The organism is Kiloniella majae, from assembly GCF_002118315.1.
Taxonomy (GTDB): domain Bacteria; phylum Pseudomonadota; class Alphaproteobacteria; order Kiloniellales; family Kiloniellaceae; genus Kiloniella; species Kiloniella majae.
This window is the reverse complement of sequence record NZ_MTSZ01000009.1, coordinates 57672-115342: the sequence shown is the minus strand read 5'-3', so window position 1 is coordinate 115342 and position 57671 is coordinate 57672. Positions and strand designations below refer to the sequence as shown.

The 57671-nt window shown below is 43.9% G+C and carries 48 protein-coding genes (2 of these 48 cut by a window edge); 11 read left to right on the top strand and 37 right to left on the bottom strand.

Annotated features, from left to right (window positions below; genetic code table 11):
* From lepB to BKB51_RS18985, 8 genes are all read right to left on the bottom strand, one after another.
* Window positions 1-534, bottom strand: partial view of a signal peptidase I gene (gene lepB, locus BKB51_RS19020; protein WP_085902700.1) — the 5' portion only. The gene continues 246 nt to the left of window position 1, outside the view; only the first 534 of its 780 coding nucleotides appear in the window; its start codon is at window positions 532-534; its stop codon lies off the left edge, out of view.
* A 50-nt stretch (window positions 535-584) separates the two neighbouring features.
* Window positions 585-992: a holo-ACP synthase gene (gene acpS, locus BKB51_RS19015; RefSeq protein WP_085902699.1), complete on the bottom strand. Its 408-nt coding sequence runs from the start codon at window positions 990-992 to the stop codon at window positions 585-587.
* A 43-nt stretch (window positions 993-1035) separates the two neighbouring features.
* Entirely contained in the window at window positions 1036-3183 is a 2148-nt protein-coding gene (locus BKB51_RS19010) for a RelA/SpoT family protein (RefSeq protein ID WP_085902698.1), read from the bottom strand.
* Window positions 3184-3303: 120 nt separating this feature from the next.
* Window positions 3304-3678, bottom strand: a complete 375-nt coding sequence (gene rpoZ / locus BKB51_RS19005; RefSeq protein WP_047765077.1) for a DNA-directed RNA polymerase subunit omega — start codon at window positions 3676-3678, stop codon at window positions 3304-3306.
* Window positions 3679-3810: 132 nt separating this feature from the next.
* Entirely contained in the window at window positions 3811-4323 is a 513-nt protein-coding gene (gene folK / locus BKB51_RS19000) for a 2-amino-4-hydroxy-6-hydroxymethyldihydropteridine diphosphokinase (protein ID WP_085902697.1), read from the bottom strand.
* 93 nt (window positions 4324-4416) lie between these two features.
* Window positions 4417-5379, bottom strand: coding sequence for a helix-turn-helix transcriptional regulator (locus BKB51_RS18995; protein ID WP_125911882.1), 963 nt, complete (start codon window positions 5377-5379; stop codon window positions 4417-4419).
* A 59-nt stretch (window positions 5380-5438) separates the two neighbouring features.
* A complete protein-coding gene (locus BKB51_RS18990) occupies window positions 5439-7631 on the bottom strand; it encodes a xanthine dehydrogenase family protein molybdopterin-binding subunit (protein WP_245813307.1) in 2193 nt (730 codons plus the stop codon).
* Between the two features lie 20 nt (window positions 7632-7651).
* Window positions 7652-8107, bottom strand: a complete 456-nt coding sequence (locus BKB51_RS18985; protein ID WP_085902694.1) for a (2Fe-2S)-binding protein — start codon at window positions 8105-8107, stop codon at window positions 7652-7654.
* Between the two features lie 400 nt (window positions 8108-8507).
* On the opposite strand from BKB51_RS18985, the gene BKB51_RS18980 reads away from it, so the two are divergent.
* Entirely contained in the window at window positions 8508-9164 is a 657-nt protein-coding gene (locus BKB51_RS18980) for a LabA-like NYN domain-containing protein (RefSeq protein WP_085902693.1), read from the top strand.
* An 86-nt stretch (window positions 9165-9250) separates the two neighbouring features.
* On the opposite strand, the gene smpB is transcribed toward BKB51_RS18980, so the two are convergent.
* Together smpB and dapA are read right to left on the bottom strand one after the other, a co-directional pair.
* Window positions 9251-9739, bottom strand: a complete 489-nt coding sequence (gene smpB, locus BKB51_RS18975) for an SsrA-binding protein SmpB (RefSeq protein WP_085902692.1) — start codon at window positions 9737-9739, stop codon at window positions 9251-9253.
* A gap of 4 nt (window positions 9740-9743) precedes the next feature.
* Window positions 9744-10637: a 4-hydroxy-tetrahydrodipicolinate synthase gene (dapA, locus tag BKB51_RS18970; RefSeq protein ID WP_085902691.1), complete on the bottom strand. Its 894-nt coding sequence runs from the start codon at window positions 10635-10637 to the stop codon at window positions 9744-9746.
* Window positions 10638-10888: 251 nt separating this feature from the next.
* Between dapA and BKB51_RS18965 the strand changes: the two genes are divergently transcribed.
* The 3 genes from BKB51_RS18965 (at window position 10889) to BKB51_RS18955 (ending at window position 14764) form a co-directional block, all read left to right on the top strand.
* A complete protein-coding gene (locus BKB51_RS18965) occupies window positions 10889-12958 on the top strand; it encodes a lytic transglycosylase domain-containing protein (RefSeq protein ID WP_085902690.1) in 2070 nt (689 codons plus the stop codon).
* Window positions 12959-13076: 118 nt separating this feature from the next.
* Window positions 13077-13760, top strand: a complete 684-nt coding sequence (locus BKB51_RS18960; protein WP_085902689.1) for a haloacid dehalogenase type II — start codon at window positions 13077-13079, stop codon at window positions 13758-13760.
* Between the two features lie 20 nt (window positions 13761-13780).
* Window positions 13781-14764: a threonine ammonia-lyase gene (locus BKB51_RS18955; protein ID WP_085902688.1), complete on the top strand. Its 984-nt coding sequence runs from the start codon at window positions 13781-13783 to the stop codon at window positions 14762-14764.
* On the opposite strand, the gene BKB51_RS18950 is transcribed toward BKB51_RS18955, so the two are convergent.
* Window positions 14761-15435: a bactofilin family protein gene (locus tag BKB51_RS18950; RefSeq protein ID WP_085902687.1), complete on the bottom strand. Its 675-nt coding sequence runs from the start codon at window positions 15433-15435 to the stop codon at window positions 14761-14763. The two genes, BKB51_RS18955 and BKB51_RS18950, sit on opposite strands and share 4 nt — an antisense overlap.
* Complete coding sequence (locus tag BKB51_RS21150; protein WP_085902686.1) at window positions 15416-17011, bottom strand: M23 family metallopeptidase; 1596 nt, start codon at window positions 17009-17011, stop codon at window positions 15416-15418. The genes BKB51_RS18950 and BKB51_RS21150 overlap by 20 nt, the downstream gene beginning before the upstream one ends.
* Window positions 17012-17505: 494 nt before the next feature.
* Between BKB51_RS21150 and BKB51_RS18940 the strand changes: the two genes are divergently transcribed.
* Window positions 17506-19869, top strand: coding sequence for a methyl-accepting chemotaxis protein (locus BKB51_RS18940; RefSeq protein ID WP_085902685.1), 2364 nt, complete (start codon window positions 17506-17508; stop codon window positions 19867-19869).
* 87 nt (window positions 19870-19956) lie between these two features.
* On the opposite strand, the gene BKB51_RS18935 is transcribed toward BKB51_RS18940, so the two are convergent.
* From BKB51_RS18935 to BKB51_RS18910, 6 genes are all read right to left on the bottom strand, one after another.
* Window positions 19957-21519: an alkaline phosphatase family protein gene (locus BKB51_RS18935; protein WP_085902684.1), complete on the bottom strand. Its 1563-nt coding sequence runs from the start codon at window positions 21517-21519 to the stop codon at window positions 19957-19959.
* A gap of 184 nt (window positions 21520-21703) precedes the next feature.
* Window positions 21704-22708 carry a hypothetical protein gene (locus tag BKB51_RS18930; protein ID WP_085902683.1) on the bottom strand — a complete coding sequence of 335 codons (1005 nt, stop codon included), beginning with the start codon at window positions 22706-22708 and terminating at the stop codon, window positions 21704-21706.
* Window positions 22708-23223, bottom strand: coding sequence for a (2Fe-2S)-binding protein (locus tag BKB51_RS18925; protein ID WP_085902682.1), 516 nt, complete (start codon window positions 23221-23223; stop codon window positions 22708-22710). Before BKB51_RS18925 ends, BKB51_RS18930 begins: the two co-directional genes overlap by 1 nt.
* Window positions 23216-25987 carry a xanthine dehydrogenase family protein molybdopterin-binding subunit gene (locus BKB51_RS18920; protein WP_085902681.1) on the bottom strand — a complete coding sequence of 924 codons (2772 nt, stop codon included), beginning with the start codon at window positions 25985-25987 and terminating at the stop codon, window positions 23216-23218. Before BKB51_RS18920 ends, BKB51_RS18925 begins: the two co-directional genes overlap by 8 nt.
* 201 nt (window positions 25988-26188) lie before the next feature.
* Complete coding sequence (locus BKB51_RS18915) at window positions 26189-27142, bottom strand: nucleoside hydrolase (protein WP_085902680.1); 954 nt, start codon at window positions 27140-27142, stop codon at window positions 26189-26191.
* A 1-nt stretch (window position 27143) separates the two neighbouring features.
* Window positions 27144-28043 carry a ribokinase gene (locus tag BKB51_RS18910; protein ID WP_085902679.1) on the bottom strand — a complete coding sequence of 300 codons (900 nt, stop codon included), beginning with the start codon at window positions 28041-28043 and terminating at the stop codon, window positions 27144-27146.
* A gap of 236 nt (window positions 28044-28279) precedes the next feature.
* On the opposite strand from BKB51_RS18910, the gene BKB51_RS20780 reads away from it, so the two are divergent.
* Together BKB51_RS20780 and hppD are read left to right on the top strand one after the other, a co-directional pair.
* A complete protein-coding gene (locus tag BKB51_RS20780) occupies window positions 28280-28438 on the top strand; it encodes a hypothetical protein (RefSeq protein WP_158090284.1) in 159 nt (52 codons plus the stop codon).
* Window positions 28439-28487: 49 nt separating this feature from the next.
* A complete protein-coding gene (gene hppD / locus BKB51_RS18905; protein ID WP_218044090.1) occupies window positions 28488-29591 on the top strand; it encodes a 4-hydroxyphenylpyruvate dioxygenase in 1104 nt (367 codons plus the stop codon).
* An 88-nt stretch (window positions 29592-29679) separates the two neighbouring features.
* Here hppD and maiA read toward each other — a convergent pair whose 3' ends face one another.
* The 13 genes from maiA to BKB51_RS18840 form a co-directional block, all read right to left on the bottom strand.
* Entirely contained in the window at window positions 29680-30327 is a 648-nt protein-coding gene (gene maiA, locus BKB51_RS18900) for a maleylacetoacetate isomerase (RefSeq protein WP_085902678.1), read from the bottom strand.
* A 3-nt stretch (window positions 30328-30330) separates the two neighbouring features.
* Complete coding sequence (locus BKB51_RS18895; RefSeq protein WP_085902677.1) at window positions 30331-30828, bottom strand: MarR family winged helix-turn-helix transcriptional regulator; 498 nt, start codon at window positions 30826-30828, stop codon at window positions 30331-30333.
* Between the two features lie 78 nt (window positions 30829-30906).
* Window positions 30907-32211 (bottom strand): TRAP transporter large permease, encoded by a 1305-nt coding sequence (locus BKB51_RS18890; RefSeq protein WP_085902676.1) that lies wholly within the window; start codon window positions 32209-32211, stop codon window positions 30907-30909.
* A complete protein-coding gene (locus tag BKB51_RS18885) occupies window positions 32211-32753 on the bottom strand; it encodes a TRAP transporter small permease (RefSeq protein ID WP_085902675.1) in 543 nt (180 codons plus the stop codon). The genes BKB51_RS18890 and BKB51_RS18885 overlap by 1 nt, the downstream gene beginning before the upstream one ends.
* A 77-nt stretch (window positions 32754-32830) precedes the next feature.
* Window positions 32831-33856 carry a TRAP transporter substrate-binding protein gene (locus BKB51_RS18880; RefSeq protein WP_085902674.1) on the bottom strand — a complete coding sequence of 342 codons (1026 nt, stop codon included), beginning with the start codon at window positions 33854-33856 and terminating at the stop codon, window positions 32831-32833.
* A gap of 137 nt (window positions 33857-33993) precedes the next feature.
* Window positions 33994-36063 (bottom strand): CocE/NonD family hydrolase, encoded by a 2070-nt coding sequence (locus BKB51_RS18875; RefSeq protein WP_085902673.1) that lies wholly within the window; start codon window positions 36061-36063, stop codon window positions 33994-33996.
* 135 nt (window positions 36064-36198) lie between these two features.
* A complete protein-coding gene (locus BKB51_RS18870; protein WP_085902672.1) occupies window positions 36199-37038 on the bottom strand; it encodes an alkaline phosphatase family protein in 840 nt (279 codons plus the stop codon).
* Between the two features lie 69 nt (window positions 37039-37107).
* A complete protein-coding gene (locus BKB51_RS18865) occupies window positions 37108-38742 on the bottom strand; it encodes an ABC transporter ATP-binding protein (RefSeq protein ID WP_085902671.1) in 1635 nt (544 codons plus the stop codon).
* Window positions 38742-39563 (bottom strand): ABC transporter permease, encoded by an 822-nt coding sequence (locus tag BKB51_RS18860; RefSeq protein ID WP_085902670.1) that lies wholly within the window; start codon window positions 39561-39563, stop codon window positions 38742-38744. The genes BKB51_RS18865 and BKB51_RS18860 overlap by 1 nt, the downstream gene beginning before the upstream one ends.
* A 12-nt stretch (window positions 39564-39575) precedes the next feature.
* Window positions 39576-40535, bottom strand: coding sequence for an ABC transporter permease (locus BKB51_RS18855; RefSeq protein ID WP_085902669.1), 960 nt, complete (start codon window positions 40533-40535; stop codon window positions 39576-39578).
* Between the two features lie 10 nt (window positions 40536-40545).
* Window positions 40546-42132, bottom strand: coding sequence for an ABC transporter substrate-binding protein (locus BKB51_RS18850; protein WP_085902668.1), 1587 nt, complete (start codon window positions 42130-42132; stop codon window positions 40546-40548).
* 462 nt (window positions 42133-42594) lie between these two features.
* A complete protein-coding gene (locus BKB51_RS18845) occupies window positions 42595-44088 on the bottom strand; it encodes an aldehyde dehydrogenase family protein (RefSeq protein ID WP_085902667.1) in 1494 nt (497 codons plus the stop codon).
* 59 nt (window positions 44089-44147) lie between these two features.
* The gene (locus BKB51_RS18840; protein ID WP_085902715.1) at window positions 44148-45257 is read right to left on the bottom strand and encodes a mandelate racemase/muconate lactonizing enzyme family protein; all 1110 of its coding nucleotides are present in this window, start codon (window positions 45255-45257) and stop codon (window positions 44148-44150) included.
* Window positions 45258-45388: 131 nt separating this feature from the next.
* Here BKB51_RS18840 and BKB51_RS18835 point away from each other — a divergent pair, with 131 nt between their 5' ends.
* Complete coding sequence (locus BKB51_RS18835; RefSeq protein WP_085902666.1) at window positions 45389-46291, top strand: LysR substrate-binding domain-containing protein; 903 nt, start codon at window positions 45389-45391, stop codon at window positions 46289-46291.
* A gap of 26 nt (window positions 46292-46317) precedes the next feature.
* On the opposite strand, the gene BKB51_RS18830 is transcribed toward BKB51_RS18835, so the two are convergent.
* The 6 genes from BKB51_RS18830 to BKB51_RS18805 form a co-directional block, all read right to left on the bottom strand.
* On the bottom strand, window positions 46318-47943 hold the full coding sequence (locus BKB51_RS18830) for a GMC family oxidoreductase (RefSeq protein ID WP_085902665.1): 1626 nt from the start codon (window positions 47941-47943) through the stop codon (window positions 46318-46320).
* Window positions 47944-48114: 171 nt separating this feature from the next.
* Window positions 48115-48897 (bottom strand): carnitinyl-CoA dehydratase, encoded by a 783-nt coding sequence (locus BKB51_RS18825; protein WP_085902664.1) that lies wholly within the window; start codon window positions 48895-48897, stop codon window positions 48115-48117.
* The gene (locus tag BKB51_RS18820) at window positions 48897-50975 is read right to left on the bottom strand and encodes an acetate--CoA ligase family protein (RefSeq protein WP_085902714.1); all 2079 of its coding nucleotides are present in this window, start codon (window positions 50973-50975) and stop codon (window positions 48897-48899) included. The genes BKB51_RS18825 and BKB51_RS18820 overlap by 1 nt, the downstream gene beginning before the upstream one ends.
* A 32-nt stretch (window positions 50976-51007) precedes the next feature.
* The gene (locus BKB51_RS18815) at window positions 51008-52168 is read right to left on the bottom strand and encodes an acyl-CoA dehydrogenase family protein (protein ID WP_085902663.1); all 1161 of its coding nucleotides are present in this window, start codon (window positions 52166-52168) and stop codon (window positions 51008-51010) included.
* Between the two features lie 204 nt (window positions 52169-52372).
* Window positions 52373-53869, bottom strand: coding sequence for a carnitine 3-dehydrogenase (locus BKB51_RS18810; protein ID WP_085902662.1), 1497 nt, complete (start codon window positions 53867-53869; stop codon window positions 52373-52375).
* A 43-nt stretch (window positions 53870-53912) separates the two neighbouring features.
* On the bottom strand, window positions 53913-54806 hold the full coding sequence (locus BKB51_RS18805) for a beta-keto acid cleavage family enzyme (protein ID WP_085902713.1): 894 nt from the start codon (window positions 54804-54806) through the stop codon (window positions 53913-53915).
* Between the two features lie 200 nt (window positions 54807-55006).
* Here BKB51_RS18805 and BKB51_RS18800 point away from each other — a divergent pair, with 200 nt between their 5' ends.
* From BKB51_RS18800 to BKB51_RS18790, 3 genes are all read left to right on the top strand, one after another.
* Window positions 55007-55981 (top strand): GlxA family transcriptional regulator, encoded by a 975-nt coding sequence (locus BKB51_RS18800; RefSeq protein WP_085902661.1) that lies wholly within the window; start codon window positions 55007-55009, stop codon window positions 55979-55981.
* A gap of 264 nt (window positions 55982-56245) precedes the next feature.
* Complete coding sequence (locus tag BKB51_RS18795; protein WP_085902660.1) at window positions 56246-56782, top strand: VOC family protein; 537 nt, start codon at window positions 56246-56248, stop codon at window positions 56780-56782.
* 37 nt (window positions 56783-56819) lie between these two features.
* Window positions 56820-57671 carry the 5' portion of a fumarylacetoacetate hydrolase family protein gene (locus tag BKB51_RS18790; RefSeq protein WP_085902659.1) on the top strand. The gene runs 168 nt beyond the window's last position, so only the first 852 of its 1020 coding nucleotides appear in the window; the start codon lies at window positions 56820-56822; its stop codon lies beyond the right edge, outside the window.

The following is a 57671-nucleotide window of genomic DNA, read 5'->3' as shown; positions in this document are numbered from 1 at the left end:
ATTATCTAAATATTCAGAATCACTTCTTTCCCATATTGAATGCTTTACTCCATTGGGAAGAGTTTCTTCGTATTCTTTGGTATTCAGGGGGATTCCATTTCGGCCATCACCAATCTTTACAATCTTACGCGGGACAACAGTATTGTTGATGTAGAGTTGCCCTTGTTTTACCTGTACTGTATCGCCAGGCAGGCCAATCAATCGCTTAATGTAATCGATGTTCGTGTCGGTAGGTTTTCTGAAAACGATGACATCCCCTCGTTCAGGCTCGCTGCCAAGAATACGCCCTTCGAAATTATCGCCAAAGATTTTAGCCCCAAATGGGAAAGAATATTTACTGACACCGTATGAATATTTGGAAACAAAAAGATAATCACCGATCAAGAGTGTCGGCTTCATTGAACTCGATGGAATATTAAAGGGTTCAAAAAGAAATGTCCGTACCGTTAAAGCGATCAACAGTGCATAGACAACTGTTTTGACAACACCTTCATCTTCTGTTGTTTTTTCCACGTCTTCTGACCCAGTCGTCATTTTGTTAATTCCATCATTTCATCGGTAAAATCAAATTTTATCCGATTATTTTAATTATGCTTCGGCACTGCAGAAATAATTACGAAGGCCTGCGCGTGCGGGTAATCGTCAGATATAGTCACATGTAGCTGAGCTGTCATCCCCTGAGGGGTAATATTATTCAAATGCTCCAAGGCAACCCCGGAAAGTTTAAGTACAGGCTGCCCTCTTTCGTTGTTAGTAACACCTATATCAGTAAAGAGTACACCTTGTCGCCAAAGACCAGTACCAAGCGCTTTGGCACAGGCTTCTTTTACCGCAAAACGTTTGGCATAGGTTGCCGCCGGATCGGGGCGAGAGGCTGCTCTTTTCTTTTCTTCTTCGGTAAAAACCCGATTGGTAAATCGATCTCCAAACTGTGCGAGAGATTTTTCAATACGTCTGATATCGACGAGATCATTTCCAATCCCCAGTATCATCGCAATCTCTCAGCCAGAATATTATAAAATGAAAAAAGGATGATCAATTTCGGGCCCGTTCAACAGAATTGACAACAGACATAGCCCGAAGAGCAGCGGTAATATCAGCCAGATGCTTAACATCTGTCACATCAACATCGACCATCATTTCAAAGAAATCCATCGAGCGATGAACGATCTTCAAGTTACTGATATTGCCTTGATTTTTACCAATGACGACGGAAATTCCACCCAGACAGCCGGGCTCATTGGCAACAATCAACTTAAGCCGTCCTGTATGTTGCGGACCTTCAACTTCCATGGCATCCCAGGAAACATCAATCCATCGCTCAGGCGTATCCTGATAGTTTACCAGATTATCACAATCGATTGTATGAATTGTCACGCCCTTACCTGTGGTAACAATCCCGACAATACGATCACCTGGCAAGGGATGACAGCACCGGGCATAATGCACAGCCATTCCAGGAATAAGCCCTTTGATCGGAAGTGCATTGTCTTTTGTGCCTGATGTCTTTTGCTTTTTACGTTGTGTGCCCGGGCTTGGGGATTTTGGCAGAACCCTTGCGCCAGGATACACCGCGACCAATACTTCCCTTGCCGAGTGGTGCCCCTGTCCTACGCTGACATAAAGATCTTCTGACTGATCCATATGGAACTTGCCAAGAATGCCTTCGATGCCCTTTTCCGTAAATTCGTACCCTTCTTGACGAAAAATTTTCTGAACCATTTGATGCCCGAGAGAGCTGTATTGATCGCGCTCCTGAAGTCTTATATAGCGACGAATACAAGCTTTGGCCTTACCTGAGACAACAAACTTTTCCCAATCGGGCGACGGGCTTTGGTTCTTTGAAGTAAGAATTTGAACCTGATCACCATTATGCAAAATCGATCGAAAAGGAACCATACGCCCGTTGACTTTGGCCCCGACACAGGTATTTCCAACTTCGGTATGCACAGCATAGGCAAAATCAATGGGGGTCGAACCGCTCGGCAGAGAAAGTAACGCTCCTTTAGGAGTAAAACAGAAAACCTGATCCTGGAACATTTCCATCTTGGTATGTTCCAGAAACTCTTCCGGGTTTGAAGCGTGATCCAGAATGTCCAGGAGTTCACGGAGCCAGCGGTATTGCCGCCCCTCCATATGCTCTCCGCCCTGTTTATATGACCAGTGTGCCGCAACACCCATTTCAGCAATATCGTGCATTTCGGCAGTTCGGATTTGCACCTCAATTTTGTGCTTTTCCGGGCCAATTACACAGGTATGGATCGATTTGTAGCCGTTGGGTTTTGGTGTTGATATGTAATCTTTGAAACGACCAGGGACAACAGGATAACTACCGTGGATAACACCTAATGCCTGATAGCAGTTCGACATGTCTTTAACGATAAGACGAAATGCCATGATATCTGAAAGCTGCTCAAAAGTAACAGCTTTACGCTGCATCTTCTTCCAGATCGAATACGGTGCTTTCAGGCGCCCGAAGACTTCGCCCTCAATGCCCTGGGCTTTTATAACCCTGTTAAGTTCGTCAATGATCTTCTTGGCAAGGTTATCATTATCCTCACCTTTGAGAAATTCCAAACGCTTAACAATAGATTCCCGAGCTTCTGGATTAAGTTCGGCAAAAGAAAGATCTTCCAGTTGATCTTTAAATCGATGCATACCAATACGCTCGGCCAAGGGAGCATAGATATCCATGGTTTCACGGGCGATACGGCGACGCTTTTCTTCTTTTTTGATATATTTAAGCGTTTGCATATTGTGCAAACGGTCCGCCAGCTTCACCAGTAAAACCCGGATGTCATCAGACATGGCGAGAACAAGCTTCCTAAAGTTCTCGGCGTATTTACTTTCTTCTGATTGAAGTTCTAGACGTGTTAGTTTTGTGACCCCGTCAACCAGTCTGGCAATGTGAGCCCCAAATGCTTTTTCAACGGTTTCCAGGCTGGCTTCGGTGTCTTCAACGACATCGTGCAACAAGGCTGTAATAATGGAATTGTGATCCAGTTTCAGATCAGTCAGGATCCCAGCAACTTCGACTGGGTGCGAGAAATAAGGATCACCAGATGCCCGTTTTTGAGAACCATGATATTTGGTCGCAAAAACGTACGCTCTGTTTATAGCATCTTCATCTGCGTCATGATCATAAGATTTAACGCGCTCAACCAACTCAAACTGACGGATCATGGTGGATCAAACAGCCCTTATGCAAAAATATAGCCTTCCAGAAAATGATACGCCGTGAAAAGGCGTAGGCCAAGCTCTGGAAGGCTATATTCTTAGAATTATTTGCTAAACTGGGTTTATTTACTCAGAATCTTTAGCAAGTTCGGTTGGTGTATCTTCAACAGACATACCATCAGCATTAGCAAACTGTTCGCCAGCATCTGCGGCGATAAGGGCTTCTGGGCCAATTGCATCAAATTCAGGCTCATCTTCATCAACTTCAGAAAACGCGGCCTGTTTTTGGAGACCTTGCACCAAGGAGGACTTCACGGCGTCGAGGCTAATGGTCTCTTCTGCGATTTCGCGAAGAGAAACAACGGCGTTTTTATCGTTATCCCGCTCTACAGTAAGCGGAGCGCCAGATACGATCTCTCGTGCGCGCTGGGCTGAAAGCATAACAAGTTCAAAGCGATTAGGAACTTTTTCTACACAATCTTCGACTGTGACGCGTGCCATAGATGATAACTCCAGTAGTCGTAGTTAACCCTTCAACAGGGTATTGAATCGATGCAATATATGAAGCAGTTCATAAGAACGCAAGGATAATCAACATTATCCTGTTAAAAAAACTTCACCCGAATTAGTTGCCTAGTTTTCAGAAGAACTATCAGAATATTCAATTGTTTCCTGATCAACTGGTATGGTCAGGGAAAGCTCTTTTGCTGTTTTATCTGTAACCGGGTGTCGCCAGTCTTCATCAATATCGAGTAGAGGTAAAAGAACAAAAGCCCGCTCATGCATGCGTGGATGCGGTATTATAAGGTGATCCCCCGAAGAACTTACAAAATCATTATAAGCGATTATATCCAGATCGAGTATACGGGGCGCGTTAATGAAAGGCCTGACGCGACCAAACTCGTTTTCTATGTCATGCAGTAGCTCTAAAAGTTCATCTGGCGCTAAATCCGTTTGAATTTGCGCAACAGCGTTTACATACCAGGGTGCATCTGAAATTGGTACCGGTGCCGTTTTCAACCACCTCGATTGTTTTACAATTTCGACCCCAAGCTCTTCTAATCTGGACAGAGCTTTTTTACATGTTTGCAAAGGAAGGCCATGTTCAGGGCTCTCGAGATTGGCCCCAATTGCAATGATGATCACTTGGTTACTGCCTTAAATGATATTTCGTTTTCCGATAGAACAGTTAACTATCATATCTCAGCAAAACTTAAAGCCGAATGATTTAGTAACAATCTAAGAGCACAACGACTTCCGGTACTGTGAAGGGCTGATCCCCATACTAGCCTTAAAATCGCGGCTAAAATGGGCGCTATCAGAAAACCCCAAGCAAAATGCGATCGCAGTTAAAGAGCTCTTTTCATGGGAAAGCATATTACAGGCGAATTGAATTCGAATGAGTCTGATTAATTTCGAAAAATTTAGATTGGACTGGGTTAAAAGACGCTGTAGAGAACGGATTGAATACCCCATTTCAAAAGCAACGTCTTCAATCTTCCATATCCGGCTAATATCATTGGCGATATGTCGAGTTACTCTTTTAACCTTATCCCGGTTTTGCAGTGGCTTGATCGGAGGCAATTCTAAGTTCAACTCTGGTTGAGAATTATCATGATCAATCTGGCGTGGGATAACTGTATGCCAGGCAATAAGCCAACGACTTGTGTCCAATCCACATGCCAACATGCCGTTGTTTTTTGGTAGTGTGAATTGCAACTTTTCCCTTACTTTAAGCCAATCCCCCTCTCCATCCTGCATATAACATTCAAGGTTTTGGCAGCCGATTATTTCAAGCAAGGCAATCATGATCCCGCAAATCAGTAAGTTCTCTGGTGTACTTGGTTGATGTCCCTCTATGCCATAACGCGTAAACAGGGCAGAGTAATCTGATTTTTCTTCTATTCTTAATCTGTTTGTTGAATGCGCATAGCGTTCAAACCGGTTCCACTTATCAAATAGAATTTTAGGTGTTCGAGACCGTAAAGCATAATACCACACAGGATCATATTCGATTGTATTGATTGCTTGTCCGAGAGAAAGCAGAGAGATGGCTCCGGCTTTCTCGAGTAGCGTTTTTAAAAGCTCTCTTTTCGTATCCGCAGAAACATAAGCATTACGAACAGGGTCTAGTGGTTGCTCAGTTATTGCCAATAATCCCGGATAGATAGAATTTATTTGCTCCTGAACAAGTACACTCAAGCTGGCTTTTGCAAAATTCTTAATGTGTCTCCTCCTCTTAAGAATAAAGTAGGCTTCATTCAGAGCAAATCGTCATAGGTAATTGGCAAATTCCGAACCCGTTTACCGGTTGCATTAAAAACAGCATTGGCAACTGCCGCCGCCACAGGTGCCAAAGCGGCCTCTCCCACGCCTGTGGCTGGTTGCTTAGATTTTATCATTTCAATAGACATTTCAGGGCATTCGTCATGCCTTAAAATCTGATATCCATCAAAATTATTTTCAACAACCCGCCCTTCCTCAAAAGTTATTCTTTCTTTCATCGCCATACTGCATCCCCAAACAAGGTTGCCCATTATCTGGCTTTCTACTTGTTGAGGATTGATAATAGTCCCGCAATCCTGAACACAGTTGATTTTACGGATAAAAATAGTTTGTTCAGAATGATCTATATCGACTTCGGCTGCAACGGCAACAGGCGTTTGATTTTTATAAATTGAGCAGGCCACGCCATACCCATGGTCTCGCTCTATAGCTTTTTCAGGTAAATGAGTTTTTTGAAGGCCAGAAATCATTTTCCCCAAGGTTATCAGAACATTTTTTAAACGCACATGATCTGATGACAAGTTTTGAAGACGAAAATCTAACGGATCAATCTCAACTTTGTGCGCTAGTTCATCCATCATACTTTCGATTGCAAAACAATTTGGAGCTGACCCCAACCCGCGCCATGCACCAATAGGCACTTCTGTTCTAATATCAGAGTATCGAACACGCTGATTTGTAATGTTATAAGGATTAAGGCTTCCTCTGGCGGTTCCTTCATCCGCTTTAAAACTATCGACCACCCATGCTATCGATTTTGGAATAGGGCCAGTGATAATTGGAGAAGACGCAAAATCATGTTGCCAATAATCTATACTGCCGTCTGATCGAACGCTCGCCTCGATTAGATGAGAATACGGCGGTTGAAAATAGTTATTTTGAAACTCGTCTTCTCTTTGCCACTCCACTTTCACTGGCTTACCAACAAGCTTGGAAAGTAAAGCAGCCTCCTCGGCGGGCTGACATAGAACTCGTCCACCAAATCCCCCCCCCACACGAAGCGAGTGAACGACGACATCCTGAAGGTCATTACCAAAGAGTTTTGCAACTCTGTTTTGTACAAAAAACGGGTCCTGGCTTCCGCACCAAATTTCAACCTTGCCCTGCCGCACCCATGCCGTAGCAGCACGGGTCTCCATAGACGCATGTGCCATATAAGGGGTAGAGTAACTGGACTTTATAACTTTTGAATTTCTGGCAAACTCTTTATTATCAATTTTATTAACAAGAATGTGCTCTAAATCATTATTTTTTATAACTTTATTTACATCAATTCGCTCAAGCAACTCCGTTGTATTAATTCGAGACAATTGCCAAATAACATTTATTTCTTTAACCGCCAGACGTAACGAAATCGGATCTTTTGCCACAATAGCGACCACGTTTTTTTCTATTTGTTTTTCAACTCTGATAACGCCTTCTATATTCTCAATATTATTCAAATTGATCTTTTTGATATTTGCTCCCAATGCGGGAGGTCGAAAAAAATGACCAAACAGCATATCAGGTATTTTGAAATCACGGGCATAGATCTCTGCTCCTGTAACAATACTTTTCATCGTAGAAGATATTCGATTATGCCCGACATGATGATGTTTTCTGGAGTTTTGCAGGGAATATAATTCAACATTCTGGTTTTCTTCCATATCCGTATCTTTAAGAAAGAAGGGTTCGTCCGAAACCAAATCACGATAAAAGATTTTGTCACCATCACTAAGCTTGAATCCATTATTGTCATCATTGACAGTTTCCGCTTCAACCCCGGCAATATTACTGGCCCGTCCCCTTAAAGCTTCGCGCATGTGTGCTGCACCGTAGGCAACAGGCTGCCAGAATTTGTTAATCCCTTCTGAACCAACGGTCATTTTAAAAGGGGGAACCTGGTCTGTCGAAGCTGTCAGGCACTCTACATCAGTAAAATCAACATTAAGCTCTTCGGCAACGATTTGGCTAAGTCCAATTGTTACCCCCTGCCCCATCTCTATTCTGGGGCAAAAGAACTTAACCTTGCCCAATGGCAACAACTGAAACCAGTAAAGCGCATTTTCAGCAACAGGATCGGATGTTGAGGGTAAGGCAGGTAAAATTGAACTGCAGGAGCTCAGGAAGGTGATGCCAACCGTTGACCATCCTGTCGCGTTTAAAAAACGTCGCCTTGATAGAGACATATCTTTTAGAGAATGAACCATCACTCTTTCCCTCGCACGACTTCATTAATTGCCGCTTCAATTTTGGGATAGGTGCCGCAACGACACAGATTTCCAGACATAGCCTCTCTAATTTCAGCTTTTGATGGTTGATTATTTTCCCTCAAAAGAGCTGAAGCTGACATAAGTTGACCCGATTGACAGTATCCGCATTGCGGAACAGCATTTCTGATCCATGCCTTTTGAAGAGGATGTAATCCGTTAACAGAAAGCCCTTCAATTGTTGTGACCGCCTGTCCATCGATCTCTTCTAATAAGGTCTGACAGGAACGAACGGCTTGCCCATCCAAGTGTACCGTACAGGCACCACAAAGCCCCTGCCCACAACCATATTTGGTTCCCATTAAACCAAGAACATCCCGCAAATAATTTAAAAGCGACAAGCTCTTTAATTGGTCAGGGACGGATAGATCGATTTTATTAACGATGATTTTCATACCTAATCTCCTGTTTTGAGTAAACTAGGTGAAACAAACGAGAATTAATTTGATAATCACGCCAATATCCAAAAATGGCGACAAGATATTCAATTTACATTTTGAATTTTTGAAAGCAGATAAGCCACAAGCGAAAAGTGTAAGTTTCAGGGTAATTCCTGTTAAATTAGAACGTCGTATTTATAGCTTTGGAAAATCGCTAAAATAATAATTTTAATTACCTTTTAATGTATTTTTACTTTAATTTGATTGTTGATAGGCGATCAAAAAAGAGTAAGCTTAGGGCAATAAGAAAAGAATATAATTTCGCGGGATCTGTTACTTTTTAAATATCTCGGTATAATCGCCGTTAATTTATGTTCTGAATGTTATTTAAATATATTTTTTTAAGGATTTAAAAATGAAATTTTATCCTCAGGAACGCGTAGCCTTATTTATTGACGGATCTAATTTATACGCCACCGCGCGCGCACTGGGATTTGATATTGATTACAAAAGGCTTCTATCATTATTTGCGGAACAGTGCAGTCTCGTTCGTGCCTTCTATTATACAGCCCTAATTGAAGATCAAGAATACTCACCGATACGTCCGCTTGTTGATTGGCTCGACTACAACGGTTACACAATGGTGACCAAACCAGCCAAAGAATTTACCGATGCGGCTGGACGTAAAAAGATCAAAGGCAATATGGATATTGAGCTGGCAATTGATGTCATGGAAATGTCTGAGCACATTGAACATATCGTCCTTTTCTCGGGCGATGGGGACTTCCGCCGCCTTATTGAAGCGGTTCAACGTAAAGGCGTTAAGGTAACTGTCGTATCAACAGTTCGCAGCCAGCCTTCTATGATTGCCGATGAGCTACGGCGTCAGGCAGATATCTTCCTTGATTTGATAGAACTCAAAAGTGAAGTTGGCCGCAAGGTATCAGACAATCGTCCCGCTACACCTAATCCTATCCAGGCTCTGGATAATCAGCCCGTCGACGAAGATGATTATGATGACGAATATTATGACGATGAAGACGATTACGATGAAGTGGACGACCGAGATTAATATCTCAACTGCCCTTCAACGGTAAAAAAGAAAAAGGCCACTTGATATTAATCAGATGGCCTTTTTCTTGATTAAGATGAGGAACGTTACCCGCGATCTTTAAGAATTCGCGACTGTTGGCGCTTCCAATCTCTTTCTTTTTCTGTATGACGCTTGTCGACGGCCTTTTTACCCCGGGCGAAACCAAGATTAATTTTGGCAATGCCTCTATCATTGAAATAAAGAGACATTGGGACAATTGTATATCCGTCCCTGCGACACATACCAATCAGCTTTGCCAGTTCTTTACGATGAACAAGTAACTTTCTGTGACGTTTAGGTTCATGGTTAAAGCGGTTTGCAGCTTCATAAACGGGTATGTTGGCATTAATCAAAAAGAACTCGCCCTCTTCTTCACTGGCATAGGCTTCTTGTATAGATGCCTTCCCCGTACGAAGAGATTTCACCTCTGTTCCTGTTAGAACCAGGCCTGCCTCAAGAGTGTCTTCGATATTATAATCATAACGGGCGCGGCGGTTAACCGCGACCGTATTGCCTTTGCCTGACGAAGCACTTTTCTTTTTTGACTTACCCATAAACTTAACCGTCGATCAGGCCTGCATGCGCCATGGCTGCACGAACACGATCTTCAGTCTCTTTGCTTACAGGTAGCAAAGGTAAACGAAGCATATTTGCGCCCCAGCCAAGAAGATTCATCCCGTATTTCACAGGCCCAGGGCTTGATTCAACAAAAAGAACCTCGTGAAGGGGTGTCAGCAGATCATTAATCTTGCTGACCTTCTCAAAGTCACTTGCCCACCAAGCTTCGTGCAATTCTGAACAAAGTTTCGGGGCAATATTCGCCGTTACTGAAATACATCCATGGCCACCAAGAGAAAGGAAAGGCACGATTGTCGCATCTTCACCGCTCAAAAGCATGAAATCATCACCACAGGCTAACCGTGTTCGAACAGGCAAGGCTAAATCAGCCGTCGCATCTTTGATACCCTGGATGCGTGGTAATTCTGAAAGTCGCTTAACGGTATCAACATCGATGTTAACAATACTACGCCCAGGTACATCATATAATATGATTGGAATATCAGTGTTGTCGTGAATAGCTTTGAAATGCTGATAGAGCCCTTCTTGGGACGGCTTATTATAGTATGGTGTTACAACAAGCGCCGCATCAGCACCAACTTCCTGTGCATGACGGGTGAAATCAATTGCCTCACGCGTGGAGTTTGAACCGGCACCAGCAATAACTGGCACCTTGCCCTTTGCAACTTCAAGACAAAGTTCTGTTACACGTTTATGTTCGTCGTGACCTAGGGTTGGCGATTCCCCCGTAGTTCCGACGGGGCATACCGCGTGGCTCCCTTGATCGATCTGCCACTGTACGAAGTTCTGAAACCGTTTCTCGTCAACATCACCATTTTCAAGCATGGGAGTTGCGAGAGCAGGAAAAGAGCCTCTAAAAAGCGGGCCGGTCATAGCGATACCTCAAAATATCATCGTTTCGTTGTCAAAAGGGCCGAATGCCTTAATGAAAGGCGGAGAATAGCGACAGATTTGCATTGCGAAAAGGCTAAATAAAGGGTTCGGTGTTATTTCTTTAATAGTTAAGGGATATCCTTGGTAAATATATGGCTAAATATATGCAGATTTAACGATAGAATCGCTGTTGTCTATTTTGTGATCATCCTTATGTGGTCAGGACTGCGAGTGACTGTTAAGGTTTGAACATGTTTGAAATTACGCGCCGGCTTCGGAAAACAAATTCTTTAAAAGTAATCGGGATAATCGGAATTCTTGGGAGTATTAATTTACTTCAGGAAACATCGACATCTCTGTCCTTCCCCTTATTCATAGGACAGGCAGAAGCAAATACTACGATAGAAACTAAAGATTTTATGACCGATAAGGCCATTTTCAAATCGGTTTCTCAGCATGTATCCCAAAAACAATATACGCGTGCTCTTGCCCAAGCTCAAAAGATCCAAGAACCTCTTATGCAAGACATTGCGCTTTGGATGATCTATTCCAAAGATGGATCAACAAGCGATTTTCAAGCACTTTCTATCTTTACGGACGATCCACTTAACTGGCCAAGACAGGCAAATCTCACCCGAAATGCAGAGAAAGTCCTTCCCGGTACGCTAACGAACCAACAAGTTCTAGAATGGTTTAAGGATCGCGCCCCCAGAAGTTATAATGGTTTGACGCGGTATGTTTCTGCGCTTGATGCCACTGGGAAAAAAGAAAAGTCAGCGACGTCGATAAAAAAATTCTGGATAGAACAGTATTTAGGAAAAACTGACGAAAAGAAATTTATCAACAAATACAAGTATATTATCACAGCTCAAAATCATATTGATCGCCTTGATACCTTGATCTGGAACAAGCATTTTGTCGCGGCGCAAAGACAATTACCAAGAGTATCCAAAGATCATCAGAACCTGGCAAAAGCCCGAATAGCCTTACTTACAGACAAGGGAAATGTCGATGGTTTGATCAATCAAGTCTCCGCAGAATTAAAAAAAGATCCTGCCTTGATCTATGCACGGGCGCGATGGCGTTTACGGGCAAATAAAAATCAAGAAACCATTGAGCTTCTTGATCCACCAATACCGACGGCCAGACAAGCTGATAAGTGGTGGCCAATTCGACATTGGGCCGCAAGAAAGGTCCTTGTACAAAAAGACCATGAAAAAGCCTATCGCATTGCATCTGGTCATGGCCTGACACAGGGCGTTGGCTTTGCTGAAGGTGAATTCCTGGCTGGCTGGATAGCCCTCAGAAAACTATCTATGCCTCGTCGGGCCTACACCCATTTTCACCATCTTTATAATGGCGTCAAATCCCCGATCAGCAAGGCAAGAGCGTCCTATTGGGCCGGGCGCGCCGCAAAAGATATAGGTCACGACGATTGGGCGACCCGTTGGTATAACCTTGCCGCGACACACCAAACAACTTTTTATGGCCAACAGGCAAGCTATGAACTTGGGCAAGAGCCTGCGATAAACATCGTGCACAAGAAAATTGATGCAGCACAAAAGGCAGCCTTTAGTGACAAAAAAATTGTACGTACGATAAAGCTCCTTGATCAATTGGGGGAAGACAAGCTGGTTATAACTTTTCTGACTCGTCTTCGACTGGATGCTCAGACGGATGAAGATCATATCTTGGCAGCTGAACTTGCCAATAAAGTCTCTCACCCGAATATCGCGTTGAGAACGGCAAAATCAGCGCGTCAAAAAGGTATTTTGTTACCGGATCTTCTTTATCCAGAAATGCAAATAGATGCGATCAAAGGTTCCAATGCAGAGCCCGCCCTTGTCCTTGCCCTCATCAGACAAGAAAGCGAGTTTAATCACAAAGCCATAAGTCATGCTGGCGCACGTGGTTTAATGCAATTGATGCCCGCTACGGCTAAATCTGTCGCAAAAAAAGAAAAGCTATCCTATAAGAAACGCCAGTTAACGGATGATCCCACTTATAACATACAGCTTGGTACGGCCTATTTATCTGATCTGATCGGATCTTTTGATGGATCGTATGTTATGGCACTGGCGGGCTACAATGCAGGCCCTCACCGTGTCCGTAAATGGGTGAAAGATTATGGTGACCCTAGACATTCCAATGTAAATATTATCGACTGGATGGAACAAATTCCTTTTAATGAAACAAGGAACTATGTCCAGCGTATATTGGAAAGCCATGTTATATATCGTAGTAAACTAAAACAGAACAACACAGCGATTACAGGTAACCTCCCCTTTTCCTTGTGGGGACATACAAACTCAGGAGGGTGATTATATCTAAGCTATATTCATCAATCCTGTGACCTAATGACAGACTATATTTTACTGTACTTTGTTTTCGCCCCATTTTAGCACATTCTTCTGCTAACTTTTTGCATGGTAATCAAACATGACGCAACGTGATATTAAGGCATTTGTTTTTGATGCTTATGGCACTCTATTGGATGTCCATTCAGCTGTTCATAAACTATCACGAGAGCTTGGCCCTAATGCGCAAGGCATTTCGGATATCTGGCGCACAAAACAATTGGAATATTCCTGGCTGCGCAGCCTGATGGAATCACATAGTGATTTTTGGAATGTAACCGCAGATGCTCTGACCTATGCCCTGAAATATCATGATATGGAAGATCAAGATTTGCACGCGCAGTTGATGTCGTTATATCTTGAGCTAACAGCTTATCAAGATGCCCTAAGTACATTAAAAGAAATAAATAAATACAAGCACGCTTCTCTTGTATTGAGTAACGGGTCTCAGGAAATGCTGGATAAATCTTTGGAGAATTCAGATCTCCAACCCTTTCTCGATAAAGCTATTTCTATTGACGATGTAGGGATCTACAAGCCAAGCCCGCAAGTATATAAATTGGCAACTGATTACGTTAAGTGTCAGCCAGAAGAGATTTTGTTTGTTTCTGCAAATGCCTGGGATGTCGCCGGTGCAAATCATTTTGGCTTTAGAGTAGCTTGGATCAATCGTTTTAAGCGTCCACCAGAAATTTTACCGGGCAAGCCTGAATTTATAATTGATAGTCTTTCCGAACTCAGTCAACTCTATCAGCCTAACAACTAATATTTTTGGAATTATTTACAATGCCCCCCATAGCACTTCCGACTTACGACGATATTTGTGAAGCCCGGGAGAACCTAAACGAAAAAGCAATCTATACACCGCTTATAGAAAATGCCGAATTAAACCGCATTACGGGTGGACGGATTTTTCTAAAGGCTGAAGTTCTTCAACATACCGGTTCCTTCAAATTCAGAGGGGCGTATAACTTCATCAGTACGCTATCTGCGAAGCAAAAAGAACAAGGTCTGCTTACATTCTCATCGGGAAACCATGCGCAAGGCGTAGCGTATGCATCCAAATTGCTTAACGCCAAAGCCACAATAATAATGCCGAGTGATGCCCCGGAAATCAAAATCGAAAACACACGCTCTTATGGGGCAAAGGTTGTTCTTTACGATCGCTTCAAAGAAGATCGGGAAGAAATTGGCGCTGATATTGTAAATTCTACAGACGCCTTGTTAATCCCCCCGTATGATCATCCACTTATTATTGCTGGCCAAGGTACTTGCGGCGCAGAAATTATCGAACAGTTGTCATGTAAAGGTGTAATTCCAGACGCAATGGTTTCCTGCTTTGGTGGCGGTGGTTTGACAGCAGGTATTGCACTTTCGGTTAAAGAGAAATCCCCAAACACTAAAATCTATTCTGCAGAACCTCTGGGGTTTGACGATATGTCCAGATCGTTGGAAGCAGGAAAGCGTGTGAGCAATGATCCGAATGCCAGATCTATTTGTGATGCTGTCTTAACCCCTACTCCGGGCAATATACCCTTTGCGCTTTGCAATGAGTTATTGGAACAAGGTCTTGTTGTTACAGATGAAGAGGTAAAAGCCGCAGTTAAGTTTGCCTTTAAAACACTTAAACTTGTTGTAGAGCCTGGTGGAGCAGTAGCTTTGGCTGCAGTTCTGCACAACAAGCTTTCAACAAAGAAAAAGGCCATCGCTCTTACCCTGTCCGGGGGAAACGTTGACCCTTCAATCTTTAAAATGTGTCTGGAAAGCTAGTTAGAGCTATTCCACGATGAAGAAGCTCCGTAAATGCTGGATTTCTTTTCGTCCGCTTTTTCTTCAGGCTTAACTTCGGTTGATTTAACTTCTGTCAGGGGCGTTGCAGATGGCGACGTACCAGTCACAGGGCTAGATGAGGCCGTTGATTGAGAAGCGGAAGATGATGTTGACGCAGCTTCCACAGCACTTACAGGACCACTATTTACAGCAGTGGGTGATGGAATCTTTGCTGTTTCCGCTTCTGAAAGCGCGCTAACAGAAGAATTTGTTGCTGGCTCTGGCTTGTCTGAAATACGTCTGAACTGACCTTCCACCTGTGCACCAGCTTCAATGGCTATTGATTTGTGCAGAATGTCCCCGACAACCTTTGCCGTGCTTGCCAGTGTAATGGTATCGGCATTTAGCTGACCGCTAACCATGCCGCAGACCCGGACTTCATCTGCTTTTACCGAGCCGGTTACAACAGCTTTTTCACCAATAGTTACAGCGCGGCAAATAACATCACCCTGCACATTACCGTCTATCTGCAGGTCGCCAGTAGAGGTCAAATCACCAACAAGGTTTAAATCAGGACTCAAAATAGAAGGTATCCCCGAAGGAGCAATTTTTTTAGGACTATCTGTTGTAGTGGCAACTTTTGTGTTTGTTTTACTGGACTTTGAAAACATGTCTACCTGCCAAAATAAATTTACGGGGATCTACGGGCTTGTTGTTATATAGAACTTCATAATGAACGTGAGGCCCTGTACTCCGTCCAGAATTCCCAAGAAGAGCAATCTTTTCCCGGTGAGAAACTTCCTGACCTTGTTTTACAAGCAATTTTCTTAGATGTCCGTAACGCGTACGGATACCATTACCATGATCAATTTCGACCAATCGACCATAACGCCCTCTCCAACCGGCATAAACGACCTTACCTGGTGCAGGCGCGTAAACAGATGACTTCATCGGAGCAGCCATATCAAGGCCATTGTGTACAGACGTTTTACCTGTCACAGGGTCACGGCGTTTTCCAAATGAACTGGTAATGCGATACTGATCAATTGGTGTTGTCAGCGGTAACTTTGCGACAACGTCTTGAAGTGTTTCCCAACGTGTTAACTGCATATCAAGCATATTAACCGAAGCTTCAAAATCGGCGCTTTCCTGGATTTCATCAACAGGAATATACGGACCGCCCTGACCTGTGTCCAAGTCTTCAGATCCAAGTAGGGTATCCAGATTAAGGCCCGTCATCTCTACGGTTTTTTCAATAACCCCTAGACTGTATTTAGATCGCTCGGTTAAACGATCGACAAGCTCGCGTTGGATATTAGAAACTTCGATTAAAGAATTCTGCAGTTGATCAACTTCGTTTTCCAGACCCTCGTTATTTTCGCGATACATTTCGAGGATAGAAACCTGCTCAAAAAGTTTGTCTCTGGCTTCTTGGGACGATTTATCTGCTACCCTTCTTGCTTCCATTAAAGAATCCATTTGAGCTTGTTGCTCTTCAAAGAGTTCATCTTTTTCAGCAATCTGCCCTTTGAGACTTACAATTTCTGATTCCAGATTTTCGACATTAGCCAGAATTGTAATCTTATTACTTTCCAGCTTTTCTTTTGCCAGGGTAACAGCCTCTAGCTCGTCTTGAAGTTTGAGAAGTTTGCCACCAAGCATTTTCCCTGCTTCAGCAGATTTAAATCTTTCTTCCTCTGATGTTGCCAAGACCTGTCGAAGTTGTTTTGCCTGAGTTTCAAGCGCTTCACTCTGTCCAGCTATTGTTTCCAGATCATCTTCGAATTGATCAAGCTTGTCTTCCAAAACCTGTCGAGCCAACGCGACACGTGCACGCTCGTTCTCTGAGTTTTTAAGGTTAACAACTTTAGTACTTTCATCAGTGTCAACTTCATCACCATCTAACAAACTGATAAGCTGATCTTGATTTTCCTGGAGATCTTTTGTGATTTTAGAGAATTGCGTGTGGTATTCACCAACCTGCTGTAGCAGGTCAAAATAGTTGAGTTTTTGTTCTTCAATGATCGTATCTTTTTGGGTAAGTCTTTGTTCTGTATAGAACATTGTCCCTGAAGAGAAGGCAATCCACCCAGTTAAAGCCAAGACACTTGTCGCGATGGTTTTCTGTAACCGTGGTGTCAGGCGAATAAACTTTACCTGATCATGAGAACGGATATGGATTTCACGCTGAGCAAATACTTGGTCAACTTTAAGCTTTGCTTTTCGCGCAAACTCATGCACGTCCATTCTTCCCCCCTCTTACCTTCTTGTCTGTATCTCGACAAAATAACCTGTGTTGGAAATTTTGTGCATGGGATGGCAAATAATTCTGGGCGAATTTATACATCATGATTTCACTTCTTTCAAAGAGAAACCGCGAGCAATTTATATTTGTCTGTACAACAGGAAGCATTTCGATGTTCCTACTGGTTATAAAGGCGGCAAAATCCTTTACCAAAAATACCAAAAAACATTATGATATTAAAAGGTTAACAGAAAAATAATACTAAAATTTAACTTAAAAAATAACTTTGGGTATCGGTCCGGTAAATTTTGTGCCGAAAGATCTTAAAGGATCGCGTTTAAAAATACAGAAGTACGACCCCTTAAGCCCATTACATACGAAATAGAGCGAAGATTGAATAAAAGTCATTTTATTTACGATATCGCAACACTTGTATGAACAAATTTGCATAGGAAAAAATAAATGCATCGCATAACGGTATATAGGGATAAAAATCATGCTTGGGTCGGGGGACCACCAAAAGTCCACGATATGGACTTTACGTAAAATTCTTCTTTTGATTGGCCTTTTAGCCTCTGCTGCAATTGTAGCGGCCCAGTTCTGGTCCTTTGAAAAATACAAAAACTTTTCACTTGATACATTACAAAAAGAAAGCACGACGCAATTCCAGCTCATGGTACTTGAACGTGTCATTCAAAAGTATGAACCCAAGCTAAATACCCTTGGCTCGGATTGGGCCAGATATGCGCACCTTGTAAAGGCAATGAAGGCCAATAATCCTGAAGAAATTGCTACGTTTGACAAGTGGTACCGTGATAATAAAGAAATCCAAACGGGTGAAATTACTCTCATTTCCACGCACTTTTACACTCCGGATATGGATTTAATTACCTCTTCACAGGATGGGCGTATCACCGATAATGCAACGATATTGGAAGAGCTGAAAGCCAGAGACAAAAAAGAAAAACGTAAACCAATTTCTTATATCTGGTCCGATCCCAATGGACGCCCTGTACATTCTACGGTTTTCCCTATCGGGGGCTTTAGAGTTGCAGGTTTTGTAGAGTTGGTCACAGACCCAATGCAATATCTTGAAGGAATTAGTGAAACATTGGGGGCAGATGTAACAATCTATGATCCCTCAAGTGAAACAGGGTTCGCTTTTCAGGAACATAGCCATGAAAAATCTGAAGCGGGCGAAGCTACTGAACAGGTAACTGAAACAGAAAATCCTTCTACTGAAAACGAAGCCCCTACTGAAAACGAAGAAGGTGAAGCCTCGGAAGCGACAGAAGCGGAAACACCAGTTGATAGCCGAACATTAGAAGACGGCCTAAGACTTGATGGATCAACAGCCTATATCACAGCTACTATTATGGGAACTCACGACACCGTTTGGGCCAAAGCGACCCTGGTACGTGATGTGAGTGACTTTGCAGAGGGATCTCAACAATTAACCGAGGATGCAATTAAAGTTCTGGCGGGCGTTTTCCTGACAACCTGGCTTGTTGCCTTCCTCATGCTCCGTTTTGCCGTGTTTGGTAAACTCAAAGCCTTTGCAAAAGCCATGACATCCATCAGTGAAGGCGAAGTTGATATTACCCCGCCAACTGTGGGGCCAGATGAATTCAGAACCATGGCAACCGCATTGGATCAACTCAGTAATAGTGTCGCCCAGGTCTTTCAACTGCAAAACATGGTGGAAACAAGCCCCATGTCTACGGTAATGATTGATCTTGAAGGCACGCTTTCTTTTGCAAACCTCAAAGCCAGAGGCTTTATAAGCCCAGAAAACACAGATGAAAACACTGAAAGCGACTTAACAGGAACAACTGGTAACTTCTTTCAGCTTGATGAAACAGAATTTAACGAGCTGACCGCACCGGAAAACTTGCCTATGACGCGTTTGGTTGTATTCCAAGGCCGTCAACTGGAGGTGTCTGCATCTGCTGTGATGGATAATGCTGGTGAATTCAAAGCATGTATGCTGACCTGGCTGGATGTGACAGATCGCGAGAGCAACAAGCAAGCCGCAAGTGAATTGATCAGCAGTGTTCAGCGTGTTGCTGACCGTGTCAGCGCCCTGTCTAAAAATGTTGAAGAAACATCGACGTCTTTGAACACACAATCACAGACAGTTACCTCACAGGCAGAAAACACACAACAACTTGCGCAAAGTGGCTATGATTCTGCGCAGGGCGTTACACAGACAACAGAAACAATGTCACTCGACATCAGAACAATTAATACTGAATCTGATCACGCGAGAAGCACGTCAACCGAAGCCTTAAGCCATCTAACACAGGCATCTGAAACGGTAACCCAACTACGTAACTCCAGTGACAAGATTAACCAGATTAACGAGTTGATCACGACAATTACCAATCAAACCAAAATTCTGGCCATGAATGCGACAATTGAGGCAGCAAGAGCTGGCGAAGCTGGTCGAGGATTTGGTGTTGTGGCATCAGAAGTGAAGGCCCTTGCTGAACAAACTGCTTCTGCGACAGATCAGGTTGCAGCAATGATCAAAGAACTACAGGTTCATGCCCAGGCAACAACAGACAAAATGGAATCAATTGATACCGTTATGCAGCAGGTTGGAGAAACTCAGAACAAGATATCTGATTCTATTAACGAACAGGATCGAGCTGCTGGTGAAATTGCCCAAAACATTGAAAGCATGGCCCAGGGATCACGACAGATTGTTGACCTGGTAAACGACGTGCATCAGCAGTCAATTAATACCGGTAGTTCCGCACAGAGTCTTCTCGGTACATCCAAAGAACTTGCCGAGGAAGCGGAAAAACTAAGTGAACGCCTATCCGAATATCAAAAACATTTGGATCAGGCAGGATAGTAAAAGCTGTAAATATATTCCAAATAAGAAGGCGATGATTTACTTGATCATCGCCTTCTTTATGCTCGGTTAAGCTCGTTGTCTGGTTTAGATTCTATTATATTCTCGCTCTAAAATACCATCAGACGTCAGTTGAATATGGCTCATGCGTCGGGCAACATAGTTCTGACGCCAACTGAGCATCTTTTGGGCATAAGATAATACGATGGTGGTGTAGTCAGGATCTTCAGCAAGGTTAAAAACTTCATCCGGATCGTTTTTCAAATCAAACAAAAGAGGCGGAAGAGTTGTAAAGTGAACATACTTATAATTATCATCCCGAATGATTGTCATCACGCATTGATCACTTGTTAAGCCGAATTTCTCTTCTGCTTTGAGCGTCTTCAAATCACGAAAATCCACTTCCCAGTGAACCTCCCCTCGCCACTTATTGGGCTTTCTTCCTTCAATGAATGGCCCTAGAGAGTGCCCGTCACACTGCATGGGGGGCTTCATTTCCATCAATTCGAGAACGGTCGGCATAATATCAACCGCTTCTGTAAAATGACGATCAATCACCTGCCCTCGTGTGGCATTTGCCTCTTCTCTGGGATCTCTAATGATCAGGGGAATATGGCAACTCTCATCAAAATAACCGAGTTTTCCCCACAGCCAGTGATCACCAAGCTGTTCCGCATGGTCAGAGGTAAATATAATAAGTGTCTTATCATACTGATCAGCATCTTTAAGGGCCTGAATAACGCGTCCTATCTGATCATCAACCTCGGAAATCAAGCCATAATAAGCGGCTCTCATTTGCTTGATTTCATGATCAGGAAGGTCGCGAACATTTTCTTCATGCCCCATATAAGCACCAACTTTGGCCATGTTATCCAATGCAAATGCTAAATAGGGATGTTGCGTTTTCTCGGCTTCAACATTCTCTGAACGATGTGGCATTTCGATATCGTCAGGATTATACATTGTGTTGTAAGGTTCTGGCGCAAACAAAGGAGGATGCGGCCTCAAGAAAACACCATGAAGAAACCAGGGGTCTTTGTGTATATTTATATAGTTGATAAGCTTATCAGCGATAAAAGCCGTATCGCTGCTGTCTTTGTCATAGGCAGGAGGCGCAAAGCTCACCCCCCTTTCTTCGACACCCGGATAGTCATTTTGACCGATTGTAATATCAAACTGGTTCTCAGGGAGCTGATATCCTTTGGCTTCCAGTTCGCCGAACCAGTCAACTGCCATTTCCTCACTAACCAACGATCCAATCTTAAAGCCGGGCATTACCCCACAATAGGTTTTTAAATCAGGATCGTTTTGATCACGTCCTCTGGGATCTACGGGTGTGTCCGTATAGCCATAGAGTGTTGGCTCATAGCCCTTTTTACGTGCTTCTAAAGCAATATTGGTAAAACTTGCATCCAATGGCGTTCCATTTGACACATGACGATGGTTCATCGCGTACATTGACGTTAACAGCGATGTTCTGGAAGGGCCACAAGGAACACACTGCGTATAGTGCTTTCTAAAAGCCAGGCCGTCTGACGCCAATTTATCCAGATTGGGTGTTTGCACCATGTGTCCGGCAGATGACAGGCATTCTCCCCGCCATTGATCAACGGAAATAAGCAGGATGTTTCTAATTTTCTTATCAGTCATGTTTTCACCGAAGCAAACGGATTGGCGATTGGCATTATTTTCTTATTTAAAAGCTTGTTCTCTAGACAAGTATAGATCCACTTTGCCCTTTATGACCAAGCCACAACAATGAAATTTTTATAACTGATACAAAGAAAATATCCCGTATAAAAAAAGCCCCACTACTCAGCGGGGCTTTTTCACATCAAGGTTTACCACCTATGGGGTCAAGCACACAGCCTAACTTTGCCAATTCATCTTTGTCACCTTCGTGATAAGCTTCATGACAGCTGAGAATTTCAGACACTGACTTGGCATAGATCACATTCCACTGTGCTTCGGAATGAAAGTTGCCAACAGGCATGAAATGTGACGCAGGATAGGTTTGTGCCCAGGTATTGGCATTTGGAATATCCACCATTCCCACGGCCTCTTCCGTAGCCTGACCACTCGTAAAATCAACACCAAGGCGATGACAACCAACACACGGATTGTCGCGGGTGCTCAAAGAAATTGGTTGCCACTTTTGAAAATCACGTCCCAAATGCTTATACCACCCTTCCGGATCTGTCGGAACTTCCTCCCACACCTGACCAATAAAGGGACTGTACATGAAGGGGTCATTATCATGGCAATTTCCGCAACCGTCGTCTGACACTTCTTTAGGTGTATTCCAGAACTGTTTGGCTTCTTCATAATCCTCAAAGGGAGCTTTTTTCATCGGTGATGGTACTAAGGACCCATCAATGGGAAGTCCGTTTGAACCCGTGGCCTGGAACCAACAAGTGCTGCCATCTTTTGCCGAATGGGCTACAACATCGATTTCATCATAATAGATGCTGCTTGCCGTCCTAATTTTCTTTTGCCTGCAAAGGACCGCGACCTGATTATCCCCTTCAGATAAATCAAGTACGCGCGAATAAGGAACGCATTGACCATCTGCATCTTTTCCCAGCGGTAACAATGAAGGGCGATCACAATCCATATTAGGGTAATATTCTTTTGGTGTTTTCCCGCCATCAACCGTGATCGGTATCATGGTTCCAGCCTGACAGTTAAATGCAGGAAGATCTCTTATCGCTTCGGCACACATGTTTCCATAGGAAGCAAGATCTTGTCCTTCTTCTTGCTGTTTCGGCTGTTCGCTTGGCGTACAGCTTAGAAGTAAAAGAAGAGATGCTCCAGAAAGGCTTTTAAGAAGTTTTTTCATCACGCCACCATCCCCGGTTGTTTGAGAATGGCAGCTTTAACCGCCTCGTAATAGCGTATATATCCCGTGCATCTGCAGATATGATCTTTCAAGGCATCATCAACAACTTTATCCAAAGAAGATCTTGGGATCGGGTTATCCGTTAATCGATCCCATAACGTCATCGCAGCCATTAAAAAACCGGGGGTACAGTAGCCACACTGAAAAGAAAAATGATCCAGAAATTCTTGCTGTAAGGGATGTAATTTACCACCCTCGGCAACACTTTCTACTGTATAGACTTCGACACCGGATAAAGATGATAAAGGTGTTGAACAGGCAATCATTGGTTCTGATGGTGCCCCGGGTTGTCGCCGGACAGATACAGTGCAGGCATGACAGACACCAATACCACAACAAAACTTTGTGCCCGTCAGGTTTAAATCTTCTTGTAAGAAATCAATGAGCGGCAAGTCAGCCTCGTCTTGAGAGGCGTGAACAGCTTTACCGTTTACGGAAAAAGAGATATCAGCCATTTTTATCCATCCCCTTACGAATTTTTTCTGCTGTTATGGGAAGGTCACGGAACCGAACCCCCGTTGCATCATACAAAGCATTTGATATTGCAGGTGCTACAGAACACATCACAGCCTCTGCGATACCTTTGCCGGTTTTGTCATGCTTGAGAGGATCAAGTGTGATTAGTTCTTGTCCCTCAAGCGCGACGTCACCCGCACGAGGGACGGAATATTGATTGAGATTCCAATCACCATCTGCAGGACCACCCAATCCCGGTGGCATATCTTCGAGTAAACTGTACCCAATGGCCATGGCAACGCCGCCCTGGCTTTGTCCTGACACCAATTCTTCGGTGATAATCTTGCCTGCATTAAGCACTGATAAAGACTTACGGACAACGGCTTCTCCAGAAACAGGATCAACTGTTAAACCAATGATATTCCCACAAGGGGCAAAGGTTGTTCTGGAATAACGGGATGAAGCTGCTGATGGGTAAACACCAGTATTGACTTCGCGACGAATGATTTCAGGGTTGCTTTGCCCCGCTGAATAAACAGCTAAACCATCTATTTCCCAGTTATGGATCGTGCCTTTCACATCAAAATCGGCTTTCACCCAAATTTCCTGAAAATAAGCATGCACAAGGGCACCTTTGATACGACCAGTACGATGTATCACATCTGCAATGATATCCATTGGGATTGGCGGTAAGTCACGATCTTTTACGTATAGTCGCTCATCTTTCCAGATAAAATCAGCCGCGGGAATATCTGGTAATCCCAGTATTTCGCGGGCAACAGGAACAATTGCCGTATCAAAAAGAACTTTTGAAGCCTGATTTATGGCATGTACTTGATGAAATGCGGTTAGGCAGGCACTGGACGATCCTACACCATTAGCTGTCCAGCCAGGTTCTTTCCAAGACCCTTTTTTGTCTGAACTCATTTTAAGGACTGGATAGAGATCAGGGTTCCCCATATCAATTGACGATGCATTACGACCCAAATGATCGGCAGTTGAAACAGCAAGGGTTGTTGCCGACCCGTTACCCATATCAACTGCATTTGTTTTCACAGTCAGTCGACCAGAACGATCAAGTTCAACATAACCAATAAGTCCATCACCAGAGGTTCCAAAGGCTTGCATGGACATTGCAAAACCAACGCCATACAACAGTCCTTCCTTGCGCCACCGCTCTTTGTCTCTTTTCTGATCTCGCCAGATATCATGATCTTCTGATTTATCCAGAATTTCGTGTAGACGTAATTTTTCGGTTATAGGGCCACCAACGACAGTATTTTCACCTTCATCAAGGGTGTTTTTACGTCTCAGTTCTATGGGATCCCAATTATTATCTTTTGCGACTTCGTCAAGAAGGGTTTCAATGGCAAAAAAGGCCTGAGGGCCACCAAAACCTCGTTGCGAACCGCCAGAAATATTTTTTGAATACATCGCATTGGAGTTAATCGCAGCCCGCGGAATGCTGTACGATCCACCTGCGCATAACCCGGCAAGTTGAGCAACCCATGGACTCAGGTTTTCACGTCCGCCGCCATCAAAAGACATCATGACATTCAGAGCTTGAATTTTACCTTGATCATCTACGGATAGGCTTTCAGTCAATTCACAAGCGTGGCGTTTTAATCCCGCCTGAAATTGCTCAAAGCGATCATAAGCCAACCGTATTGGTTTTCCTGCGGCATAAGCAGCGGCAATCGCAAGGTTTAAGGTAAAGACCGAGCTGTCTCGCCCACCAAAACCACCTCCGGGATAACAAGAGATAATGTTGACCGTCTTGACCTTAACGGCGGGGTTATCACCGGTAAACATTTCAAGCACGTCATTCATATCCCCGTCAGGAGATTGTGTGCCAACCAATAAATTTAGTGTTTCATTCTTGGAATCGTACCAACCCAGCCCATTCTCTGGCTCCATAAACATGGGATCCATTGCCTGCATAGAGCAACTGGCGTCATAGGTTTTCCATTTCCCTGAAGCCATTTGTTCCTGAATGCGTGTCCGATGCACAAAAGCTTTTTCAGAATAGTTTTTATCATCCCCATTTTGAGCATATGAGAAAACATCTTTACCTTTTTCATCAGATGCGACACGGACATAATTTGTCAGAGGATTAAATGGAAATACAGGCTTGTTACTCGGCTTTTTATCATAAACCACGAAATCAGAGTTAAACTGTATTGCTTTTTTTGCCGCTCTATAATTTCTGTTATCTTTAAAAATTAAAAAGGCCACAGGCTGACCGTAAAAACTTGCTCGTTCACCCTTTGAGACAATAAAGGGCCAAGTCAATGCACTCGGCCGTTTAACTTTGACGTCCTGTATTACAGGTTGGTTTTCTGGCTCAGCCTGATCTTGTAACTTATTTGGCCGCAGAACTTCTTTAGTTATCTTTTCTCCATAGAGTATTTCATCAGGTTGCGACTTATCAGGAATTAATGACAGGTCAAGGCCTTCAAATGGATTGTTAACATCAGTTGCCCGAACAATCATCACTGGCCGTTCTTCTTTTGGCCATCCGGGTAGGTTCCATGCATGATAGTCCCGGGCAAAAACCTTCTGCCCTGTAACCTTTACCAGTCCATCAACTCGATACCGGGCTTTTCCGGGCGCTTTTGACCAATCGCCACTATTTAAGGATGTTATCTCGTCCGTTTCATCCGCAAGCAATTCTGTTACGGGTATCATGTTTATGGTAAATGACACCCCTGCTACGGTTTTAATGAAACTTCGACGCGTCATAGAAAACGCGGTATTTTTCATGAATTCTCCCCTGAGAAAAGATTATGGGCAATTTAAATTGCCTCTCACTTTCGAGTTCACAGTGAAGCATTCCAATGGTTTATTCTTGGTAAAGTTTTGTAATTATTTTTCCCTCATTAAGAGAACAGACAAAAGCGCCATCAATTTTGATAGCGCCTTTGGTTAGGTAGAATAATAATAAAAGAAATTTGCCGACAAATTTTAGTCTGCAAATTGGGCTATGGTTCCTAAAACTTCATCTTTTGTTGCCGCACCCTTAACTTGCATTAAGATCTTGTGATTACGACAACCATCCCACTCTGTTGACGGTCCGGGGTGTCCTTTGGGTTTAATCAAGGTTTGCCCGAAAGCTGGCCCCTCACAACTTACACGCACAGCTGCATCAATTGCTCCAAAAAGCTCTGGATTTACATAGTACGCTGTTGCACAGGGATCATGGAAGTAGCACCCGTCAATTCCAAATGCACCATTATAGAATTTGAAATATAAATCAGCTGCATCAAGCAAGAAGCCTCCAATTCTGGGTACTTTTTGCGCAAGTTCTTCGGCTTCTTTTCTGTGAAGAATAACTTGATGAGTAACATCAAGCCCGGCCATAACCATGGGCCAGTCAGCACGAAATACAATATCGGCGGCATGGGGATCGTTGAATATATTGGCTTCAGCAACGGCAGAAACATTACCATATTCTTTTGCCGCACCGCCCATAATAATGACTTCCTTAACCAACGGGGCAATATCTGGCGCCATACGCAGCGCCATTGCCAAGTTCGTCAAAGGTCCGACAGCAATAATTGTCACTTCGCCGGGCTGTTGGCGTACAGAATCAATAATGAACTGTGGGGCAAATGTTTTTTCAATACTGCCTTTAGGGTCTGGTAAATTAATATCTCCAAAACCATCAGCCCCATGAATAAAGTCGGGAAACCCCTTGTGCGGCGCGACAAGTGGCCCTGAAGCGCCTTGAAAAACGGGAATGTCCTGACCAGCCATCTCCACCAGAATTTTTGCATTCTTGGCGGCGGTTTCTACCGACACGTTTCCAAAAACGGTTGTAAGACCAATCAAATTAATCTCTGGATGGTAAAGAGCATGATGTATTGCAAAAGCATCATCAATCCCAGGATCTGTATCAAAAATTACAGGATTTTTCATTTTATAAAGCACTCATCGTATTTAAAAATTGATCGACCTCCGCCGAGGTAGGAATAGCAACGGAAGCTCCTGCTTTTGTCACAGCCAGCGCAGAGGCTGCGCTGGCGCGTTGCATGGCTTCTTTTAACGGTAATTCTTGTACAACAGAAGATAACACATACCCGACAAATGTATCTCCGGCACCTGTTGTATCAACCGCATCAACTTTAAACGCCGGAACTTCAATCGTTTCATCTCCAGAATAGCAAATAGCGCCTTGTGTACCTCTGGTTATAATCACAACCGGGCAAAGTTCAGCAAGTTTTCCTAGATCTCCGTGCCCCTTTGTTTTAGCAAGCTCTTCTGCTTCCAGATCATTTACAATCAACAGGTCCACCAGGTCATAATCAATTGCTTTTGCCGCATCATCAAAAGGGGCAGGATTAACCGCAACCCGAGCCCCCATCTCCTTTACCAAAGAAATCATCTGGTTCAGATTTGGCATTTCATTTTGAAAAAGGACCCACCCCCCCTTTTCAAATCCAGTTAACTTATCTGATAAGCTATTGATATCGAGTTCATGATTCGCGCCAGAAAATAGTAGAATGCAATTTTCCGCATTATCATCGACTTGAATTAAGGCATGCCCTGTTGCAACAGACCCAACCTCAATGGACGATGTATCAACTTTTGAAGATTGCAGTTCTTCAATAATCCAAGTGTGGTCATCACCGATGACACCAATATGTTTTACGTTTTCACCCGCTCTGGCAAGGGCAACAGACTGGTTCGCACCCTTTCCGCCCAAGACCCGTTGATAGGACTTACTTGGCAAGGTTTCGCCCGGCTTTACGAAATAAGGAACACGATAAACGTGATCGACGTTTATAGAACCAATGTTCATAATTGTATTGTGTTTCACGAAATTCTTTCTGGCAGATAAGTCTAAAGTTAGCTGATCATACACAGGTCCATAAAAGTCAGACAATAATTTTCTGGTTGGTAAATTTTTTGATCATCACACGACGAAATTATCGGCAAATATTATTGAAAAATACTGTCGCAAGCATCCCGGTTATTCTTGACTATTAAATTGCTTGTTAATATAATTTCAAATGAAACTATTTTCATAAACACTTTAACCAAGGGTTACACGCGATGAAACTATATCACCGTATAAAAACAGCCCTTTTCTATGGTGTTGGTGCTTTTCGATTGATTGCACGTGCAAAGATCCTTGCTCCCTATATTGTTATGACAATCGGGCAAGCCCTATCCAATGAAAACAGAGGCTTATCCAGAGGATCCCCTCAATAATCAAAATAAAAAAACTCCCTGATTTTGATTATTTTCTTTGGATAAAAAGATGACCACTATGAATAAAATGGCTGAACGTTCCGACTTGTTTGATAACCCTATGGGCCTGAATGGCTTTGAATTCGTAGAATTTGCGGCCCCAGATCCTCAAGTTCTTATCGACCTCTTTACAACAATTGGCTTTACACTTGTCGCAAAACACCGTTCAAAGGATGTTGACCTCTATCGTCAGGGCAATACAAACTTTATCCTAAACAAAGAGAAAAATAGCCCGGCCTATTATTTTGCAGAAGAACATGGTCCTTCGCCCTGTGGTATGGCGTTTAGAGTAGATAACGCGCACCAGGCCTACAATAGAGCATTAGAACTTGGTGCACAGCCACTGGATATTCCTTGTGGTCCGATGGAACTAAAACTTCCGGCAATCAAAGGTATCGGCGGCGCGCCTATCTATTTAATTGATCGCTATGAAGATGGGTCCAGTATTTACGATATTGATTTTGAGTACTTACCCGATGTTGAGAAAAATCCTGTTGGTTATGGCATGGATATCATCGATCACCTCACCCATAATGTATATCGTGGTCGCATGGCTTATTGGGCCGAGTTTTATGAAAAGTTCTTCAATTTCAAGGAAATCCGCTTCTTTGACATCAAAGGAGAGTACACAGGTTTAACGTCGAAAGCGATGACGGCACCGGATGGTAAAATTCGTATTCCGTTGAACGAAGAATCTTCCGCAGGCAAAGGTCAGATTGAAGAATATCTGATGAAGTTTAATGGCGAAGGCATTCAGCATATCGCGTTAACAACACCCGATATCTATAAAACAATATCAGACATGCGTGCCAATGGTGTTGAATTTATGGATGCCCCGCCAGAAACCTACTACGAAATGCTGGATGAACGCCTCCCCGGACACGGCGAAAACCCTGAAAAACTTAAAAAACTTGGTATTCTTTTGGATGGTGCAACAGAAGCTGGCGATCCGCGCCTTCTACTTCAAATCTTTACCAAGTGCGTTATTGGCCCTGCCTTTATTGAAATCATTCAACGTAAAGGCGACGACGGTTTTGGCGAAGGTAACTTCAAAGCCCTGTTTGAATCTATCGAACGCGATCAGGTTAATCGTGGTGTGCTAAAAACAGACTAATCTCTTAATAGTCAGATAATAAAAGGGCGCTTAATTTTATGATCGGCGCCCTTTTTTGTTTCGAAATGGAGTAGCTCTCTACTTTAACTTACTCAGCATCTATCTGGTTTTCTGGCCTCGCTTTATCAAAGGCTTCTAACTTGAGACAGTTTTCTTCAATTTTTCTTATTTCAGAAAACTCTGCAATCGATATATCAAACCGATGGGCATTATAAAGTTGCGACACCAAGCAACAATCAGCCATTCCGGGTTTAGAGCCAAAACAATATGATCCCTCTGACTGACGTGTTTTTAAACGCTGCTCAAACGCTGATAATCCCTCTAGAACCCAATGCTCGTACCATGTGGATTTCTGATCTTGAGAAAGTAACATTTCTCCTGTTAGATACTTAAGAACTCTCAAATTATTTATCGGATGAATGTCACAACAGACCAGTTGGGATAAACTTCTTACAAATGCTCTATCCCCTGCATTAGTTGGCAATAGATTATGCCCGGGCAGGATCTCATCCAGATATTCAATAATTGCCATCGACTGCGTTAGAGTTCCGCTTTCTTTTGTCTCCAAAGCAGGCACAAGTTTTTGCGGATTAATCTCTTTGTACTTACCCCCTAGCTGCTCCCCGCCATTTTTAACAAGGTGAACAGGAATAATATCGTATTCAGCCTGTTTGAGGTTTAAGGCAGTTCGAACACGATAAGCCGCTGTTGATCGCCAGTAGCTATAGAGCTTCATAAGTTAGATATCCTCGACCAGTTTATCCGCACCAAAGCATTGATCTGCGTTTTTCAACACCCGCCCCATAAGGTTTTCTAGCGTTTCTTTTTCAGCATCACTCAGACCATCAAGGATTTCCTGCTCTCGTTTCAAGACAAGAGGAATAAGCTCTTGAAGTGTGTCGCTGCCCTTCTCGGTCAAAAGTAAATTTACCTTACGTTTATCAACGTCATCCACGTGGCGTTCTATGAAATCTCTTTCCATAAGGCCTTTGATGGCCCTGCTAACCTGCACCTTGTCCAAGCTGGAATAGTCGACAACTTCACTGGCAGAAAGTGGTTGGCTATTTCCCAAAACAACCATCACACGCCATTGGTAAACGGTCAGCCCTTTGGATTTTGTATAGACTTCGGCAATGGACTGGCTTACAGAGCGATAAAAAACGCGGACTTTATAAGGAAAAAAGTCTTTTAGATCCAAAACGTCATTGTCTGATTTTATAGAATTCTTATTAGTCATTTCGTCTTATACGCCACGTTTCTTTATGAATGAGTTCAGTTGCATTTTTGTTTGTTTAACAAATCGATATTTCGTTTGCTAATCCATCAATAAAGCCGGAAGCCATAGGGATAATGCCGGAAAAAGGATCAAGAGAGCCAGCCGAACAACATCTGCCATTAAAAAAGCAACAACGCCCCGGCTAATAGTTTGTAGTTTCAATCCCGGTGTCCCAGCCATGATAATAAACAGGTTCATCCCCACAGGCGGTGTTATCAAGCCAACCTCGACAACGGAAACCATAATCACACCGAACCATATTGGATCAAAACCCATGTTGGTAATCAAAGGATAAACAAACGGTAACGTCAGCAAAATCATTGACAACGCATCCATAAAACATCCCAGGATGACATAAAAAATGATCAGCAGTATCAAAATTGTATATTCGTTCCAGCCCAATTCACTGACATAAGCCACCAAAGCTTGCGGAAGACCTGTCGTCTCGACAAAGTAATTGAATACGGCGGTTCCAATCAGGATCATAAAGATCATCCCCGTTGAACTCGCTGTCTCTTCCAGACATTCAATAAATGTTCGGCGGTCCATTTTTCTTTTGAGGAGCGCAAGAATAAAGGCCCCTATTGCCCCTATTGCGGCGGCTTCTGTTGGGGAAAACCACCCCGCATAGATTCCGCCAATGACAACGGTAAATAACAAAATAACAGGCCAGACATTTAGCATGGAAGCAATCCGTCCAGACCAGTCAACGGGCTCATCCGCCGGGGCCAAGTCGGGATTTCTGGCGGTTTTGATCCGTACAGCAAGCATATAAAGTATCGTCGCGAGTATACCGGGGATCAGAGCTGCGGCAAAAAGGCGACCGATCGATTGTTCAGTCAAAATGGCATAGATAACCATGATAACACTGGGAGGAATCAAAACACCAAGCGTTCCACCTGCCGCAATTGTTGCGCTCGCCAATCCATCATCATAGTTCCGTCGACGCATTTCTGGCATTGCGACACGGCACATGGTCGCTGCTGTCGCCAAAGACGATCCACATATGGCCCCAAATGCGGCGCAAGCCCCAACCGTTGCCATTGCTAACCCGCCCTTATAGTGCCCGATAAAAGCGTGTGCAGCATCATAAAGCGCTCTTGATAGACCAGCTTTCGAAGAAAAGACGCCCATCAAGATAAATAACGGAATGACAGATAACGAATAGGGAAAGATTGATTCAAACGGGACAGATCCCATAATAAAGGCGACGGAATCAAAACCATTAATAATTAAGCCACCCACCATGCCAACAATACCCATCGCTATGGCTATGGGTACTCTGATGGCAATCAATCCGAAAAGAGCTACAAAGGCAATAAGACCAATTGTTGAGGATGCCATTAGATTTGCGCACTCTCTTTATCAAGCGGACCTTTATCAGATGGGTCTTGTTTTTCACTAAACAGGGTAAAGAAACTGGTAATTAAAAGTCCGACAGAGACTATTCCGGACAATGTTGAGCCAATTAAAACAGGTACCCAATAGTAAATCATCGGCAAACCTAGAGTGATAGAGATATCACCGTATTGATGCTGTTGTTGGGCCTGCAGAAAACCAAACCAGGCAATCGAGATCATAAAGATAACACAAAACAACATTCCCAAGGCCTGACAAAAACAGGCGATCTTTTTCGGCATACGTTCGGATAAGATCGCCACGGCAACATGGCTTTTTTTCATGAAAGCATAGGGTATTGAAAGATAAGCCGCCGACATAATCATCAACTGGACCAAATCAATCGTTCCATAGATTCCCACGTTATCGATCTTCCTCAACACAACATCTGTTGTTGTAATGAGCATGGCACCTAACAAAAACAGGATACCTATCCAGGCAACATACTTGATTAGATGATTGAAATATTTAGATATACTGAAAGTCATGCTTCACACAAACAGCTCTGTTGATATTAAAAAATGGTCGCTCTATCCCATTGTTAAAGCGACCATTTCAAAGACAATTACTGTTCATATTTTGCGACAGACTTTACTGCAGCATCGTAAATTTCTTGAGCATTATCCACGCCAGCCTCTTCCAAGCTTTTTAAATAATTGGTTGTTGTTGGTTCCAGAGCACGCCGCCATTCTTCCCTTTGGTTATCATTGAGGACAACTATAGGGCTGCCTTTTTTCTTGATATCTTCAAGTCCGGGCTTGTCCCAGTTATTCCACCAAGGACCAAACTTCGCGACAAGGGATGCACCAGACATATCATCAATGATTGCTCTGATTTTTTCAGGCAAGGCGTTATATTTCTTTTCGTTCATAATGAAATAGAAGCTTGTTGTGTAAGCCTTTGCATCAAGATGGTAATCCAGAACTTCGGCAAGCTTAAATCCATGAACACCGTCATAGGGGAAAATGGTTCCGTCGATTACACCCTTTTGCAGGTTTTCATAAACCTGTGTAGGGGGAAGTCCAACCGGTGTTGCCCCAAGTTGCTTGAGCATCATAGATGTTGCCGCGGAAGGCGCGCGCACCCGTAAACCCGCGAGGTCATCCATGGTACTAACTTGTTTACCCCGTGTATGAATAAGACCTGGGTTGTGGGCATGTAAGGCAAGAACCTTCAATCCCTTATATTCTTCAGCAAGATAAGTTGGATACAAATCCCATAAGGTACGAGATGCAGCATCAGATGATTTTGCCAGGAAAGGAAGATCCATGATCAGGGTACGTGGTAAACGACCACGAGGAAAGCCAGTGAGACCATGAGAAATATCGACGACACCTGCTCTTGCTTGATCATATTGCTTAGCAACATGACCAAAGGCAGATCCGGCAGGGAAAATAGTTACCTTGACTTGACCATCGCTTCGCTCTTCAAGCTCTTTTGCCCAAGGCTCAAGAAACTGGGTTTGGGTTGGATGAGACGACGGTAGAAAGTGGCTCAGCTTTAATTCAATCTCTGCCCCGACAGCATTTGAAAAAATTGCTGGCAATGCAGTGCTTGCAACCGTTGCCAGCGCAATGAGTGTACGTTTCATCCTATAACCTTCCTGCTCTTTTTTATTTCTGTATGCATACAGATCTTTAAATTATTTATGTGCAGAAAGAGTATAGTTTCATATGAAACTATACTGCAAGCTATTCTTGTAGCCCTATGAATAGATTTATAATTACTTTACATGTGATCTCTTGGGATAGATTTTTGGTAATCGCGAGCAAAGATCGCCTTATCCCCTTCGTAAGCGATCATCTTTCCTGAAATATCAAAACTATCTGCATTTAAAATCATTGAAACGTCAGTTTCCAGCTTGATTAACCAGCCATCACGAGACATGTAACAACACCATTGTGATGTCGCTTCCGCCCCCAAGGGTGTATCGGGATTTATGGACCACTTTGTTAAGCTTGTATGCCTGACACGTAAAGCATGTCCCGGAATTTCCGTTGTTCCGGTATCATCATCGGTAATGTAATGTGTCCGGTTACCAGCAAAATCCTTTTCAACCCGGCGTTCCGTTTTAGATGGTGTTATTTCTCTATATACAGGTAGCGGGTTTGCATCTTCGGGTTCAGGCATATGGGTTTCATCATCGCTGACCATTTGATTACCTGTTGCTCTGACAGGCAACGAGAGAGCTGCATTTTTATCCAGAGAAATTGAGGCAGTAACATGATACGGCGATGGCATGATCAATGGCCAATAGGCTGTTGATATGGAAATTCTAATTTTGTGTCCCGGTAAAAAACGATAGCCAATATGATCCAAGATGACCTTGATATCTTCTGCCTGCCCTGGAATCATTTCCTTTGGCGTTTCGTTACCATCACGATGCGCCAGGTTCAAAACACCAAAACAGACGCGATGAGAAACACCGTCAGGATGCACATCGATCAATCGCACGGCCAGATTTCCAAGCGGCGCATCAATTGCCACGTTCAAAGATAACGTTGGTTGGCCAAGGATCTCAATTGCGTCACTAAGAATATCTGTTTCAAAGACCAAAGATCCCCCATCATCAATGCGTTGATCACCTGGAGTTTCTGTGTCTGGCTTAAGGGCAAAGACCTCGCCACAGGCAATACCAGTATCTTCAGGTGAACAAATGGATACCCGGCCTCTACAATTACTATCATTCGTCTCAGTAAGACTGTGATCAGCATTCAAGTATAATTTTTGCACCGCAATGCTATTGGATGGCCAAACTTCTTCTGCAACCCATCTCCCCTCTTCATGTTCCCGCCAGAGCGAAGGTCTTACATTCTCTGAAATATAAGCACGATAGGCTGGTAAGTTTTCTGCATTATTCTGTTCATCACAAATCCATCGACCCCACCAACGCAAAGCTTCTTGATGGAAATCTGATCTGGGATGTGGGTAGGCAAAATGCGGGTACTTATGCACCCAGGGACCGTTGATGGCTTTAGCAAGACCGGGCATATTTTCGGCTGCTTCTGGGGGCGCATTTTTATAGGCATCAGCCCAACCGGAAATTACCAAACTTGGGATTTCCAAAGCCTCATAATCCTGTTCAATCGAGCCATGCTTCCAGAAATCATCATAGCGTTGATGAGATAACCATTCATCGAGAATAAGATTAGCGCCCTCTAAGCGTTCTAGCCACATATCCCGCCATTTATCACCAACTAAATCTGGATCTGGTGGCCGATTGGCAAAACATTGCATCACACCAGACCAAGACAGGTTTGAATTCAAATGGCAGCCGCTTTTATAGTGAATATCAGCATTATACCGGTCAACAGTCGAGCCAATCGATATAACGGCCTTTAATGGTTCCGGTCGCAAAGCCGCAATTTGCAGGGCATTAAAGCCACCCCAGGATATACCCATCATCCCAAGCTTACCAGTGCACCAGGGCTGTTTTGCAATCCAGTTTATTGCTTCGATGCCGTCAGAAAGTTCACGAGGAGAATATTCATCGTCAAAAACTCCGTCAGATTCACCTGTACCTGATATATCGACACGTACACCTGCATACCCTGCCTTGGCAAAGACGGGATAGGTGCTTTCATCCCGCTGTGCGGTTCCATCACGCTTGCGATAAGGAAGATATTCGAAAATCGCAGGTACGGGTATAACTCCACCTTCTTCATCCTGTGTCAAATCAGGCATCCAGATACGCGCCGATAGCTGTCGGCCATCCTTTAGCGGGATCCAGATATTCTCCCAGACGCAAAAGCCATCATGTTGAGTAACATTTGATCGGGGTTGAAAGCTTGTCGCCATATTGCACCTCAAAAAGCTATATCTGTAATAATGAACCGCCATAAGATAACTGGCATAAAAAAAACTGGATACGAAGGCTTTATGAAAAGCTTTCGCACCCAGTTACAAATAAAAACCAAACAAATATATTCTGGTTTATTTCAAGAAAGGCTCTGCCTTCATTGTATCCGCAATCGGGGCGCCCATTCTGGATAGAATCGTTGGTGCAAGTTGTAATTGATCCAGCAGGACGTCGTCTTTAGGTCCATTGCCGCCACCAAACCAATATAGCGCCACATCCTGTTGATCATCCCCGCGGCCACCGTGGTGCCCACGATCTGACTGACCATGGTCGGCTGTCACAATGACTTCATAACCATTTTTGATCCATCGAGGAAGGAAATGCGCAAGCATCGCGTCTATAGCAAAACAGGCATTATCCATTTCATGGCAATCATGGCCAAATCTGTGCCCCATGGAATCAAGGGTACAGGTATGCAGAATGCCATAGTCGATCTTATGACGTTCCGTCAACATTGTCAGTGTGGCAAACAAATCTGCATCAGACGGGGTCATCTGATTTTTGTGTCCATAGCCCGTCATGGTATGAAAACGACCATGATTAATCGGGCTATCCTCTTCGTCATATTCAATATCACGAACCATATCAAACGGCGCACGATTAAAGAATTCAGACCAGAATGAATGCGTGACAGCGCCTGTTTTTCCACCTGCAGCCCGAACTTGACTAAAAATATCAGCCTGTTCCACACGGAAAATAGACTGATTAGACACGACATGATGCTGTTGCGGTGTTACGCCAGTATGAATAGACGCATAACAAGATGCAGATGTTGATGGTAACACTGCACGCATTTTCCAAACACGTGCTTCGCCGGATTGAACCCAACCTTCCAGGTTCCCCATGTAACGACGCGCATCTCTCCATGGTTGACCATCCAAGATGATCAACAACACTTTATTTTTAAGAGCCAAGAGATAACCTCCCTAAACAGCACTGATAATAGCCAATCTTATCCATTGGCAGTGGAATATAAGTGCCGACTAATTGCCGGCACTTTCCATTTTCCGATCCGCCAAGACCTCTTCCAACCAGCCCAGCTTCATTTCTGGTACTGAAGAAAGCAGAAGATCCGTGTAGTCATCGAACGGAGGTGAAAGAACTTCGGACTTGGTTCCATATCTCACCAGTTCCCCAAGATACATAACAGCAATGGAATCAGATATCGATTTCACCGTCGCAAGATCGTGAGTAATAAAGAGATAGGCAACATTTTCTATCTTTTGCAAATCAAGCAAAAGCTTCAAAATGCCATCAGCAACCAACGGATCGAGTGCGGATGTAACTTCGTCACAAATGATCAGTTTGGGTTTCGCCGCCAAAGAACGAGCAATACATACACGTTGTTTCTGACCACCGGAAAGCTCAGCAGGATACCGGTCGATAAACTTCTCACCCATTTCGATTTCGTCCAGCAGCTCAATAACGCGTTTACGTTTTTCAGCGCCTTTCATACCGAAATAAAGTTCAAGTGGACGCCCAATAATCTGTCCGACAGTTTGACGTGGGTTCATTGCCACATCAGCCATCTGATAAATCATCTGAAGTTCACGAAGGTCATCAAGGCTTCGATTTGGCAATGCCGGTGTCAGCTCTTTGCCATCAAAGACAATACGCCCTTCACTTGGTGGTAGCAGCCCCGTTATCACCCGTGCCAGAGTTGATTTACCCGAACCGGACTCACCAACAACAGCCAGTGTTTGACCAGCATGAATATCAACAGAGACATCTTTTAGAACTTTAATCGTTCCTGCATAGGATGCCGTGATATTCTCAACACGAAGAATTGGATTGTCTGTCGGCTTTTTCTCTTCGTGTGTTATTGAGTGAGCTTTCACCAATTCCTGTGTGTATTCTTCTTTTGGTTCTTCGATAATCTGTTGAACAGTTCCGTGTTCAACCATATTACCGTGACGCAAAACAAGGATTTCATCAGAAACCTGTGCCACCACAGCCAGATCATGGGTAATATACAGAGCAGCAACACCAGTATCTCTAATTGCCTTTTTAATCGCGGCCAAGACATCAATCTGTGTTGTCACATCAAGTGCCGTTGTCGGTTCATCAAAAACAATCAGATCAGGCTTCGGACAAAGTGCCATTGCAGTCATAACACGTTGCAATTGCCCACCAGACACCTGGTGCGGATAGCGATTACCAATGTTTTCAGGGTCTGGAAGCCCCAGAGACCTGAAAAGTTCAATTGCGCGTTCTTCCGCTTGTGTCTTCGTTGAAAGTCCATGCAACAGCGTGGTCTCAATGACCTGATCCATCAAACGCATGGCCGGATTAAAGGAAGCTGCCGCAGATTGGGAAACATAAGTTACCTCCCTGCCCCGCAACTCCCTTAAGCCATGAGCTTGAATTTTAAGGATATCGCGGCCATTGACGAAAACTTCACCACCCGTAATTTCAACCCCACCGCGACCATAACTCATAGAAGAAAGGCCAATAGTTGACTTACCAGCACCACTTTCACCAATAAGCCCCATAACCTGACCTTTTTTCAGGTCAAGAGACACATCGTGAACGATTGTAATATCGTGAGGCTTCTCGCCAGGAGGATAGACAGTAGCGCCTATTTTCAGGTTCTTAATCTCAAGAAGATTATCAGACATTATCCGCGCCCTCCTTTCAGATCACTTGTTCTATTGAGGATCCAATCCGCAACAAGATTTACAGAAATTGCCAGAACAGCAATTGCAAAGGCAGGAATAAGTGCCGCAGGAATACCAAAGATAATTCCTTCTTTGTTTTCTTTTACCATGCCGCCCCAATCAGCTTCCGGGGGCTGAATGCCAAGTCCCAGGAATGACAAGGAAGACAGGAAAAGAACAGCAAAGATAAATCTAAGGCCGAATTCAGCAACCAAAGGCGACAAGGCATTCGGCAGGATTTCTCTGAAGACAATCCAACGTGTACCCTCACCACGTAATCTGGCTGCTTCCACATAATCCATGACGTTGATATCAACGGCTACAGCACGGGACAGTCGATAGACACGTGTACTATCTAAAACCCCCATAACGACAATTAGCGTCACAAGGTTACCAGGTAAGACGGATAGAACAACCAACGCAAAGATCAGGGTTGGAATTGACATCAATAGATCGACAAAACGCGATAAGACCATGTCAAACCAACCACCGGTTACCGCAGCGGTGAAGCCAAGAACAGATCCCATAACAAAAGAAAAGATTGTAGCTGCACCAGCGATAAAGATTGTGATACGAGCACCGTACATCATCCGTGTAAGAAGGTCGCGCCCAACATTATCTGTGCCAAGCAGGAATTCATCAGAAGCCGGCTCCCAAACATCACCAACAATCTCTGCCATACCATAAGGCGCCAATGCCGGAGCAAAGACAGCAACGAAGAGAAATCCACCTGTCGCAATGATGCCAACAAGTGCACTCAGGGGAATACGTTTAAAGTTCATGTATACGATCCCCTACTTTGGATGTCTCAAACGTGGATTTGCCACGATCGATACAATGTCAGCAATGATATTCAATGAGATATAGACACTGGCAAAAATCAAAGCACATGCCTGAACAACAGGAACATCACGCTTGGAAACATGGTCAACCAGATATTGCCCCATCCCAGGATAGACAAAAATAACTTCAACGATCACAACACCAACAACAAGATACGCAAGATTGATCATCACAACGTTGACAATGGGAGCAATCGCATTGGGAAAAGCATGCTTTCGAATAACTGTAAAAGGATTAAGACCTTTTAATTCAGCTGTTTCAATATAAGCAGATTGCATGACATTCAAAATCGCAGCTCGGGTCATGCGCATCATGTGCGCAAGAACAACCATTGTCAGAACGACGACAGGTAAGGCAATCGCGTTTAGCTTTTCGCCCAAAGTCATTGTTTCGTTCAAAATTGCAACAGATGGGAACCACCCTAATTGCACAGAAACAAAATAGATGAGCAAATACCCGATAAAGAATTCTGGGAGAGAAATTGACGCCAGAGATACACCAGATATCAATTTATCAGGCCAGCGATTACGATACTGAACCGCAAGAAGACCAAGAACGACAGCCAGTGGAACAGACAAAGCTGCTGCCCAACTCGCTAAAAACAGTGTATTCTGAAGACGTGAAGATATACCTTCGGCAATAGATTTGCCATTTGAAAGCGCAGTTCCAAGATCTCCTTGCAAAACACCAGCTAACCACTTGAAGTAGCGGACATAAGCCGGGTCATTCAGGCCAAGTTCTTTACGCAGATTGGCAACAGCTTCCGGTGTTGCTGACTGACCTAGAATAGATTGTGCGACATCTCCTGGCAAAATCTGGGTTCCGATAAAAATTAACCCCGATGCCAGAAAGAGGAGAAGGAGGCCCAACGCTATGCGTTGAGCCACCAGATTCAAAATGGGATGTCCCATGGGTCGCTGATTACGCTAACCAAGTTTTTGCGAGGGCGAAACCATTCATCATTTCGCCACTTGGATCATCTTCGTATCCAGCAACTTTGTCACTTACAGCAGCAATAAAGTCATTGAACATAGGCACAATTACACCGCCTTCATCACGAACCATCACACCCATCTCACGATAAAGCGCAATACGTTTCGCTTGGTCAAGCTCACCGCGTGCCTCGATCAAGAGCTTATCAAAGTCCGGACGGAAGAACCGTGTATCATTCCAGTCAGCTGTTGAGAGATAAGCTGTAGAATACATCTGATCCTGTACCGGACGTGAACCACCCCAGTACGAAGCAGAGAAAGGCTGCTTATTCCAGACTTCAGTCCAGTAACCGTCATCAGGCTCACGCTTAACATCCAGTGTAATACCACATTTAGCAGCAGATTGTTGGAATAGCTGAGCAGCATCAACAGCGCCAGCAAATGCAGTGCCAGCAGTACGAAGTAGAACAGGTCCATCATGACCAGATTTTTTATAATGGAACTTTGCTTTATCTGGATCAAAAGTACGCTGTTCGATATCTTCAGAAAACAGCGGATAACCACCATTGATCGGCATATCATTACCAACAGATCCATAACCACGAAGAATTTTATCAACCATTTCTTCACGATCAATTGCATATTTAAGTGCAAGGCGAAGATCGTTATTATCAAATGGCGCTGTATTACAATGCATCAGGAATACATAATGACCGCGACCGGAAACACTTCTCACCTGAATACCCGGGACGCGTTCCAGAAGGTCCGCAACCTTTGGTTCAACACGGTTGATCATATGAACCTGTCCGCCCTGAAGGGCTGCAGTTCTGGCCGTTGCATCGTTTAGAACTACAATTTCAACTTGATCAGCGTGACCGCGTGATGGATCCCAATAATTAGGATTACGTTCGCCAACATGACGAACACCTGGCTCATTTACAGTAACTTTATATGGCCCAGTACCGATACCAGCATCAGGAGCATCCATACCACCGTCCGGCTGAATAATCAGGTGATAGTCTGACATCAGGTAAGGTAAATCAGCATTAGCCGTTTTCAGAGTGACGGAGAAAACATCACCATCAGCCTTCATAGATTCGATATTACGCATAACGCCCAAGGCACCAGATTTAGTATCTTCACCGGAATGGCGTTGCATCGTTTTCAGAACATCTTGGGCAGTTACTGTTTTACCGTTATGAAATTCCACACCTTTGCGAATTGTAAAGTGCCATGTTTTTGCATCTGCTGATGGTTCAATACTCTCGGCCAATCGAAAGTTAATTTCACCTATACGAGAAACCTCAACAAGCGTTTCGCCCCAACACTTTCCAAAATCGTGAGAAACCTGTGTCAGAAAAGTTGCGGGATCAAGACTATTTGTACTTTCCCCCCCGCCAAGACCAGCTATTAGTTTTCCACCTTTTTTTGGACCTTCGGCCATGGCAGCACTGGATAACAGGCTACCTGCAGCAGCGGTAGAGACACCGACAGCAGCAGCTTTGCCCAAGAACTCACGGCGACCTAGTTTCCCCTGAGCGGCAAGCTTTGCCAGATAATTAATGTGTTGTGTCATTCCTATTCTACTCCCTGTTTGTATTTATCTTTTAGGTGAGAACCATATAAGCGTTTATTCGCTTTTATTTTATCATATGATTCAACTAATTATAAGTTTTAATTATTTTTAAATCCTGCAGTTCGTACCCGGATAGCCTCTTCAAAACGAAAAGAGAGACAAACCTCGTTCTTTTTGCCTGAAAAAAATAATTACTTATACGCACCTCCAACATTGATTCTGTTTTTCAGAATCTTGATTTTGAATAGAGTCATCTACCCATAACTTTGTCGCATTAAAGACAACAACACCCACGGCAGCGACTTTCCATCCAAAAAACGTCAACTTTTGATCAAAAAACCACATCTTGGTGTCGGTTTATGAAAAAAATCAATCAAGTTATTTTTACTCACCAATTAAACACTACTAATTGGGGAGAAATAATGACCACAACAACCAATATATTTAATCAAAAAAAATCAATCAAAACGTCATCGTTATTGCTTTTGTCGTCACATAATTACGAAGCGCTTCTATTCCTTTTTCCCGACCGATACCTGACGATCTGTTACCGCCAAATGGAACCTCTATACCACCAGCCCAATAATCATTTACCGTTACCTGACCAGAATCAATTGCTTTGGATAGCTTAAGTGCGTGAGTAATGTTTTGCGTATAGACACCTGCGGCAAGCGCAAAATCAGTAGAGTTTGCCGCCTCAATAGCTTCATCAAGGTTATCAACGACCTGAACCGTTAACACTGGACCAAAAATCTCTTGTTGTACCAGTTCGTCATCCATAGGCACATCATCCATAATTGTCGGAGCATAGAACCAACCACCTTCAGTTTCTTTGGTGATGATACGTTCCCCACCACAAGCGACGGTGATTCCTCGTTCCTTGGCACGTGCTACAAAGCCATTTATTTTTTCCAGTTGTTCCAGTGAATTGATGGCACCGTAATTCGGATTAGTAAGAGCATGACCTGCTTTTAACTGTGAGGTTTTCTCAACAATTTTATCAACCAATTCACGATGAATTGTTCTTTCTACGACCAACCTGGATCCAGCAGAGCAAATTTGTCCGGCATTATAATAAATTGCCCAAAGAACACCTTCCGCGGTTTTCTCCAAGTCGCAATCAGCGAGGGCCACAATCGGTGATTTACCGCCAAGCTCTAGTGTAACGCTGTTGATATTCTTTGCAGCAGCCTCCATCACCAACGTTCCGGTACCAACAGAACCCGTAAAGGTAATATGTTGAACCTTCGGATGATTAACCAGCGGACTTCCCGCGTCTGCCCCTGTACCCGTTACAACATTATAAACACCTTTGGGAAGACCGGCTTCAACAAAGACATCTGCCACCAACAAAGCCGTTAGAGGTGTCTGCTCAGCTGGCTTCACAATAGCGGTACAGCCTGCAGCCAAAGCGGGTGCGACACCTCTGATTGTTGTCGCTAGGGGGTAGTTCCATGGAATAATGTGTGCCGTGACACCAACGGGATCGACAGAAGAAAAAGAGAAGACACCATCGCCCAGAGGGAATGTATCACCCTGAATTTTATCGGCACAACCAGCATAATAACGCAGTGCCTCGACAGAACTCGCGACATCGCCTTTCGCCTCATCCAATGGTTTGCCTGAATCAAGGGCCTCAACAACGGCAAAATAGCCAGCCCTTTGCTCCAGTATATCAGCAGCTTTGAAAAGTATGAGGCCACGCTTACTGGGTTTCATATCACGCCAAACATTGAGAAATGCATCTCTCGCCGCTTCAACAGCCTTGTCTATATCCTCGTCTTGCCCGGCACTGACAGATGCAAATACCCTACCATTTCCCGGGTCTTTACTCTTAATTGTTTCTGTTGTCGAAGCAGATACCCACTCACCATTGATAAACAATTTATTTGGCAAGCCCTGTAGTGTACCTGTTTGAAAATATTCGCTGATCAATACGTCTGTTGATTTCGTCATAATCACACCTAAAGGCCTTATCGTTTTATTCTAATTTATATTCAGTGCTCAGCTTTTCATCAAAAGCGAGAAGCGTTATAGCTAACCTGATAATCCGCATTTGCAAGCCATAGGGGATCAATTTCAATTCCCCAGCCCGGTTTATCTAAAAGAATAAGATTACCATCCACAATTTCATATCCAGGCTTAAACAAACCCGCCTGCCATGGATAGTAATCCAACCCTTCAATTGAAAATTCCAGGTATTTGCCTGGGTTATTTATTGCCGCCATAAAGTGCGCAGAAAACAGGGTAACAAGAGAAAGATTTGCACAATGTAACGTGCAAGGAATTCCAGCTTCTTCTGCCCGTTTCGCAACGTCCAAACTTCGCGTAATGCCGCCCATATAACAAATATCCGGCTGAACAATATCGACAACTCTATTTTGGATAATCTGTTCCCAGACAACCATATTGTTATCTTGCTCTCCACCAGACACATCAAGATCAAGCGCCTCTTTCACCTCTTTTGTCCAGTCCAGTTCCCAATAGGGACAAGGCTCTTCAAAGTGAGAAATACCGTAATCCTGTAATAAATGCCCGACCTCAATGGCCTTTTTCGGTGTATATGCGCTATTTGCATCTACCAAAAGCGTGACATCATCACCAAGAGTTTCGCGCACCCTTTTTACAATTTCCTCGGTACGGCCCGGCCATTGATCAACATCATGACCACATTCTCGCCCTACCCTAAACTTGAATGACCTGTAACCAAATTGCTCCCTAAGGGCGACAAATCTCTCGGCCTCTTCTTCCGGCGTAATATCACGCCGCATACTTGATGCATAGACGGGAAAGCTGTTTCGTGTACTTCCGAGTAAGCTTGCAACACTTTTTCCTGCTCGTTTACCATGGATATCCCAAAGAGCCGTATCTACGCCACAAAGGGCGCGATAGAGATAACTTCCCGGAAATTTGTGCTCACGCTCAAGTACCGTTTGCGTCAAAGCCTTGAGGTCAGAAGCATCCTGACCAAGTGCATGTGGTGCAATGTGCCTGTGAACGATTTGCGATGTGATATCTGCATTATAGGTTGAGACCTGCCCCCACCCTTCATCACCGTCGACAGTTCGTACCCGAACAAAACCAACGTACTCATTGGTAAAGGTTTCTATGCTCGCTATTTTCACGCCTAACTCACCGAGTAAAAATTGAATAATAAAATCTGTTGCGCCACTATTGTCCAAGCTTGCAGATAAAAGCAAACGAAGTATTATTCGCCTAAGACATCATTTTATTTGAAGCTAATAACTGTACTGACATGGCATATCAACTTCCTCCGCTAAACTGGTTACGCGCATTTGAAGCCGCTGCCCGTTATAATAACTTCACAACAGCTGCCAAAGAACTCAACCTCACTCCGGCTGCGGTTAGTCATCAGGTGAGATCTCTCGAAAAAGAGTTGGATTTCTTGTTATTCGAACGATTAGCCCGCAGTTTAAAGCTAACAGACAAGGGAAGAGCTTACCTGCCAGCAGTACGGCGAGCATTTGAAGATATATCCGTGTCGACTACGGGGCTTTTCGGTACCAAGGGCAAGCAGACCATCAATATTCTCTGCACAGTTGCCTTTTCCGTTTCCTGGCTGACACCGAGGTTAAAAGATTTTCTTACCAAGTATCCTGATATCAATATCAGATTGCACACCGCGATCTGGACAGAATCACTCGACCACGACAACATTGATATCGATATTCGAAGTGGACATGGCAACTGGTCCGGTTTTCATAGTCAAAAAATACACACCGAACCTTCGGTTTTGGTGGCGACACCCGAAAATGTGAAGCTTCTCAAGCAGTCCATTGAGACAGGCGAAAAGTCACTTATCAATCATCTAAGCTGTGTCAGGATTATGGGCTGCGAAGGTCGCTGGCAAAAAATACTCGACACCCATCTTAAGGGCGCAGATCTTGAGGTAAATATCACGGTAGATACCTCTCTGAATTCTGTACAACTCGCTTCCTCTGGTGCTTGTGTTTCACTTGTACTTAAGGCCCATGCCCAACCGGATCTGGATAGTGGAAAATTAATGAGAGTTGTCGAGCAAGATTTCGATTACGATGATTCTCATTACCTGTTAACACCAATAAAAGACGAGAAGTCAAAACCTGAAAGTTTGTTATTCAGGAACTGGTTACTGGACCAAGTTCAGATAGAACAATAATATTGAAGGCATCTTTCAAGAAGTACTTAAGCATCATTAAGAACAAGATCAGCCCCTTTTTCACCGACCATAATGGCGGCAGCATTGGTGTTTCCTGAGGGGACATTTGGAAAGATTGACGCATCAATCACGCGAAGACCGTCTATACCGTGAACCTTTAATTTGTGATCAACGACAAAATTTTCCGGATCAGGTCCCATACGACAGGTTCCAGAAGGGTGAAAACAGGTCCAGGCATACCCGCGAATATCGGCGATTAACTCTTCATCCGTTTTACACTCTTTCCCGGGACGAAATTCTTCAATGATAATATCTTTAAAGGCTTTGGTTTCGGCCAATTTCCTGAGATATTTCACGCCTTCCAACATCTCAGCGACATCTTCATCTGTAGAAAGATAATTAGGCTTTATCATTGGCGGTTCAAACGGATCATCCGATTTGATCTTAATTTCCCCGCGTGAAGTCGGACGACAATTTGTTAAGCCCAACTGAAAGGCAGAAAAGGGGTCTGGGTTTAACATAGGCCGCGTTCCCGCTGGTGCCCGTGTATAGCTAACAGGAGAAAAGTAGAGCTGTATATTCGGCTGTTCCAAATCCGGTCGGGTTTTAATAAAGCCCCCTCCTTGATTGATACTCAAGCTAAGAGGACCGCGACGGAATAATACATACTTCAGCCCCGCAACCAGCTTTCCCCACCATGAATGCAATTCGTCATTAAGACTTGGGACGATACAGGAATAGAGATAATCCATTCCGATATGATCCTGCAGGTTCTGCCCTACTGCCGGACTATTCTGAACAACGGGAATATTATTTTCATCAAGTAAGGCTTTGGGACCAATGCCTGACAGCTGCAGCAATTGCGGGCTATTGATGGAGCCCCCACTCAGAATCACTTCTTTTGTTGCTGTAACAGTACAAGCTTTCCCTTTGCGAACATACTCAACACCAATGGCTTTTTTACCCTCAAAAAGAATTTTTGAAACGTGGGCATGAGTGACAAGTTTAAGGTTTTTGCGTTTTAAGGCCGGATGCAAAAATGCTTTGGCTGCGGACTCACGAAAACCGTTACGGGTTGTCGTCTGATAAAGACCTATGCCTTCTTGTTCAGCCCCGTTGAAGTTTTCATTATAGGCAAGACCAAGTTCTTGCCCCGAGCGGATAAAGTTTTGGCAAAGAGGGTGTAAGTCTTTCGAAACATCAGAGACATGCATAGGTCCACCCGTTCCTCGGTAGCCATCATCACCCAATTGATTGACTTCTGACTTTTTAAAGTAGGGCAGTAGATCCTGATAACTCCACCCCGGATTTCCAAGTGCAGCCCAATCATCGTAATCCTTTTTATGGCCCCGGATATATACCATGGCGTTAATTGAGCTGGATCCACCAAGCACCTTTCCGCGAGGCCAATAGCTCTGCCTGTTTGCTGTACCTTCATCTGCTTCAGTCAGGTACATCCAGTTAACGGCCTTTTGGTAATATGTCTTTCCGTAGCCAATTGGAACTTGAACCCAAAAGCGTTTATCACTTCCTCCGGCTTCAAGAATTAAAACCGAATACTTACCGCTTTCACTGAGGCGATTTGCCAAGACACAGCCCGCAGACCCCGCACCAACAACGATATAGTCAAAAGACCGCTTTTCTTTAACCATGGCTCAAAACCTGAAAAATTACGCACTTAAATGAATTTCTTTTTTCATTTATGAGCAAAATTTCACGTATTTCAAACTATATTTTGCCTAATTCAAATAAGACATCGTTATATTTGTTACTAGAGGTGTGATGATTTGTCTAAAAGACCATATGTTATTGATATAATTAAATTACTTACCTTTCCAGACAGGAGATCTTTTTTCAACAAAAGCACGTGAGCCTTCTTTAGAGTCTTCGCTGCAAAGCATTTTTTCATAATATTGCCATTTCCCTGCGCGCATATCTCGATAGCAAGCTTCATCATCAAGACCGGATGTTTTTTGCAAAACCTCTTTGACTGCCATAACAGACAAAGGGGCGGCTTCTAAAATCTCATCAGCGAATGCTCTGGCTGCTGTCATAAGGTCTTCGCTTGGCACAACTTTATTCACCAGCCCCCATTGCGTTGCTTCGTTTGCATCCATGCGTCGCCCAGTTAAAAGTAATTCCATAGCAATTGCTCTGGGAAGCCTTTTAGGAAGACGGAAAGATGCTGCATCAGCAATCAAGCCAACCTTTGCTTCTGGCAAGAAAAATTGAGCATGATCTGCTGCAATAATAAAGTCAGCGGCAAGTGCTAACTCAAAACCGCCACCAACAGCCATGCCATTCACAGCCGCAATAATTGGCTTATAGCAATCATGGAGCTCTGTTATTCCGGCAAATCCTCCGGGACCATAGTCAGTATCAGGGGCCTCCCCCTCGCTACTGGCAACCAGATCCCACCCTGCAGAAAAAAACTTTTCACCGCCACCAGTTAAAATTGCAACCCGAAGTCCGGGATCATCACGAAACTCGCAAAAGACTTTCCCCATTGCCTTGCTTGTTTCAGCATCAATGGCATTTGCTTTTGGGCGATCCAGTGTCACTTCCAGAACGGCCCCTCGTCTCTCAACTTTTACTACATCAGACATCAATTCACTCTTTCTTCTGAAGCCATGCGGATCATGGCATCTGCTATAACAATGCCTTTCCCCTTTGGGAGAACCATAACCGGGTTTAAATCCATTTCGACAAGATTCTTTTCATTATGCCGGGCAAAATCTGCAACCGATAAGATCGTATTTATCAATGCATCTATATCGCCGACAGGTTGGCCACGGTAGCCTTCCAATAACTTGTAGAGTTTGAGTTTCTTCAAAGCGACATGGATATCATCACGAGAGACAGGCAACAGTAACGGTATTGCATCCTGCATCAGTTCAACCCAAACACCACCGGAACCAACGACAAGCGAAAGCCCGAATTGAGGATCTCGCGTCACCCCGACAATAACTTCAGCGACAATATCTGTGATCATACTTTCAACAAGAACGTCGTCAGATAGATGTGCCATTCTTTCCGCAGCACATGTTACATCTGCTACGCTTTGCAAGTTCAAAGCAACACCACCAGCCTCTGTCTTGTGTGCAAGATCAGCACTCACAGCTTTAACAACAACCGGAAAACCAATTTGTTCTGCGACAAAACCTGCTTCTAAAATAGAAACCGTCTCACTTTTGGGGATTGGAAGTCCATATTCGTTTAGAATTGACTTAGCCTGGGCTTCATCAAGCAAAACGATTTCACCTTCTATCTCAGAGGGCTTTTCGACAATAGAAGATACGTTATTATTCGTAAGCTCCTTCCATCTGGAAGATATCCATGCCGCAGATGAGATTGATTTTAATCCATCTTCGACGCCCTGTAGTGGCACCACGTTATTTCTGATTAAAGTGGACCTTGCTTTTGCCGGAAGATTTTCTGGCAATGTTGCAAGAACAGCAGCTTGATGCCCTGACTTTCTCTGCGCGGCAATCATCGCATCCAAGGCAATATCCCACTCATGGGCTTCGCTCAAATCGCTTTTTGGATAATCCAAAATCAAAAGACTGATATCATATCCACCTTGCATAACGCGCGTAAAACAGTTGGTTTTTTCTTCAATATTTCCCCAGATATAGGTGTGATAATCAAAAGGGTTTGATATAGAAACCCTGTCGCCAAGTTGCTTCTGCAACTGCGATGCCTGAACATCCGGGATAGGGTTGAACTTTAACCCAAGCTGACTTCCAAAATCAGCAATCAAAGCTGCATCCCCCCCGGAACAACTAAGAGATGATATATTATTACCCGAAAGAGGTCCGGCCACATGAAGGAGCTTCAGGGTTTCGATCATTTCACTGAGCGTTCGAACACGGGCAATCCCAATGCGTTGAAACAATGAACTATAAAGTTCATCAGATCCGGCAAGAGTAGAGGTATGGCTCAATGCTATCTCAGCTCCAATATCGGATCCACCTGATTTCAAGGCAATGACTGGTATGCCCTTACTTCGAGCTTTATTCACGGCGCCACAGAATTCAGAGACATCATCAACACCTTCCATATGAAGGCCTATTGCGGTCACGCGATCATCATCGCAAAGTGCATCTATGTAATCAGATATAGATAAAACGGCCTGGTTTCCGACAGAAATCATATAGGCAACTGGCAGAGATCTTTCCTGCATTGTCAGGCTTATCCCAATATTTCCACTTTGGGTAATGATCGCAACGCCCTTATCAACATGCTGCCCGCCATGATGATCAGGCCAAAGGGCAGCCCCATCCAGATAATTTAGGATACCGTAGCAATTCGGACCAACCAAAGCCAAATCGCCAACGCTGTTCATAAGATCTGTATGATACTCTTGACCATCGGAAGTTTCGGAAAAGCCAGATGCATAACAAATTACACCACCTGCCCCCATCTTCTCCAGATCTTTAATCACGGATATTGCCGGCTCGCGAGGTATTGCGACAAAAGCTGCATCAGGTGCGGTTGGCAGGTCTTTTACCGATGCAAAGCACTTTAGCCCCTCAATCTCACTTCTTCGCGCATTAACGGCCCAAATTTCACCCTGAAAACCCGTTTTACGACTTTGCCGAATGACTTCAGCTGCCTCAGCTCCACCAACAACAGCTATGTTTTCAGGACAAAGAAGCCGTTTTATATTTGCTGACTTTGACATTACAGAACCCTCCAGATCAATGACGAGGTCAATCACGCGCCAAGAGGTCTAAGCAAGCCCCGAGAAATGATATGGCGTTGAATTTCACTGGTTCCGTCCCAGATCCGCTCAACCCGGGCGTCGCGCCAAAACCGCTCGATTGGAAGTTCGGTCATCAAACCCATCCCGCCAAAGATTTGAAGACTTTCATCTGTCACTCTGGCCAGCATTTCTGTCGCATGAACTTTTGCCATGGCAATGTCCTGATCTGCGGGAAGATCCTTATCCAGTTTCCAGGCTGCGCCCATGGTTAAGTATTCAGCAGCCTGAATATCTGTAGCCATATCAGCCAATTTGAAAGAGACACCCTGGAACTTACCAATTGCTTGCCCAAACTGTTTTCGCTCAGCAGCCCAATTAACAGCCAAATCAAAACAACGCTGCGCTCGGCCGACAGACATCGCAGCCACAGTCAACCTTGTGGCACCTAACCATGTGTTCGCCTCGTCAAAACCTTTCCCTTCCTCCCCGAGTATTTGCGAGGCAGGAATACGGCAGTTATCAAAATTAAGAATGGAATTATTGTACCCGCGATGTGATACGCATTTATAACCTTCTCGAATTTCAAATCCCGGTGTACCGCGATCAACAAGGAAACAGGTAATCTGTTTTTTCTTACCTCTAGGCGTCTCTTCTTCCCCTGTTGCAATAAAAACGATCGCAAAATCAGCTTCATCAGCGTGTGTTATGAAATGCTTGGTGCCATTAAGTATCCAGTCATCCCCATCTTTGACGGCTGATGCCTTCATTGACCTTACATCTGATCCCGCATCTGGTTCGGTCATCGCGATACAGTCTATCTTTTCTCCGCGAATAGCTGGCATAAGATATTTTTCAACCTGTTCGCCTTTACAGCCGCAAAGAATATTAGAAGGACGCCCAAAAATAACACTCAATGCCTGAGAAGCACGCCCTAGTTCTCTCTCAAGTAGGGACATGGTGACATAGTCCAATCCACCACCCCCGAATTCTTCGGGGATATTTGCCGCATAAAAGCCCAAATCCAGAACTTTCTGACGAATTTCCCTAGTCAGTTCAGACGGCACATACCCCAACTCTTCGACAGTATTTTCATGGGGGTACAGTTCCTTTTCAACAAAATCCCGGACGGTATCAACAACCATTTGTTGTTCTTGCGAAAGACCAAAATCCATATTACTTCTCCCTAAACCTTAACCGTTCCTGATTTATGGTTTTGTAACGAAATCAGGACATAAGCAGGCATTTCCACGTTGAAAATCAACCCTGATTACCAACGTAAATTAAATGTCATTACTTCCGAGTGTCATGACGACACCGGTATCTGCACTTATTTGTCGATTAGATTTTTATTAACAAAATCGGATCAACAGTTATGTTTATTGTTTAGGTGGTGGCACCATCATTTGCCGACTAAGGCGTTCGGGCGCGGGCAGTTTTTTATGTGCATTCAGTATTTTCCCTAAAACATTCAGTATTTCAGGTTTGGCTGGGCAGGCCTTCCCGGCTTTCATATCAACATGCAAAACCATTTGCTCAGCTGTAGCTAACAAACTGTTATCTTTTGAGTTATACATTCGATGGTAAAAATGGAGGCGCTTGTCATCCAGTCCAAGTAATTGTGTTGTCACCCGCAAAGGCTCGTGCACCGCAACTTCCAAAATATTATTGATATGAGTTTCGACCGTATAATAGGAATTTCCATTGGCATGATATTCCGCATTTACCCCGACATACCGAAACAACGCATCTGAAGCATCGCCAAAAACCTGTAAATACCGGGACTCAGTCATATGATTATTATAATCAACCCACTCGGGATGAACTTTATCCCCGTGAAGATCCAGAGGCTGGCTCAAATCATCCCCATCAGTCCACTCTGTAGAGCCAGACGTTTGCTCATATTGTCGCTCATCATCTTCCTTGAGCACTTTCCCTGAGGCATAGTTAAAGCTGCGCAAAGATTGCATAATAGACACTAGGCAATTATCTCGCAGCTGTTCGAGATCACGGATAGAATAGCCATCTGCTTGCTCTTGCGTGCCCTCTACCATTCGGTCGATAAGCTGATCCGTAAGTTCCGGCGCTTTTAATTTTGTCCAGGGCAACTCAAGTGCTGGACCGAACTGTTCCAGCATATGGCGCATTCCCTGTTCTCCGCCAGCTAGATGAAATGTGAGGCAGGTTCCCATAAAAGCCCAGCGCAGCCCCGGTCCATATATAACTGCCTGATCAATTTCATCCGTTGTGGCAACACCATCAGCAACCATGTGCAAAGCTTCACGCCATAAAGCCTCTTGAAGGCGGTCTGAAATATAACCTTCTATTTCCTTGCGAACCTTAAGGGGCTTCATTCCGATAGAGCTATAAAACACCATCGCGTCTTCAATGAATTGGGTCTCTGTTTTTTCCCCTCCAAGAACCTCAACCAGTGGCAAGAGGTAAACAGGATTGAAAGGATGACCGATCAGAACACGTTCAGGATGGATACAATCAGCCTGAATGATGGACGGAAGTAAACCAGAAGAACTGGATGCAATAATAACATCATGTGCCGCGTGTTTACTTATCTCAGCAAGAAGGTTTCTTTTAAGATCTTCCCGTTCAGGCGCATTTTCCTGAACAAAATCAGCTTTCGAGACAGCCTCTGCAAGGTTCGTCGTAAAAGTAAGTGTGCCCTTCACCGTACGAGGGGCAAGACTAAGCTGATTTAAAGCAGGTTCAGCATTAGACACAACTTCTCTCAGGCCACGTTCTGCATCGGCTGAAACATCGGTCACAATGACATCAATTCCCCGATGGAGACATCGCGCAGCCCACCCGGCCCCGATAACACCGGCTCCAACGATAGCAACTGTTCTGATTTCACGTGCCATTTTCCAACACCCTGTTCTAATTTATATATCTAAGAATTATTATTTAAGACTGTTTGACAGCATTGAATTTCTTACGAGCTTCTTCAGCCGTAAGTGTTTTTGCCCCCATCCGCTCAATGATTTCCTTGGCTCTGCTCACCAGTTGCCCATTGCTAGCAAGAACGCCCCGTTCCAGATAGAGATTATCTTCCAGACCAACGCGAACATGACCACCAAAGATGACTGACTGTGCAGCCATCGCCATTTGGGTTGGGCCAACCCCGAAAGCACCCCAATTTGCCCCTTCCGGAAGCATGTTACGCATCGCAAGCATGGTTTCACCATTTGCCTCCGCAGCAAAGGGGATACCGAGACAAAGCTGAAACAGAGGTGGTGCATCAATCAGGCCTTCTGACATTAACTGCTTTGCCATCCAGATATGACCAAATTCAAAAGCTTCAATTTCGGGCTTAACCCCCATCTTTTGAATGATTGCAGCCATTTCACGCAGCATATCCGGCGTTGAAACATAGGCGTAGTCACTAAAGTTCAATGATCCGCAGTCAAAGGTGCAAATTTCGGGGCGAATAGCATCAATATGTTTGAGACGATCAACGGGACTGAGCATATCAGTTCCCGGTCCGCCAACATTTGGGTTTGTTGCGTCGGGTACAAACTCCCCCCCCATACCTGCAGTGATATTGATGACAACATCCACGCCTTTTGTCTCCATTTTCTCACGAAGAAGACCAACTGTTTCTTGGTAAAGTTCCAGGTCATTACTGGCTTGCCCCGTATCCGGATTTCTAACATGCAAGTGGGCAATAGCAGCCCCAGCCAATGCGGCTTCTATTGCAGCATCAGAAATTTCTTCTGGTGTCACCGGAACATTCGTATGTCGGTCTTTTTTTATGCCAGAACCTGTTACAGGACAGGTGATGATAACTTCATTATTCATAATAATTCCCTCTTTGGCGTCCATCCAATTTTTTGGGGCGCCAGCCCATCTTTGGTTTTATTTTTAAGAGAACACTTCTTCGAAAAATGACCTCTTTTATTTTCTCTTAGTTTAAATCTATTTCTTTTCCTCAATTTACATTTTGCACTAATTATGAAACATTTTACTCAGCGCCATGCTTGAAAAATGAGAACACCAAGATGTATCTATTTGGAAAAGAAGCAGAATCTAAGCCCCAAAAAATAGCGTTTTTGCTTGTACCGGGTTTTTCCATGCTTTGTTTTTCCTCAGCTTTGGAACCCTTGCGTGCTGCCAATTTCAAAGTTGGCGAAAAGATATATGAATGGAAGTTATATTCCATTCATGGCTCAACAGTACGCGCCAGTAACGGCATGGACATTAATGTTGATGCTGAAATTGCGTTAGACGACAGCATTCCTGTCTTGATCGTTTGCGCCAGTTATGATGTGGAAGAGAGCAATACAAAAAAATTAGCTGCAATTCTACGAAGACTTCGCTCAAAAGGTACCGAATTTGGCGGCATGGATGCAGGAAGCGAAATTCTGGCTAAAGCCGGCCTTCTCGACGGCTATAAAGCGACTGTACACTGGGAGAACTTTGAAAGCTTTACCGAGACCTATCCTAATGTACAGGCAGAATTGGATCTTTATATTGTTGATCGTAACCGGTTCACATCAGGCGGGGGCACAACCAGTCTGGACATGATGTTACAACTCATCAGGGTTCAACATGGTTTGAAATTATCCACGGATGTTGCAGATATATTTATTTATCAAAGGTTTCGAGAAGGAAACAATCCACAACGACTGATTTCTAATAACCCGCAGATCCGAAATAATAAAGTTCTGACCAAAGCAATAGAAACGATGGAGGCAACCATCGAAACGCCACTCCTTATAACAGAACTTGCACATCAGATCGGTTCTACCGTCAGAGAGCTTGAACGACTTTTCAAGAAACATTTAAAGACGTCACCAGCTACCTATTACAGAAATCACCGCTTGGATATTGCGCAAAGATTACTGAAACAAACAGACCTGTCTATTCTCGACATCGCTGTACGCTGTGGCTTTAATTCGGCAACATCTTTTGCCAGAAGCTATCGCAACCGTTTTGGACAAGCACCAAAAACAAGTCGCCGCATTATTTCTTAACAATTTAAATGCCATACATCAAAAAAGCTATTGATATTAATGCAATAAATTGAATTTATTAATTAAATTACTAATTGATATTACCTTCAAAAAATCCTTCTTTTTCGTTTAAACTTGCATTAGTTTCATTTGCAACTAATATTACATATCAAGATACAAGGCTGAGAAGATGGCGACATTCTTTCTCCTATTCTCAAAGTGAATTCTAGGAATCAGTTTCCTGAACTGACCAAATCGATACCAAGAACGATGCGAGGCTTAGACATGAAAATAGAACAAATCCATCACGTCGCTTACAGATGTAAAGATGCCAAAGAAACAGTTGAATGGTATGGAAAATACCTCAATATGGATTTTATCCTCGCAATTGCTGAAAACGAGGTCCCTTCCACAAAAGCCCCGGACCCTTACATGCATATCTTCCTGGATGCGGGGAAAGGTTCTATCTTGGCCTTTTTCGAAATTCCGAATTCCCCGCCCATGGGCAAAGATCCGAATACGCCAGAGTGGGTGCAACATTTAGCACTGTCCGTGGCTACAATGGATGAAATGCTGGCCGTAAAAGACAAACTCGAAGCGGATGGTATTGATGTATTAGGACCAACAGATCACACCCTCTTCCAATCCATATACTTTTTTGACCCAAGTGGTCATCGTATTGAATTGGCGGTTAATACAGCAACACCGGATATGAGTAAAAAGCTCGACGATGTAAAATGGCAAATGCTCGAAGATTGGTCCAAAACCAAAAAAGCCCCCAAGCATGCTGACTGGATGCATCAAAAAGAACTTTCCTCATAAATTACGGTTAATAGCCTCATAAGTATCGGTTAATAAAATGAAACTCGCTACCTATAAAAATAGCACCAGAGATGGTGAACTTGTTGTTGTCAGTCGCGACCTGAAAAAGTGTGTAAAGGCAACAAAAGTTGCCCCAACTTTACAATCAGCATTGGACGATTGGGATAATGTCTCTCCTCAACTGGAAAGGCTTTATCAATCTCTTAATAGTGGAGATCTGGCAGATAGTTTTGACTTTGAAGAACCTGCATGTGCATCCCCTCTTCCACGGTCTTATCAGTGGGCAGACGGTTCTGCTTATGTAAATCATGTTGAGCTTGTCCGAAAAGCAAGAGGCGCCGAATTACCGGATAGCTTCTGGACAGATCCCTTGATGTATCAAGGGGGCTCGGACAGCTTTATTGGTCCAAGAGACGATATTCCTTTGGGATCAGAAAGTTGGGGCATTGATTTTGAAGCAGAGATTGCTGTAATCACCAACGACATGCCTATGGGCACATCCCCTGAAAAAGCCGCAGATCACATCAAGCTTTTGATGTTGGTCAACGATGTCTCACTGCGCGGGTTAATTCCTGCAGAATTGGCAAAAGGCTTCGGCTTTTTTCAATCCAAACCGTCCAGTGCCTTTTCCCCTGTCGCTATAACATCTGACGAACTAGGATCAGCATGGAAAAACGGCAAGGTACATCTGCCCCTACTCTCGACACTAAACGGTGAGCTTTTCGGAAAACCAGAAGCTGGCGAAGATATGACATTTGATTTTCCAACGATCGTTTCTCATGCGGCAAAAACTCGTCCGCTAGGGGCCGGAACAATTGTCGGATCAGGAACTGTTTCCAATAAACTGAATGGTGGACCAGGTAAACATGTTAATGATGGTGGCGTAGGT

Excerpts from the sequence above, each read along its gene's own strand:
- BKB51_RS18950 (WP_085902687.1), bottom strand. The coding sequence starts at position 15,435 with ATGTTTTCAAAGTCCAGTAAAACAAACACAAAAGTTGCCACTACAACA.
- BKB51_RS18890 (WP_085902676.1), bottom strand. The coding sequence starts at position 32,211 with ATGGCATCCTCAACAATTGGTCTTATTGCCTTTGTAGCTCTTTTCGGA.
- BKB51_RS20780 (WP_158090284.1), top strand. The coding sequence starts at position 28,280 with ATGAAACTATATCACCGTATAAAAACAGCCCTTTTCTATGGTGTTGGT.
- BKB51_RS18990 (WP_245813307.1), bottom strand. The coding sequence starts at position 7,631 with ATGTCTCTATCAAGGCGACGTTTTTTAAACGCGACAGGATGGTCAACG.
- hppD (WP_218044090.1), top strand. The coding sequence starts at position 28,488 with ATGACCACTATGAATAAAATGGCTGAACGTTCCGACTTGTTTGATAAC.
- acpS (WP_085902699.1), bottom strand. The coding sequence starts at position 992 with ATGATACTGGGGATTGGAAATGATCTCGTCGATATCAGACGTATTGAA.
- BKB51_RS18880 (WP_085902674.1), bottom strand. The coding sequence starts at position 33,856 with ATGAAACGTACACTCATTGCGCTGGCAACGGTTGCAAGCACTGCATTG.
- BKB51_RS18925 (WP_085902682.1), bottom strand. The coding sequence starts at position 23,223 with ATGGCTGATATCTCTTTTTCCGTAAACGGTAAAGCTGTTCACGCCTCT.
- BKB51_RS21150 (WP_085902686.1), bottom strand. The coding sequence starts at position 17,011 with ATGGACGTGCATGAGTTTGCGCGAAAAGCAAAGCTTAAAGTTGACCAA.
- BKB51_RS18800 (WP_085902661.1), top strand. The coding sequence starts at position 55,007 with ATGTATCTATTTGGAAAAGAAGCAGAATCTAAGCCCCAAAAAATAGCG.
- BKB51_RS18835 (WP_085902666.1), top strand. The coding sequence starts at position 45,389 with ATGGCATATCAACTTCCTCCGCTAAACTGGTTACGCGCATTTGAAGCC.
- BKB51_RS18955 (WP_085902688.1), top strand. The coding sequence starts at position 13,781 with ATGCCCCCCATAGCACTTCCGACTTACGACGATATTTGTGAAGCCCGG.
- BKB51_RS18940 (WP_085902685.1), top strand. The coding sequence starts at position 17,506 with ATGCTTGGGTCGGGGGACCACCAAAAGTCCACGATATGGACTTTACGT.
- BKB51_RS18830 (WP_085902665.1), bottom strand. The coding sequence starts at position 47,943 with ATGGTTAAAGAAAAGCGGTCTTTTGACTATATCGTTGTTGGTGCGGGG.
- BKB51_RS18960 (WP_085902689.1), top strand. The coding sequence starts at position 13,077 with ATGACGCAACGTGATATTAAGGCATTTGTTTTTGATGCTTATGGCACT.
- maiA (WP_085902678.1), bottom strand. The coding sequence starts at position 30,327 with ATGAAGCTCTATAGCTACTGGCGATCAACAGCGGCTTATCGTGTTCGA.
- BKB51_RS18805 (WP_085902713.1), bottom strand. The coding sequence starts at position 54,806 with ATGAATAATGAAGTTATCATCACCTGTCCTGTAACAGGTTCTGGCATA.
- BKB51_RS18815 (WP_085902663.1), bottom strand. The coding sequence starts at position 52,168 with ATGGATTTTGGTCTTTCGCAAGAACAACAAATGGTTGTTGATACCGTC.
- BKB51_RS18850 (WP_085902668.1), bottom strand. The coding sequence starts at position 42,132 with ATGACACAACACATTAATTATCTGGCAAAGCTTGCCGCTCAGGGGAAA.
- BKB51_RS18875 (WP_085902673.1), bottom strand. The coding sequence starts at position 36,063 with ATGGCGACAAGCTTTCAACCCCGATCAAATGTTACTCAACATGATGGC.
- BKB51_RS18820 (WP_085902714.1), bottom strand. The coding sequence starts at position 50,975 with ATGTCAAAGTCAGCAAATATAAAACGGCTTCTTTGTCCTGAAAACATA.
- BKB51_RS18845 (WP_085902667.1), bottom strand. The coding sequence starts at position 44,088 with ATGACGAAATCAACAGACGTATTGATCAGCGAATATTTTCAAACAGGT.
- BKB51_RS18810 (WP_085902662.1), bottom strand. The coding sequence starts at position 53,869 with ATGGCACGTGAAATCAGAACAGTTGCTATCGTTGGAGCCGGTGTTATC.
- BKB51_RS18855 (WP_085902669.1), bottom strand. The coding sequence starts at position 40,535 with ATGGGACATCCCATTTTGAATCTGGTGGCTCAACGCATAGCGTTGGGC.
- BKB51_RS18915 (WP_085902680.1), bottom strand. The coding sequence starts at position 27,142 with ATGAAAAATCCTGTAATTTTTGATACAGATCCTGGGATTGATGATGCT.
- rpoZ (WP_047765077.1), bottom strand. The coding sequence starts at position 3,678 with ATGGCACGCGTCACAGTCGAAGATTGTGTAGAAAAAGTTCCTAATCGC.
- dapA (WP_085902691.1), bottom strand. The coding sequence starts at position 10,637 with ATGACCGGCCCGCTTTTTAGAGGCTCTTTTCCTGCTCTCGCAACTCCC.
- BKB51_RS18860 (WP_085902670.1), bottom strand. The coding sequence starts at position 39,563 with ATGAACTTTAAACGTATTCCCCTGAGTGCACTTGTTGGCATCATTGCG.
- BKB51_RS18865 (WP_085902671.1), bottom strand. The coding sequence starts at position 38,742 with ATGTCTGATAATCTTCTTGAGATTAAGAACCTGAAAATAGGCGCTACT.
- smpB (WP_085902692.1), bottom strand. The coding sequence starts at position 9,739 with ATGGGTAAGTCAAAAAAGAAAAGTGCTTCGTCAGGCAAAGGCAATACG.
- BKB51_RS18930 (WP_085902683.1), bottom strand. The coding sequence starts at position 22,708 with ATGAAAAAACTTCTTAAAAGCCTTTCTGGAGCATCTCTTCTTTTACTT.
- BKB51_RS18935 (WP_085902684.1), bottom strand. The coding sequence starts at position 21,519 with ATGACTGATAAGAAAATTAGAAACATCCTGCTTATTTCCGTTGATCAA.
- BKB51_RS19010 (WP_085902698.1), bottom strand. The coding sequence starts at position 3,183 with ATGATCCGTCAGTTTGAGTTGGTTGAGCGCGTTAAATCTTATGATCAT.
- BKB51_RS18825 (WP_085902664.1), bottom strand. The coding sequence starts at position 48,897 with ATGTCTGATGTAGTAAAAGTTGAGAGACGAGGGGCCGTTCTGGAAGTG.
- BKB51_RS18985 (WP_085902694.1), bottom strand. The coding sequence starts at position 8,107 with ATGAAAATCATCGTTAATAAAATCGATCTATCCGTCCCTGACCAATTA.
- BKB51_RS18885 (WP_085902675.1), bottom strand. The coding sequence starts at position 32,753 with ATGACTTTCAGTATATCTAAATATTTCAATCATCTAATCAAGTATGTT.
- BKB51_RS18965 (WP_085902690.1), top strand. The coding sequence starts at position 10,889 with ATGTTTGAAATTACGCGCCGGCTTCGGAAAACAAATTCTTTAAAAGTA.
- BKB51_RS18895 (WP_085902677.1), bottom strand. The coding sequence starts at position 30,828 with ATGACTAATAAGAATTCTATAAAATCAGACAATGACGTTTTGGATCTA.
- BKB51_RS18980 (WP_085902693.1), top strand. The coding sequence starts at position 8,508 with ATGAAATTTTATCCTCAGGAACGCGTAGCCTTATTTATTGACGGATCT.
- BKB51_RS18795 (WP_085902660.1), top strand. The coding sequence starts at position 56,246 with ATGAAAATAGAACAAATCCATCACGTCGCTTACAGATGTAAAGATGCC.
- BKB51_RS18920 (WP_085902681.1), bottom strand. The coding sequence starts at position 25,987 with ATGAAAAATACCGCGTTTTCTATGACGCGTCGAAGTTTCATTAAAACC.